A 57,000-nucleotide genomic window follows, 5' to 3' on the forward strand; every position below is an offset into this window, starting at 1 on the left:
TCAATATTTTGACTTTTAACCCCTTTGTTTCCCGTGAACTAGCGAAAAATCTACCCGTAAGTTGTTGATTCTGCTGCGCAGGGGTGGGGGAGGGATACTTAATGGGTACAGGCCGGGCGCATGCCCGACAGATTGACCAGGTAGCTAGTGGTCCAGCGGAAGAGATGCAACATGCCGCCACAACCGTCGCATGGTTCTCTAGCGGCTCACTTCTAGCTCGGTCGGCGTCGTGACGTTGACCGGGTGGCCCGCTCCTGGATTCTGGCGGATTACAACCGTCGTCGCTGGAGGCGTGTCCTTTGGCGCAGGCAGTGCACTGACCGGTTGCGCAGTATGGACGCGGTGCACTTTGAATCCAGCGTCTTCGATTTGCGCGACGGCCTCTGCCAGGGAGCGACCGACGAAGTTCGGCATGATATAGGTTTCCGGCACCGGTTCGGCGGATATCAGCACGCTTACCTTGGGCGACTGTACGCCCTGTGCATTCGGCGGTGGACTTTGCGCGACGATTTGCAGTGGCTGGTGGCCCACGTAACAGACCAGTTACACTGCTTCCGTGCCCCATCTTCACGTCCTGTTTTTGGACGTGAAGGTGGGAGACCACCGCACTCCCATCCCGCAGGGTTGTTCGTCACCGACACTGCACGCGCGCGTTCACTATTCTGTTCCCATGACCCGAGGCCTCGTCCGGTTTCACCAGTCCGGACAATCTCATTTTCTGACCTTCAGTTGTTATCGCCGCCAGCCAAACTTCTCCAGCCCGAAACTGTACGAACTGTTCCTGATCACGCTCGAAGCCATGCGTCAGGAGTTCGACCTGCACGTCTTTGGATACGTCGTCATGCCCGAGCACGTGCACCTTTTGCTCAGCGAGCCGAAGCGGCAGACCCTCGCCGACGCAATCCACTGGCTCAAGCAGTTATTTGCCAGGCGAGCACAAAGTCTGCGCCTTGTCGTCGAATCCGGCCACTTCTGGCAACGACGTTATTACGACCGCAACGTGCGCGCCCCCCGGGAGTTCGAGGCGAAGCTGGTTTACATGCACAACAACCCGGTGAAACGAGGACTGGTGAAGCAAGCGCACCAGTGGACGTGGAGCAGTTGCCGCCATTACCTGTTTCGGGAAATCGGGCCGGTCGAGATCGAATCGGAATGGACAGCACGTGAGCGGGAGAGGAAAATCACGGGAGGTCCGGAGCGGGTTTTTCTGAGTCCTACTGATTAACGTGACATGCAGACAATTAAAACCAACCCTCCGGGAGTGAGCTTTCGTGGTCTCCCACCTTCACGTCCAAAAACGGGCTGTGAAGATGGGGCACGAAAACTCTGGAGTTAGATGAAACATGGGCCACCAGTCCAAGATGGGAGCATTCCCGGTTTCTATGCTCTTTGCGTCGTTCTGCCGGAGTCGGAGATAGGTCTCATGGTCTTCGCAAACGAGAACGATCGTTTTACCTCCGGACGGATTTCCCAGATGGTCAACGAGATAACAAGGGGTCTCGACCCGAGAGCTGTTCCTCTACCGTAATCCTTGCGAGGAGGGAGGGAGAGCGCAGAGTGCAGGTCTTGCAAGACCTGCTGAATACGAGGTGCTATGGTCGTTCCAATCTACCAGGTGGATGCTTTCGCCAGTAAGTTGTTCGAAGGTAACCCTGCTGCCGTAGTTTGTCTTAAGGAGTTTCCGAGTGACGCGGTCATGCAGCAAATCGCTGCGGAAAACAATCTAGCCGAAACAGCCTTTCTTGTTTCCTATCACCACGACTACCGACTCCGCTGGTTTACTCCCAAGGTCGAAGTGCCACTTTGCGGACACGCCACATTGGCGAGTGCAGCGGTAGTGATGGAGCGGCTAGAACCCGGACGAAATCATGTCGTTTTCCATACTCGAAGCGGCGAGCTTAAGGTATCCAGAGCTGACAAAGGATATGTGATGGACTTTCCTGCCCGAGAGTCCGAGTCGGTAATTCCTCCGGAAGGCTTGAGTACCGCTCTGGGTACTGTCCCCGTTGAGGTGTACTCGAACGTCTTTAACTACATGGTTGTCGTAGACAGTCCGCGCACGGTTCGTGGGTTGACTCCGGACCCATCCCTAATAGCGCAACTGGATCGACCTGGAGTAATCGTCACATCACCCGGGGATGGAGAGTACGATTTCATCAGCCGATACTTTGCGCCTGCGAAAGGCATTCCTGAAGATCCCGTCACGGGTGCAGCCCACTGCATGCTGGTTCCGTACTGGGCTAAGAGGTTAAAGAAGTCCGAATTCAATGCTTATCAGGTCTCACCGCGAGGAGGAAGGGTTAGGTGCAGAGGGATTGGTGGTCGCGTTGAACTGCAAGGTGAGTGTGCGTTCTATCTCGAAGGATCAATTCACATTCCCAAGCTCTAGCTTAACGGCTCACCTGAGACTTCATGAATGCGGCTGGGACTGTGCACCCGTGTAAATGGATTATCAGATGTCGTACGGCGGTTGTCTAGCCGGCCTACGCGAACAGGAATTCCTTTGTGCGGAGCTCTTTGATCTGGTCGCGTAGCTTTGCTGCCTTTTCGAACTCGAAGCGCTTGGCGCATTCGCGCATCTCGTTTTCAAGTTTCGCAATAAAGATGTCGAGTTCTTCCTGGGACTTGAAGTCGGGGATGCCATCGGCGCCGGTGGCTACGTCCACGTAGTCGGCTTCGACGATGTGGGCGAGCGACATGTCGACCGGCCGGACGATGGACATCGGCGTGATGCCGTGTTCTTCGTTGTACGCGCGCTGGATGGCGCGGCGGCGGTCGGTCTCGTCGAGGGCTTTCTTCATCGAGTCGGTCATCCGGTCGGCGTAGAGAAGTGCGCGACCTTCGAGATGGCGTGCGCAGCGTCCGATGGTTTGGATGAGCGATCCGGCGGAGCGGAGGAAGCCTTCCTTGTCGGCGTCGAGAATGGCGACGAGCGAGACTTCGGGCAGGTCGAGTCCTTCTCGCAAGAGGTTGATGCCGATGAGGACGTCGAATTCGCCACGGCGGAGATCGCGGAGGATCTTTACGCGTTCCAGTGTCTCGATCTCGGAGTGCATGTAGCGGCAGCGCACGCCGACTTCGCTGTAGTACTCGGCAAGGTCTTCGGCCATGCGCTTGGTGAGCGTGGTGACGAGCACGCGCTCGCCCTTGTCGACGCGCGCGCGGATTTCATGCAGAAGATCGTCAATCTGACCTTTGACGGGACGGATTTCCACTTCGGGATCCACGAGGCCGGTGGGTCGGATGATCTGCTCGACGACAACACCGGCGGACCTGGTGAGTTCGTAGGGCCCGGGAGTCGCGGAAACGTACACGACCTGGTTGACGCGGTGCTCGAATTCCTCGAAGGTGAGTGGACGATTGTCGAGGGCCGAGGGGAGACGGAATCCGTATTCGATCAGAGTGCTCTTGCGCGAACGGTCACCGTGCCACATGCCGTGAAGCTGCGGAATCGTCTGGTGCGATTCGTCGATGAAGAGCAGGTAGTCGCGCGGGACGTAATCGAGGAGCGTCGGCGGCGGCTCGCCGGGAAGGCGCCCGGTGAAGTGGCGCGAATAGTTCTCGATACCGTGGCAGTAGCCCATGGACTTGATCATCTCGAGATCGAACCGCGTGCGCTGGTGGACACGCTGGGATTCGACGAGGCGTCCCTGGTTTTGGAGTTCTCCCTCCCACCATTCGAGTTCCTTGAGGATGGAGTCGACGGCGCTGGACTTCGTTTCGGGCTTCATGACGTAGTGCGATTTCGGGTAGACGGGCAGACGCTGGTAGCGCTGCTTCACGGTGCCGAAGAGTGGATCGATCTGCGCGAGCGATTCGATCTGGTCGCCCCAGAGTTCGATGCGGTACGCCATGTCTTCATAGGACGGGAAGACTTCGATGATGTCGCCGCGGACGCGGAACGTCCCGCGACGGAGTTCGGAGTCGCTGCGCTCGTAGAGGATCTCGACCAGCTTGCGCAGGATGTCTTCGCGCTTGATCTTCTGTCCCTTTTCGAGGAAGAGCAACATGCCGTAATAGGCTTCGGGCGAACCGAGGCCGTAGATGCAGGAAACCGAGGCGACGATGATGCAGTCGCGCCGTTCGAACAACGACTTGGTGGCCGAGAGACGGAGCTTGTCGAGCTCGTCGTTGATGGTGGCTTCTTTCTCGATGTAGACGTCGCCGGCCGGAATGTAAGCCTCGGGCTGGTAGTAGTCGTAATAAGAGACGAAGTACTCGACGGCGTTCTGCGGAAAGAAGCTCTTGAACTCGTGATAAAGCTGCGCGGCGAGCGTCTTGTTGTGGGCGAGGATGAGGGCCGGACGGTTCAGGTTCTCGATGATCTTGGCCATCGTGAACGTCTTGCCGGAACCGGTGACGCCGAGCAGCACCTGATGCTTTTCGCCGTCGATGGCACCACGGGTAAGGCTCTCGATGGCGGTGCGCTGGTCGCCGCGCGGGGAGTATTCGGAGTGGAGCTTGAATTCCATAGGTACCGGTTTCTTAGTCGTTTGTCGTTGGCCAGACCCTACCTCCGCGAAATCGTTCCGTGGCCTCACAGGAGCGAATTTCGGCGGGTGGGCAAACCTTAATTATATCGCGGAGTTCTGGTGAGGATTTTCTACTCGAGCGTCTCCCTCGGTTGGTCGACGAAACAGAATAGTAGGGGGCAGCGCGCGGGTGAAAATATGGGATTAGTTACCGATGATCTTCTTCCACTTGGTAACGCGGCCACCGATGAAGGTGATGCGGCATTCACCCCTTGGCTCTTCGAGCGTCCACAGGTCACCAGCAGGATTTAAAGGCGGTTGGAGATCAGAGGATCGCACAGCGAGCTTGGTTTCGTCCTTCGTCATGCCGACTTTCAAGTTGTCGCAAACCGAGGCTCCGAGGAGCGATTTCGGCTGGAGATTCGCGAGGTCATCGGAATTGATCTTCGTGTCTTCAGGAAGTCCGGTGCGCCAGTTTTCCAGGCCTTCGGCGCTCAGGGCGCGGACCACCTGACCCCGTGGACACTCTTCTACACTGAATACATCATTGTCGGAACCCGCGGCGGGTACGGCGGGAATGATCCTCTTGGTTTTACAGCCCGGCAGGTTATCAAGCACCCATTTCTCCGTTCCTTCTGGGAGTTCGTCTCCCTCGATCACTTTCAAATGAGCAGATGCGCTAGCGCCTGGAATATGGGCGGATATCTCGTAATCGCCCGCACGCATATATGTCACCATGACGTCGGCACCGGAGCCTTCCATTTGTTGAAAAGGCGTATCCCAACGGACGGAGTTGTCGGGAACGCCGCGGGCATCAACAGCGCGGAACATCTTGGTTTGGCCTACCACGACAGTTGCACGGCTGGGTGTGATGGCGAGACGCGGAGTTTCCTGCGCGAAGAGTGTGGAGCCCAGGAGAACGAGCAGAGACATTACGAGTAAGTTGCGCTTCATATTCGCTTGCGAGAGAGGATAGGCGGGCACTCGCGCTTGTGTCTGTGACGCGAACCACAATATTAACGGATGAGTGAGTATCGAAGGTGTTAGTGCTTGGTGTATCCGGTGAGTCCGGCGGCGTGGGCGCGTCTATCGAGGCGGGTGAGGCGCTTTTCCTGTAACGGCGTGATCAAGGGCGTGTGCTTTACATGGCACAGGTGTTCGGCGATGAACCAGACGGGCTGGTCGGTGGTCATCCAGTTGAGGCGGTCGAAGCGTGAAAGATCGACCGGGCGTGAGAAGGCGCGCAGTGTGCGTTCGCCGAGGAGGTTGTAGTAGTTGTCGAAATAGCTCATCGCGAGTTCGCGGAGGGATCGGTAGACGGGTTCGCGGAAACGGAGTCCGGCGAAATTGGATTTCGCGATCGAACCCCAGTGGCCGTCGTACTGGTAGATGGCGAGCACGTGGTCGGTGTCGCGGACGGCCTCCAAATCCCAGAGCAGTGGCTTGAATCCGTTGACGCGAAGTGCGGCGGCGGCAAAGACGGCGCCTTCCAGGCAGTGAGCCGTTTCTTCACGAAGCACCCGCCGAGGCGACCATGCGGTGTTCGCGTGATGGTAGGGAAGGTCTTCGAGAAAGCGCTGAACGAGGTGCGGCGATTTGAGTGCGCGCAGACGGCGCAGTTCCGCCGGAGTCAGCCCGAAAGTGTTCATCGTTGTTTGGCCACCAACATATCAAACCACCAGCGCTGGCTGGAACTACTTCAAGTTGACGCGGAAAAACTGGAGCGCCAGGTCGGCTGTCTGCTGGTGGACACTGTCGCGATTGACACCAGGCGGATCGACGCAGAGACCGGGCTCTGCTTTCCTGCCGGAGTCAGTGCAGGTGCCGAGATAGGTGTAGTGCACGGCTTTCGGTATGAGCTTCAGCTTGGCTCCGGGAATTGCTTTGGCGAAAACTTCAGCGTTGCTCGTAACAGGGACGATCGGATCGGCTGCTCCAGAAACAATCTGCACCGGTATGGAGATCTTGTGGAGGCTCTCCGGTTTGAACGCGACTGCCAGCGCAGGGGCGATGGCGAACACCGCGCGAATTCTATGATCGCGGAAAGATGCGCTGCCGCTCTCAAAAGAACGCTTGAAGACGGGATCGGTTTCGAGGAGCTTTTCAGCCTTTGGTTTTAAGTTGGGGAACTCAGGAGGATCAACACACATCGCGTTGTCGTTGGTGGTTTCGCAGAGCTTGAGAAAACGGTCTGGATCCGTAATGCCGCCAGCGATCTCGATCATCGTGTAGCCGCCGAGAGAGAAACCGGCAGCGCCGATCCGGTTCGCGTCGATGCGGGACGCGAACTGCTGGTCCTTCAGCACCAGGTCGAGGACGGAGCTCAAGTCGCGAGCGCGCTCCCACCAGAGAGTGAATCCCTCGACGGTGTACCCGGTGATGCCATTGTTTCCCGGGTGATTCACGCCAACGACGATATAGCCGTGTTTTGCAAGTCGGGCGCCGAGCCAGGCCATCATGCCGGAAGTGCCTCCGGTGCCGTGGGAGACGAGAATCAACGGAAATTTAGACGGCGCGGATGCAAGTGGGGCATCAGGCGCGGCGTTTGGAGCACTCGCCATGGGATTTGAGGGGTCGCCAATCCAGCGGGCGACCTCGTTCGCCGAGGCAGGTGCCGGATACCAGATGGTCGTAAGAATGACCTTGGCTTTCGCGCCGCGCCAGTTGTAGTCGCCAGGCGGGACGAACTGTCGATCGGTTACGCCCACCTTGAATTGTTGCGCGAAAGAAGAACCGACAATGAAGAGAAGACACGCGAGAGCTGCGAAGAATCGTTTGCGCATATGGTTACTCCGTCCAGCGGCGTTCGCCGATTTGTGTGAAGTATTCGCCGAGTTCGTCGGGTCGGTCCATGAGGACGTCGGGTGGGACCTGAGCGAGCGAATCGGGTGAGAGGCCGTAGGTGAGTCCGACGCTGTACATGCCGGAGTTCTGGGCAGTGAGGACGTCGTTGGCGGAGTCGCCGATCATGACGGCCTGCTCGGGCTTGACGCCGGTTTCATCGAGAAGGGCGAGAGCGCCTTGCGGGTCAGGCTTTTTGGTGGGAAAGCTGTTTCCGCCGTAGACCTGGAAAAAGAACTCGCCGAGGCCGAGTTCCTGCACGATCGCCTTGGAAGGAATGACCGGCTTGTTGCTGAGGACCGCCATCTTGATGTCGCCATTGTGAGCGGCGCGGATGTCCTTCAGTGAGTCCAGAATGCCTGCATAGACATAGGTGTTATCGAGCTTATGTTCACGGTAGTAGGCGAGGAAGTAGGCAAGCGCTTCATCGACGAATTTCTGGTCGTCGGGGTCGCCGAGAGAGCGACGGACGAGCATCGGGGCGCCGTCGCCGATGTAGGTAGCGATAAGGTCGCAGGGGAGTTCCGGACGGTGGAATTGGCGCAGCATGGCGTTGACGGAATTGGTGAGGTCCTGACGCGAGTCAACGAGGGTGCCATCCAAATCAAATATAAGGAGCCGTATCTCGTCGGCGGGTATGGGCCGGTTGATCTTTATCATTCGGGACAATTCTAACTGGCAAGGGCGGGTACCGAAATCCGGTGATGCTGGTCACGTTAGGTTGTGCGGAAACGGGGTTAGGGCATTTACAATGTCTTGTTCGCTTTCAAAGAACCCCAGCCGCATCAAAATATATAGAGGAAACGGATGGCACTAACGAAAACTGAGCCAAAGCCTGCGAAGACAGCGCGCCCGGCGAAGACCTACGAAGGACTGACGTCAGAGCAACTGGTCCAGATGTACCGGACCATGTACCTGTCGCGGAAGATCGACGATCGGGAGATCCTGCTCAAAAGGCAGCAGAAGATCTTTTTCCAGATTTCGGGTGCCGGGCACGAGGCGCTGCTGGTGGCCGCCGGCATGGTCCTGAAGCCCCACTACGACTGGTTTTACCCCTACTATCGCGATCGCGCGCTGTGTCTGAAGCTGGGTATGACCCCGCTGGAGATGTTGCTGGAGGCGGTGGGCGCGGCGGACGACCCGAATTCCGGCGGGCGGCAGATGCCGTCACACTGGGGGCACAAGGGGCTCAACATCGTGACGCAGTCGTCGCCGACGGGGACGCAGTTCCTGCAAGCGGTGGGATGCGCAGAAGCTGGAAGGTATTTCAACCGGCATCCTGAAGCGGCCACGAAGGCCGAAGGTGATTACCGCCAGTTCAAGGATGTGCAGTTCCACGGCGACGAGGTCGTTTACGTTTCGACGGGAGATGGCGCGACGAGCGAAGGCGAGTTCTGGGAGGCGATGAATACCGCCTCGAACCGCAAATTGCCATTGTTGTTCCTGTGCGAAGACAACGAGTACGCGATCTCGGTGCCAGTGGAAGTGCAGACGGCGGGCGGAAATATCTCGAAGCTGGTCAGAAATTTCCCGAACTTCTACTTTGACGAAGTGGATGGATGCGATCCGATTGCGAGCTACACGGCGCTGAGGAAAGCCGTGGATTACGTTCGCAGCGGCAAAGGACCGGCGTTTGTTCATGGACACGTAATTCGTCCGTACTCGCATTCGCTGTCGGATGATGAGAAGTTGTACAGGCCTGAAGCGGAACGCAAAAGCGAAGTGCAGAAGGATCCGATCACACGGTTCCAGCTGTTCCTGGTTCGCGAAGGCATTCTCGACGAGGAAGAGATCAGCCGGCTTGAAAAGGAAGTGGATGAAGAAGTGCAGGCGGCGAGCGATGCGGCATTGAAGGCCGCGTTTCCGGCGCTCGATTCCTACAAGGAGTTCGTGTATTCGCCTGACGTAGATCCAACTTCGCCGGCATTCGATACACATCCGAATTTCGATTCGCCTGAACCGGGCAAGACGGCAGGCGAAAAGACGATGGCCGACCTGATCAACGCGTGCCTACGCGACGAGATGAAGCGCGATGAACGCATCGTGATGTTCGGCGAAGACGTGGCGGATTGCTCGCGCGAGGAGTACCTGGCCGCGAAGACCGTGAAAGGCAAGGGCGGCGTTTTCAAACTGACCGGCGGTCTGCAGTGCGACTTCGGAAGCGACCGCGTATTCAACTCGCCGCTGGCGGAAGCGAACATCGTCGGACGCGCGATCGGCATGGGCACGCGTGGTCTGAAGCCGGTGGTGGAGATCCAGTTCTTCGATTACATCTGGCCCGCTATGCACCAGATGCGCAATGAGATGGCGCTCATCCGGTGGCGCTCGAACAATGCGTTCTCCTGTCCGATGGTGATTCGCGTGGCGATCGGCGGATATCTGACCGGCGGCGCGGTGTATCACTCGCAGTGCGGGGAGAGCATCTTCACACATATTCCGGGAATTCGGGTGATGTTCCCATCGAACGCGCTCGACGCGAACGGACTGTTGCGCACCGCGATTCGCTGCGATGACCCGGTGCTCTTCCTCGAGCACAAGCGGTTGTATCGCGAGACGTTCGGGCGTGCGCCGTATCCGGGGTCGGATTACATGATCCCGTTTGGAAAGGCGAAGGTCGTGCAGCACGGCAACGACCTCACTGTCGTGACTTACGGTGCAACGGTTCCGCGTACCCTCCAGGCGGCGCAAAGACTGGAACGCGAACAGGGGATCAAAGTGGAAGTGATCGATCTTCGGTCACTGAATCCATTTGACTGGGACACGGTTGCGGCGTCGGTATCGAAGACGAACCGCGTGCTCGTGGCGCACGAGGACATGCTGAGTTGGGGATATGGCGCGGAGATCGCCGCGCGCATCGCCGACCAGTTGTTCGACGAGCTGGATGCTCCGGTGAAGCGGGTCGCGGCGAAGGACACGTTTGTGGCGTATCAGCCGGTGCTGGAGGATGTGATCCTGCCGCAACCAGACGACCTGTACAAGGGCATGCTGGAGTTGGCTCGCTACTAACCTCATCCGCCGCAGGCAGGGAATACCTGTCTGCGGCATTCTTCTTTTATGACGGCTGACGAGATCCTCGCAGTGCGATCTCACCGGACATACCCGTTGCCGCAAAAGCCTTGGGTGATGCGGCAAGAGTGGCACGACTTGCTGTTCGCGCATTGGGAAGTGCCCATCGAAACCATTCGTGCGCTGGTTCCACCGCAGCTTGAGCTGGATCTTTGGGACGGCCGGGCCTACCTCGCGGTGGTTCCCTTTGTGGTGCGCAACCTGCGGCCTCGGGGCGTTCCGAGCCTGCCGGTCATCTCGCATTTCGCGGAGAACAACGTTCGGACCTATGTGACTTGTCGCGGCATCCCCGGCGTATGGTTCTTCAGCCTCGATGCGGCGAATCTGTCGGCGGTGCTGGGGGCACGATTCGCATATACGCTCCCATACTTCCGTGCGCGCTTTGCCTTCGCGACGGCCGGCAACACGGTCCGGTACAGTTCGCGCCGGTTGCAGCGTCCGAAGCCGGCGGAGTTCCGGGGAGAGTATCGACCGGTTTCCGAGGTGTTGGAATGGCGGCCACCCGACCAGGCGCTCGAGCGGTTTCTTACGGAACGCTACTGTCTGTATGCAATCGCGGCAGGGCACGTGTACCGTACTCAGATCCATCATGTGCCCTGGCCGCTGCAGAATGCCGAAGCACGGATCGAGCTGAACACGATGACGGCACCGCTGGGGGTTCGACTCGAAAATCAGCCGCTGTTGCACTTTTCCAAGTTCCAGGATGTGCTGGTCTGGCTACCGGAGAGAGTAAGTTGATGTTACGGAATGTCCTTTAGTACTAGACATCCGTGTTACTTGCGGAACCCGGGTTGCCTCCAGGGTAAGAAAAAATCCTGTAAAAATGCGGCTTCGGCGCATTGACACGCCGTGGTTCCTGGTCTACTCTCCATCACCAACTACATGCCTTTCTCGCCGTGGGGTGGCGAGAGTAGTAGATCCATTGGAGGGTTCCACAAGTGAAAAGCATCTGGAGGGCAGCACTCCTCTGTGCTGTCGTGTCTGTTTCCTCGGCTTCGATGTTTGGCCAAGTAGTTCGCCAAGACAATAACAACGACGACCTGGTTCCTACGGGTAAAGGATGGGGTGAACGCCAAGCGCATTCGCAAGCGAATGCGAAGCAGCGGCCGCGCGCAACCAACGGCATCTCGTATCACGGTGGTCCGGTGATGCTGGGAACCGTAAACGTTTATTACATCTGGTACGGGAACTGGTCCGGCAATTCGGCGACGTCGATCCTGACGGATTTCATCCAAAACATCGGCGGATCTCCGTACTACAACATCAACACCACATATAACAATGGAGCGGGAACGAACCTTTCCAACTCGATCGCGTACCAGCGGAGCACGAACGATAGCTACTCGCAAGGCACTTCGCTGACGGATTCGCAGATCAAGACGGTAGTTTCGAACGCGATCACGAGCAATCAGCTCCCCGCCGATCCGAATGGCGTTTACTTCGTGCTTACGTCGAAGGACGTTACTGCGAGCAGCGGTTTCTGCACGCAATATTGCGGATGGCACACACACGGGTCCATTGCCGGACTGGACATTAAGTATTCCTTCGTCGGCAACCCGGAACGGTGTCCGTCGGCTTGTGCGGCGCAGACCACCAGTCCGAACGACAACACGGGCGCGGACGGGATGGCGAGCATCATCGCGCATGAACTCGAAGAAGCGCACACGGACCCGGACTTGAATGCCTGGTACGACAACCGCGGCTACGAAAATGCGGACAAATGCGCCTGGACGTTCGGCACGACTTCGACGGCCTCCAACGGATCGAAGTACAACGTGACGCTCGGCAGCCGGCAGTATCTCATCCAGCAGAACTGGGTGAACGCATCCGGTGGCTACTGCGCCATGAGCTACTGACGACGGCAGAAACCAGAACGCCGGAGGTAAGCCCTCTGGCGTTTTTATTGGAAGTCGTCGGTTACGGCTGGAGGATGACCTTGCCGGTTGTCTTTCGCCCTTCGAGATCGCGATGCGCCTGAGGTGCGTCGGAGAGTTTGTAGCGCTGTCCGACATGGACCTTCAAGTCGCCTGCGATCATCATGTTGAAGACTTCGGTCATGCGCCACTGGAGTTCTTCGCGCGTTGCGATGTAGTTCACAAGGTTCGGACGGGTCAAGAAAAGGGAGCCCATCTGGGACAGGCGGATCGGGTCGAATGGCGGAACGGCGCCGCTCGATGCTCCGAACAAGACCATGTAGCCGCGTGGTTTCAGGACGCTTAGGCTGCCTTCAAAAGTGGTTTTACCCACACCGTCATAAACGACGTCTACGCCCTTGCCGCCGGTTAGGCGCTTCGTCTCGGCGACGAAATCCTGTTGCGTGTAAAGAATGATGTCGTCCACTCCGGCCTCGCGGGCAAGCTTCGCCTTCTCCTCGGTGGAGACGGTTCCGACGACGCGTGCGCCGATTCGCTTGGCGAACTGGGCTAGCAGAAGTCCTACCCCACCTGCCGCCGCATGCAGCAAGAGGGTATCTTCGGATTTGAGCGGATAGGTGCTACGTACCAGGTAGTGGACGGTAGCTCCCTGGAGCATGACCGCGGCAGCCTGTTCCGAGGTGATCTGGTCGGGCACCTTCACCAACTGCGCTTCAGGGACACACTGGTATTCGGCGTAGCTTCCCATGACGCTGGTCTGGGCGACTCGGTCGCCGGGCTGCAGATCGCGGACCTCAGACCCAACCTCAGTGACCGTTCCGGCCATTTCGCGTCCGACGATGAAAGGAGTCTGGGCGGGATAGCGTCCTTCACGGAAGTAGACGTCGATGAAATTGACCCCAATCGATTCGATCTTCACGAGGGCTTCGTTCGGTTTTGGTTTGGGGACGGGCAGGTCGACATACTGAAGGGCTTCAGGACCACCGGTCTTGGAGACTTGAATCGCTTTCATGTCTTCACTGATTACACGGACTGCTTCGAGGTCGCAAGAGGTGAAAAAAGGGAAATTTGTGACAAATCTCACTTTGAAGGGTGACAAATCGGCCGTTTCGGTCGAGTTCCGAATGTGAACAGGGGTTCTGTGCAGCGAATGGCGACATTCCGCACCGAGTGGTTTTTGGGGTTCAGAGACTGCGCTGATTAAATAACTTGGAATCAATACGTCATTCGTCCAAGTCACGATTAGGAGCATCAGTGAGCACGCAAACGTTCGCGCCACAACCGGTGTTTACGCCCAATAGCGAGAAGCGTCTCGACACCGCAGCGGGTCTTCGCCCCGACTTCAAGATCATCCAGCCGACTACCACGTACACCGGAGCTCCGATTGAGCCCATTCAGAAGGGCCTGCCCAAAATAACGGAATCGCTCTGCCCAGAATGCGGGAAGACTATCCGCGCCGACATCTTTGCCGACCAGGGCAAAGTTGTGATGGAGAAGAACTGCGAAGAGCACGGGACATTCAGAGACATCGTTTTCTCCGACGTGAAGCTTTATCTGAAGATGGAGAACTGGGTGTTTGGCGACAACCGCGGACTAAAGAATCCGGCGGTGATGGATGCCAAGAGCTGTCCTGATGACTGCGGTATGTGCGGCATGCACACCTCGCACACGGGGCTGGCGAACGTTGACCTGACCAATCGCTGCAACCTTACCTGCCCGGTCTGCTTTGCGAATGCAAACGTTCAGGGCTACGTGTATGAGCCGTCAATCGATCTGGTTCGCAAGCAACTTGCGGCGTTGCGCGAGCAGCAGCCGGTTGCAGGACGCGTGGTGCAGTTCTCCGGCGGCGAGCCGACGATCCACCCGCAGTGGTTCGAGATTCTGAGCATGGCGCGCGAGATGGGCTTCTCGCATATCCAGGCGGCGACCAATGGCATTGAGTTCGCGAAGCCGGGGTTCGCGGAAGCATCCAAGGCGGCCGGCCTCCAGACGCTTTATCTCCAATTCGACGGCGTCTGCGATGACGTCTACAAGCGCACTCGCGGCATGTCGCTGATGGAATACAAGCTGAAGGCGATTGAGAACGTCCGGAAGGCCGGACTGAAGATCGTTTTCGTGCCGACGATTGTGAAGGGGATCAATGATCACCAGATCGGCGACATCGTTCGAATGGCGATCGAGAACATTGATTGCGTCAGCGGTATCAGCTTCCAGCCGGTGGCGTTCACGGGACGCATCAACCGCCGCGAACTCGAGCAAAAAAGATTTACGCTTGCCGACCTTGCCCACTCGGTAGCAGATCAGACCGGCATCACCGATAAATATTACGACTGGTTCCCACTCTCATCGGTGGTGCCGTTCTCCAAATTGATCTCGGCCATGAAGGGTGACGAGACGGTCACACTGACCTGCCATCCGCACTGCTCCATCGGCACGTACCTTTTCGTCGACGAGCAGACGAAGACCGCAGTTCCGGCGACGCGCTTCCTTGATCTGCCCGGGCTACTTCAAGACATGGACGAAATCGCGCGCAAGACCGGCAAGTCGATCTTCAAGGTGTTTAGCGGCGTGAAAGCGTGGAGTTCGCTGCGGAAGCACTTCAAGAAGGAGTTTGCACCTCCGGGGCTGGACTTCGATCGCTTCCTGCAGACTGTGCAAGGCTGCGTGGACAAGAAGTACGGACGCGACGGCATGGACGGCAAGTTCACCTATCGCACGCTGATGGTGGCTGGCATGCACTTCATGGATTCGTACAACTACGACATCGCGCGCGTAAAGCGCTGCCTGATTCACTATGCCGCGCCGAACGGCAAGCTGTATCCGTTCTGCACCTACAACTCGGGACCGGTCTTCCGCGACAAGATTGAGCGCGAGTTCTCGGTTCCGATCGCCGAATACCAGGGTGAGGTTCGTCCGAAGCCAAAGGGTTGCGGAAGTTCCTGCGGCGGCTGCTAAGAAACCCAAACGAAAACCATGGAGGACGCTCGAGGTGAGTGTCCTCCAATTGTTTGGGGGCGATTGATACAATCCTCCGCATGCTCAAGCGCCTATCCGCCGCAGTTGTTCTGATGGCTGTGCTGTCGTCGTGCACGATGTGGAAGAATCCCCCGAAGGGGTGGGCGGGAGCGACAGGTGGCGAGCAACTGGAGCGACTCCTCTGGGAGGAGATTCGTACGAAGAACTGGGCGGAACTCGGCAAGCATCTTGAACCCAACTTCGTTTATACAAGCGCGAACGAGCGTCGTGACAAGACCGCGAGCATCGAACGCTGGAAGCAGTTCGAACTGCAATCGGTGAACCTGGCCGAGGTGCAGGTGCAGACGGCGGGCGCGGATTTCATCGTAACGGCGACGCTGACGGTGACGGGGACCGTCGACGGTAAGCCAATCTCGCCGGAACCAGTGCGATCAATGACGGTCTGGCAGCAGGTCGGGGCGAACTGGGTTGCGGTGGCACACGCGGATTTCCTGCCTTGATGGATGCCTTTTCAGTGCTTTACCCTGAAGGTCCATGACCTTCGTTATCTCCCACGCTCACAATGGGTTGGTGCATAAAAGGATCAGCCCGAGAGGGTCTCGGGTGGAGTATGTTCGTCCCCCGGCTCAATGTGAAAGTCTCAGGGCCCCAGGTCCCGGGAGATGGAGTCCACGATGAAGTTGGGTAAGCGATCCCGCCAAGGCGGCTTTTCGATGGTCGAGCTGACGATCGTCACTGCCATCATCCTTACGGTTTCAGCAACGGCGCTACCGTCGATAGTGCAATCGATGTACAACGTGAAACTGCGTTCATCCGCCAGTTCGCTGGCTGGGCTGATGCAGTCGGCGCGTATGCAGGCGATCCGCGATAACAGGTACTACTTTGTCTGCTACGCTGCCGTGAACGGCACGATGCGGGCATGGGTCTCCAGAGATAATGCCTGTACCGCCAGCACAGAACTGGCCAGCGGCAAGACCCCGCAGCAGATCCAGTTGGGCGGAAACGTACAGATTGTGACTTCTGGAATGCCGGGCGGATTGAATACAGGTTTCCCATTACCAAGCGGAACACTCGCGACCGCTAAGCCGGCGTTCAACGCGCGCGGATTACCCTGCTATCGGGGAACGACCGGACGTTGCGACACGATTGGTTCTTCATCGAGCGGCATAGGATTTGGTGTCGGCCAGGTTGTGTCCTACACCGTCTATATGACTGATACGCGCCCCATGGGCCAGAACGGTTGGGCAGCGGTTTCGGTGTCGCCGGCCGGCAGGACGCAGGTTTGGGTATACGGCGGCGGTACGAGCTGGGGACGGTAAGACCCGGCGCTCCGCAGAGCAAGAATTTGCGGCAACAGCGATTTAGCAACGCCCTTTGGCCACGCGGCTTAGGGGCGTTTTCCTTTCTACTGCGCGCAAGCGGTGGTGCTCCGAATGGAACCGGTGGTAACATCCGGCCACATCAGGTCCACTTCTGTGAAGGGGAGAGGTCGCCATGGCACGTAGATCGGGTGGTCGTGAACGAGGTGTTTCGCTGATCGAGTTGATGATCGTGGTGGCGGTGACGCTGGTGGTGGCGGCGATGGCCTTCCCGAGCCTTATCAACGCGACGTACAACATGCGGCTTCGTTCGTCGGCGTACGAACTATCCGGCATGGCGCAGGCGACGCGTATGCAGGCGATCCGCGCGAACAAACCATATTCTTTGTGCTACGGCACGGTGGACGGGGCGACCATGGCGTGGGCTTCGGAAACCTGCGGAACGCGGCCTGCAGCGAATGAGCAAACCGTGCAACTGGGTTCTAACGTCAGTGTCGTAACCACGACTGGTGGAACGCCGACAGGCGTCGGCGCAGCCACTCTCGGCTTCATGCCTCCGCCCGCCGGGTCAACTCTCGCGACGACTAACCCAATGTTCAGCCCCCGTGGACTCCCCTGTTATCGAAGCTCTGTGACAGCGCTGTGCAACACAATCCTGTCTACTGGATTGGGGGACCCTGCTGTGAAGTATCTGCTGTACGTAACCGATCGCAGGCCGATCGGAGCGAATGGATGGGCCGCCATCGGCATTTCGCCGGCTGGAAAAGTGCAGGTTTACGTCTACGGCGGGACAACCTGGAACAAAGGCTAGCCGGGCGCGCACCCCAGCGGGGCGGATCGATAAATCACGAAAACGGCAGGCAATTAGGTCGCCTTTCGTATCTTATTTGCCGCACCTGATTACCCTCGGACGAAACACTTAAGTCATTGGTAACAATTGTTCTAACCGCCTTCCGTTATTGGTTTCCCTCTCAATCCAGTGGTAGCATTCGCACGTAAGTTCCTGAAGAACTCCTTTTCGGACGGCTTTCCCAGCGTGGGTGCTCCTGGAAGTGAGGAGAAGTATGTTGCGTAGGCGGAAAAGATCGAGCCGCAGCGAAAGCGGCATGACAATGATCGAGCTGATGATCGCAATGACCGTCCTGGCCATAGGTTTGGGCGGCGTGATGATCCTGATCAGCGGCGCGATCGCCAGCAATAACCGAAACAAGATGGATACCACCGCCACGACTTTGGCGGAGATGGTAATGGAACGAATCGCCGCGGCCGGTCCAGATGCCAACACTACCTTTACGATCACCGATTGCACAGCACCTACACCGGTGGCACTAACTGTAGATCCGAGAGGCAGCACGACGGGGTTGGGGGCAGCGGTCGACAGTCAGGGGAACATCGATTTCAGCGGCACCGCTCCGGCGGGATACAGCATTAACTACATGAGCTGTGGCGCCGGTGGCACGCAGTCGCGTTACAACATCCGGTGGAGAGTGCAAACGATCTCCGGCAGTGGAAACGTGGTTTATTCCAAGCTGGTGACGGTTTCTGCGCGACAGGTTGGGGCCGCCAGCACCGCACGCGAACGGCTGAAGTTTTTCGCCATTCCCGCGACACTTCGTACCGTGGTGACCAAGTAGGGAGATGTACATGCGAACGAGCCTGAAGTCACAACGCGGTTTTTCATTGATCGAAATCATGGTGGTGATGCTGATTCTCACCATCGTGATGGGCGTTCTTTTCGCCGCTATCAACCAGGTGCAGAAGCGGTATCGCACGGAAGAGCAGCGCGTGGATGTGATGCAGAACGCACGTGAATTCGTGGACCAGATCGGGCGCGACCTGCATAACTCGGGGTATCCCAACAACCGAATGTACGCGGTGGACAAGATCACCAGCACGAGCAACAGCTACTGGTACGCCGCCAAAGGCCTGGTGGCCGCGTCGAGCACGGAAATCATCCTGGACGGCGACATGGAAGGGCTGGGTACGAGTGCCCCGGGCGGAACCCCGGTCTCGGTGATTCGATACAAGCTCGAGCCCAACGCCAGCGGGTCCTGTCCGTGTACGCTTCGTCGAAGTGCGGTAGGGAAACCACTCGGTGGAACGACGAACGTCGAGGCCATGCCGTACGCATTTAACGCGGAAGTGGAGAATGTGGTCAATAGCACCGGGGGCGGGGCTTCGGCGTGGACAATTGCCGGCAACGCACCGGGTGGTGCTTCGAACGACACCGTGTACGGGAACTACAAAATCAATCCTGTGTTCCAGTTCCTGGATAAGAACGGCGGTCTGGTTTCCGGTGTCCCGGCGACGCTCGCCGCTGGAAATATGGCGGCGGGCAAAACCGCAGCAGATAGCACGGCAATGATCGTGGTTACCCTGAGCGTGATGGGCCCCACACCAGACATGGATACCAAGCGCCGCCCGGTCGCAACCATGCGCACTACTTTGAACCTGCCAAACCGGTAGTAAAGGAGAGTCCAATGAAACGTGCGACATATAGACGAGACGAACGAGGAGTGGCGCTGTTCATGTCGCTGTTCGCGTTGCTGCTCCTTACTTCTATTGCTTTGGGATTGATGTTCATCGCCAATACCGAGACTTCGGTGAACTACAACTACCGCGGCTCGTTGCAGGCTTTCTACGCGGCCAAAGCGGGTACGCAGGACGCTGTCGAACGGTTGCGCCCGGAGGCACCTATCCCGGCGGTGCGGCCAACTACGATGCCGACAACCTCCGCCGGCACAGGCGTGGTTTATCTCATCAACAAGACCTCCAGCAGTGAAGAAGTAACGCCGTGGAGCCTGACACTTTCCGACGGTACAATCAACCCGGTTTATGACAACGAACTCTGCAACGAGCGATTTGTGGACAGTAGCGGGGTTACGCCTCTGCTGGGTGCAACTTTCGTTCCATCAGGAGCTGGTATTCCGTGCGGTAATGTTCCAACGGGTACCTACTACACCAGCATTGCAAGCGCGCTAACCGGAACAGGAACGAGCGCAGCGATACCGTACAAGTGGGCGCGCATAACGCAAAAACAGAACGGCACCTTTAGTCCGTACTGTCCAAATGGAGATTGCACCAGTCCGGACGCGCCGGTGTGTTGGACGGGGGATCATCAGATTCCCAAGCCCTCTACCTACTCGGCCTGCGATGCCCCGCCGGTAGGGGCGCCAAAGTATGCGCCTGTGTATGTGATTACGGCGTTGGCGAGTACAGTTCCAGTGAAGTTGGGCACGAACAAGCCAAACGGTTCGCGGCGTTATTACCAGGCGGAATATGCGCCGATGCCGCCGATCGCGGTGAGTTCCGCCGTTACTTCCAAAGACTCGGTGAATCTGACAGGCAATCTGCAAGTTAACGGCTACGATCAGTGCTCCTGCCAATGCGCGACCACCGGCAGCGGAGCGGCTACCAAGGACGCGGCTCCCTGCGTCGCGCGAGCCCCGTATGCGACTTGCGACAATACCAAGTCCGCCATCTACTCGGCTGGTGACGTCGACAACCCCAACAGTTCTCAAAACATTCTCGCGGGCACTGGCCCAATCATCCAGGACGTTCCCAGTTGGCCGTCGAATCTGGAGGTCGGGCCGCTCATCGACACGCTAAAACCGGGATCAACAAACGTTGCGACTTGTACCAGCGGGATTTGCACGCTGAATAGTGGAACAGATGTGTTGGGCACCTTGCCCACTCCCTTTCCACCCACAGACCCGGCCAGTGTTACAACTGCAGGGCAAGTCAGTTATGTTGACGGAAACATCACGCTGAATGGTGGTGGCGGCTCCGGTATTCTGATCGTGAACGGCGACCTTACCATTCACGGCGGAGGCTTTCAATGGTACGGTCTGATCCTTGTGCGAGGCGTTGTTACCTTCCAAGGCGGTGGCTCGGCGGATACTAACATCTACGGCGCCGTGATTGCCGGCGAGAATACGAACGCAAATGCTGACACCACCCTGGGCGGCAGCGTGAACATCAAGCTGGACACCTGTGCGCTCGCGAATAGTTTCAAGAACCGCCCGCTTACGTACATCAGCTCTAGAGAATTGTTGTACTAGGAGTAGACATGCCCGTTAGGACCATATCCATCATCGTCCTGGTGATTTGCGGATTAGGCTCTTGGACCTTATCCGCTCAGTCAATCGCGGAAGCGGCGAAAAAGAAACCCGCGAAAAAGGCCTCGCGCGTAATCACGAATGACGAGATTCCGCCCGTGCCGGCAGAGCAGCTCTCGGCGCCGTCATCCGCCGCATCCGGCACCTCAGTGGACAGCAAGGCGGAGCAGTCGGAAGCGTCAACAGAAGAAAAGAAGGCTCCCGCAGCTTCTGAATCGGCTGACGTGAAGGAATTGAACGGCAAACTGGAAACTCTGAAGAAGAACATGTCGGAGCGCCAGGCACGGAGTGTTGAGTACCGTGAGAAAGCTAACCAGGAAACGAACGAATTTCGGCGCAACAACATGATGCAGATGCTCGCTGCGATGGAGTTCGATCTGAAGAACATGGACAAACAGCGGGAACAACTCGAGAAGGAAATTGCCGACAAGCAGAAGAACGAAAAGCCGAAAGAGGAACCGAAAGACGGCCAGTAGTTCCTGCTATGAATTGAAAGCCCGGCTCTCCGGAGTCGGGCTTTTCGTTTATCTTCGAGTTATTGCCGCCACCGCGTAGTGAAGTTCGTCTGAAGCGTTGACTGGCCGAATACACCCGGATACGTGTCCACATCGGACTTAGTGACTGGGTCGTCGAGCGGTTCGGCGGTAACGTTGTAGGTATCCGCCGGAATGCCCCGGATCGTGTAGGTTCCATCAGGCGCAGTCAGCGTACTAATCGGAGATTTCCGGATATTCCCGCCGATCGGCAGGTTCGAGGTGGTCGATTCGGCGAAGACATGCGCGCCGAATACTCCGCCTCCGTTCGTGAACGCGATGCGTCCGGAGATACTCCCCGGCGCAAACTGCTGTGAAGCGCTCGGATAAACGGTTGAAATTCCCGCCACATCATCGTAGCTAAGCGTCGTCGTGCTGCCGGCGAACGGGAACATGATGGCGCGTACAACGCCGGAGTGGTCGAGTCCAAAGAAGTGGCCGATCTCATGCGTGGCAATCACCTGGAGGTTTTCGCCGTCGGTTCCGCCGGTGGTGTACTGCACCTTGGGATTGAAGAGGATATCGGACTTGATGATCTGGCCGCCGAAGCGCGAAGTGCCTCCGTGTCCATCGCTTTCGCCGGCATTGTTCGCCGTCGTGGTGATGGTGATGGCGAGCGTGCTGCTGTCCTGTGTGAAATCGGCGTCAGTACATACAAAGCAAATCAGGTTCTCGTTGCTCGGAGAAGCTTCCTGCGAACCGACGCCGCTGTTTGCACCCTCGTTAACACCAAGGGCCGCGTTTGGGGCGGTCGTCCAGGTTGCGAAGGACGCGACCATCACATCGTGTACCGAGCGGTTTCCGGTGACGTTGGACCCGGTGGCTGGGTTCAAGTTCCACACTACCGGAAACGCGGTGAAGTCCCAGCGGTCAACATTGTTGGGACCGCCGGTGAACTGCGAAAGCCAGGAGTAGCCGGGCGTGACGGCAAGGGCAATCAGGCAGATTGCAGCCAATGCGAACGAGATTCTATTCACGCGGCACCGCCTTGCGCACACGCGCTTCAAGTTCGCTTAGTTTTAATGCTGATCCCCGATAGCGTTTCACCGTATTCCCGGAGAGTTCCTCTCCGTCGGGTGTGCCGTTGGAAACATAATCGGTGCCGGTGGTGTTGTCGCGAGCGATGCGGAAGTGTCCCTGCATGAGTCCCACGATCACCATGGTTCCGTCGCCCGTGGTGCTGGGACGCAGGAACAGCACTGCGCGTTCGCCGGTGCTCATGGCCCGGACTCCGGCGACATGCTGCGTGTATCCGCCGGCGCTGCCGCCAAGTTGCTTTACGACGATCGTGTCCGAGGGCGACCCCTTAAGCGCACGCGCAACCTTGACGCGCGTGTACGTATAGATACGACTGTGGGTGGCATTCCATCCGGTCCAGGTCTCGACGGACTGGCCCTCGACTACGGCCGACGAACCGGACGTAAGCTGCTCGACCGTCATCGGCTTGACCATGGTGGCCGACGCGGCAGCGACAAAGAATAAGCTGAAAAGGAGGACGACTCGTTGCGTCACTGGACGATCTCCAATCCGCCGGTGAAGGCCGTTACGTCTCCCGAAGCGTTCTGGAGATAAACCGTGCGCGCACCCAGTGCCGCGCCGGGGGTTGCCGTGACGGTGAAGGCGATGCCCGGGGTGTTATCGGTCGCTTGCACGCCGGCTTGGTTCGAGACAGTGATGTCACCGGGCCCGGAGATGCGCACCTGCATGGAGCCCGTCAGTCCGGGGCCAAACAGAAGGATCCGCTTACTGGATCCGCGGCTCATCACGCCGCCGGTGTTTGAAGCTGATGCGCGACCAGTGAGATCGTTGACGCCGAGGTTTTGCGCATTCGGCGCAGGTGAAGAGGACGGCGCTGGTACCGTAATGTCGATTCCCGCGACGGTCTGGCCCTGGCCGACGGAAATCGCCGCAGGAGCGCCCAATTGGACGGTTCCAGAGCTGCCGTTTCCGGAGGGTGGAGGCGGATTGTTGGGCTGGTTTGACCCAGGCGTTGGTGTTAGGGAACCACCACCGCCACCACCGCAGCCTGCCAGCACAAGAGATAAGAAAAGAAGTGGAAACAATAGACGCACAGAGAAACCCGTACTGTTTAGAACGGCTTTCGCCGACCGGAGTTGCTACGCAGCAGGGCAATTGCGGAGTTGAAGCTCGGGTGCTTAGAATCGCAAGTTCACTCATTTGGTGAGACTTGCTGGGGAGAAGGTCCATACAAGGATTTCGTAAAGAGCTGCTCAGGTGGTACGACGAGAATCGTCGGGACCTGCCATGGAGGCGCACGCAAGATCCGTACCGGATCTGGATCTCGGAAATCATGCTCCAGCAGACGCGGGTGGGAGCTGTGCTCGACCACTATCGCCGGTTCCTGGAGCGATTTCCGACCATCGAAGCACTGGCCAGAGCTCGGCTTCAAACAGTGCTGGGAGCGTGGAGCGGCTTGGGATACTACCGCCGCGCGCGCTTCCTGCATGAATGCTCTAAGCAGGTGGTGCGGCAGCACGGCGGGCGGTTTCCGGAAACAGCAGAAGGATTAAGACAATTACCCGGAATCGGCCGATACACGGCGGCGGCCATTGCCAGCATTGCGTTCGGGAAACCGGAGGTGGTGGTCGACGGGAACGTGGAGCGCGTCATCGCCAGGTGGACGGGCAAAGAGCTTGGTCCCGCCGCGACATGGGACATGGCAGCGCGGCTGCTGAGCCCTCAGCGTCCGGGTGACTTCAACCAGGCCATGATGGAACTGGGCGCTACCGTCTGTATTCCTGCGACGCCGAAATGCGAAGAATGCCCTCTGGTCGCGGATTGCGCAACGCGGGGACGACATCAGCAGAAATCTCGCGCGTCCCGAAATGTGACATCCTTGGCTTTGGCTTTCACGCAAGAAGAAGACAAATTGCGGCTGATGCAGAGGCCGCTTTCGGCGACGGTGATGCCGGGCATGTGGGAACTCCCTGAATGCTCGCCAAATGGACATCCTCCGGCGGCTAAGTTCAAGCATTCGATCATGAACACTGACTACCAAGTGACGGTGTTCGAAATGCCGTTTGCCAGAAAAGGCCAGTGGGTCAGCAAATCGCGGCTGTCGACGATGGCCCTGACCGGCCTGACGAGAAAAATTCTGCAACGTTTTCAGTTGCTGTAACTCATAAGAGTGGAGGCATGATGGAAGCTCTGAAAGCTGGCAAGAAAGCGCCAAGCGTCGAGTTGTCGACTACCGCAGGTCATCATTTTTCATTGGCCGAGGCGCTGCGTAAAGGTCCCGTGGTACTCGCATTTTTCAAGATATCGTGTCCGGTATGTCAATTTACGTTCCCGTACCTGGAACGCATTTTCCAGCGTACGAAGGGCACCAACATCAGCGTGGTGGGCGTATCGCAAAACAACCTAAAGGACACGCAGTTCTTCGCGCGCCAGTATGGGGTAACGTTTCCGGTCGTACTCGACGATCCCGACCGATACGAGGTTTCCAACGCATACGGCCTTACAACCGTGCCCACAATATTCCTGATCTCACAGGATGGAACCATTGAGGTCTCCTGTGTTGGCTTTGTGAAGGACGACCTGCTCGATATCGCTAAACGGTTAGGCGATGCAACGAAAGCTCCCGCTGTTCCGGTCTTCGCGAAAAATGAAGACGTGCCGGCGTTCCGTGCCGGTTGAGGGTCGCTAAACTGACCCGCAGGTTGCGGGTCACACAGAACCTCGTAAAAGCTACACCGGACTTGCCGACCATGCGGCAAAAAGAATACGCTTCTGCTCACATGCGCCGTTTACGTCTAACTTGTGCAACAGTCTTGTTCTTGTCGCTTGCCGCAATGGCATTCGGGCAAGCGCGATGGGTCACGTCAAAGCCCGTCGTCAACATGTATTCCAAGCCGAGCCTCGATGCTGATGTCGTCTCGCAGGCGATCTACGGCGTCACCGTGCAGCAGGTCGCTTCGACTGACAAGAGCTCGGTGATCCCGGAAGGCTGGATTCAAATCAAGACGCCCGACGATTACACCGGATGGGTGCTGCGCGAGTCGTTCCTTCCGCTCGACGAGAAAGAGAATTACGCGGGGAAAGATAAGCGCGTGGTGACCGTCGCAAATCGCGGCGCGAACGTCTATCGCGAGCCTGACGTAACCGAGCATGCGCCCGTGCTGGTGCTGCCTTTTGAGGCAGCGCTCGAGGTGATCGGTGTTTCGGAAAAGCAGTCGGATCGTTGGCTGAAGGTTCGGCTGACGAATGGCTCGGAGGCGTGGGTTCAACGCGGTGACGTGCAGGATCGCACAGGGAAATTGCTCTCGATTCCTGAGTCGATTGAACTGGCGAAGAAGTTTCTCGGTGTCACCTATACGTGGGGCGGAACCTCAAGCTTCGGGTTCGACTGCTCGGGCTTCACACAGATGCTTATGCGGCAACGCGGTGTCGTGATGCCGCGCGATGCCGATGTCCAGGCTCGATGGGATGGTTTCGTCACTGTAAAGAAAGAAGACCTGAAAGCCGGGGACCTGTTGTTCTTCGGCACTGAGAAATCGATCACTCATACCGGGATGTATATCGGCAACGGCGAGTTCATCCACGACACGACGCATGACCATCCGATGGTGCAGATCAGCCGGCTCGGTGATCCGTACTGGACGAAACTGCTCGTCATCGCCAAGAGGACAAAATGAATCGACGGGATTGGTTGAAGTCAGCGGGTGCTTTGGGGGTTGCCGCTTCGCTGCCGGTAGAGTCGTTCGCAATGCCTGCGACCAGCGGTCCAGCGAAGATTGAAACGGAAATCAAGCGGCTGAACCTGCGTCATACGTGGACGACTACGATGTCGTCGAGCGAATACCGCGATACGCTGCATGTCCGCTATACGCGCGACGGCATCACCGGATACGGCGAAGGCGCGCCCATTGTGCGCTATAAGGAAGACGCCAAGTCGGCTCAGGCTGCCGTGCAGTCAGTGCATGACCTGCTCGCGAACACCCATCCCTGGCACGTCGAGGAGTTGGAAACCGAAATCTGGAAGCGCGTTCCGGGCGAGTGGGCAGGGAAGTCGGCGATGGATATCGCGCTCATGGACTGGCTCGGCAAGAAGCTGGGGATCCCGCTCTACCAGTACTTCGGACTGGATCCTGCCAAAGCCCCGGTGACGACGTTCTCGATCGGCATGGATAAGCCGGAAGTGGTTCGCCAGAAAGTCGCGGAAGCGGAACAGTTCCCGGTGCTGAAGGTGAAGGTTGGCCTTTCGACCGATGAAGAAATGATTGCGTCGGTGCGTAGCGCGACGAAGAAGCCCCTGCGTGTGGACGCCAACGAAGGCTGGACGAACAAGGAAGAGGCGGTCAAGAAGATCAACTGGCTGGCGACGCAGGGAGTGGAGTTCATCGAGCAGCCGATTCCGGCATCCATGATCGGCGACATCCGGTGGATTCGCGAACGCGTGAATATCCCAATCTTCGCCGACGAAGCGTGCGAGCGCCCCGCCGACGTGGTGAAGTGCGCGAATGCAGGGTTCGACGGCGTCAACATCAAACTCGACAAAGCTGGCGGGGTTCGTGCGGCTTATACGGCAATCAAGATGGCGAAGGCCCTCGGACTGAAGACGATGCTGGGCTGCATGATTTCGAGTTCATGCACGTGTACGGCTGCGGCGCATCTGTCGCCGCTGGTCGATTACGCCGACATCGATGGCCCGTTGCTAATCGCGAATGATCCGTATAGAGGCGTAACGGTGAAGGACGGGAAGCTCGTGTTGCCGGACGGACCGGGGCTGGGGCTGAAAGTTCTGTAGCTTACATTTAAGTTGGATAAGGCGGGCGCCGAGCCCGCCTTTTTTTGTTAGAACTTGTAACCAGGCTTGCCCACACCAGCAGCGAACTGTGCAGACCGGAAAAGGTTTTCGGTGAGCGCTGCGACCGTAACGGGTCCCACTCCGCGCGGCACAGGGGTAATTGCCGAAGCCACCTGTTGGACGTCCTTTTCCGCGTCGCCGTGCATCTTGCCATGCTCGTCAACACGCGTGGCGACGTCGAAGATCACCACACCAGGTTTCACCATTTCCTTCGTGATGCGGTAGCTTGCGGTGCCGACGGCGGTCACGATGATATCGGCCTGCGCGAGCAACCGCTTTTGTTCTTCCGGTTTCACATGCCGGTGCACCCAGATCGCGGCGGCGTTGCACATGCGCCCGCCCAGCATCAGCATCATCGGTTTGGCGGTAATGTCGTTGCGGCCAACGATGATCGCCAGCTTGCCTTCCGTCTTGATCTTGTAGAAAGCCATCATGCGACGGACCGCCAACGCGGTGCCGGGCAGCATGATCATGCGCTCGGGTTGCGCCCGGTAGAGAGAAGCGATCGCGTCGTGACCAACGCCGTCCACGTCCTTCTCAGCGGCAATGGCGTCGAAGATGTCGAACTTGTTCGTGCCCGCCGAGTAGTGCTCTTCGATCTCGCGCGGAAGAGGCAATTGGACCAGGACGCCGTGAAATTCGAGGGAATCGCTCAGCTTCCTGACTTCATCCTTAAGGGCGTCGGCCGAAATGTCATCGTGGAACAGTTTCAACTCGGCCTTCATGTGCAGTTTGGCGCAAGCTTCGATCTTCTTTTTTATGTAGCGCTCGGACGCGGCATTGTGTCCGACCTGCACGATGGCCAGCTTCGGCGTGATCTTGTGTTTGTCGATGAACTTCGGCACCGCGGCTGACAGGCGAGCGTTGATCTCGTCGGCAACGGGCTGGCCGAGCATTAATACTGCGTGATGGTGTTCGGACGTACTCATGAAGTCTTTCAGGATGTGGCGCTCGCTGCGAGTTTCGCGAGCCGTTCCTGCACGATGTTTTCGATCTTGTGAATGACAGCGTCGATGCCGAGATAGGACGAGTCGATTAGTATCGCGTCTTCCGCCGCGACAAGGGGCGACTCTTTGCGCGTGGAATCGCGCTGGTCGCGCTGGATCATCTGCTGCATCACCTGCTGTGCCTTTTCAGGATCGTTGATGGCATCGGTCTGCTTGGCACGTCGCTCGGCACGAACATCGAGACGTGCATCCAGGAAGATCTTTACATCGGCATCAGGGAAGACTTTTGTTCCTATATCGCGTCCTTCCATGATCACGCCGCCCAGTTTTCCCATTTCGCGCTGATGCATCACCATCCACTCGCGTACCTTCGGATGGACCGATGCGCGTGAGGCGGCGTCGCTGACATCCGTTTCGCGGATGAGGGCGGATACATCGCGGCCATCGAGCAGAACACGGTTCCCGTTCGGAGTGGGATCCAGCATGATGTTCGAGCACTCGGCGAGTTCGAATAGCTTTTGCTCGTTGTCGAGCGAGACTCCGCTCTCGAGCGCTTTCAAGCCTAGCGCTCGGTACATAGCGCCGGTTTCAAGGTTCACGTAACCCAACTTGCGGGCCAGATATTGAGCGATGGTGCTCTTTCCGGCACCGGCGGGACCATCGATGGCGATGATGAGCTTTGTCCGCTGCGTCACCGGCGGACCCCCGGACGCGGACGACGCGCGATAGGTTGGCGACGCGCTGGATCGGGTGGAGGAACAACCGGCTGCCGCGAAGGTATTTGCAGCATGGAGCGATTGCCGACATGAGTCAACGCAAGCTCGCGTGCCGCAAGCAATGCATTTACGGCGTCGCGAACCTTTGCTCGCGAAACCATGTTGGAAAAGAACTCCTCCACTTCACTGGCTTCGACGGCAATCATTGCCTCGACATATTTACCAACCAGCGCGGAGAGCGCTTCGGGTATCGAAATCTCAACGCCTTCCTTTACCGCTTCCGGTGACCAGCGATAGAGCACATCCCAGAAGGTTCCTTCGTCCGGTCGGTAATCGACCCGCGTAATGCGGAGCCTGGTCCAGAGGTCATTTAAGGCGCGGTCCAGCGCGGAGTCGGAAAGTGCGCCACCAAGGCGATCGTGCAACTGGGCTTTCGACATCGCGCCGTGCTTGTTAATGGCGTTGAAAACATCGCGCGCTAACGGCGAATATTCCGACCGCGTTCCGGGCTTGGGCATGTGGCGTGGATTGCGGTCGCCAACCAGGCCATAGAAATAAGGGAACACCGCTGCCGAAACGAGGAAGTTCGTCTCACCGAACAGGTTTGCCTCGTAGGCGGCCCGGTCGCGCAGCAAGCGCACCATCAACTCGGTGGCGTCCTTTGCGCGCGGATCAGCAAAGGCCATTTGCGAAGTTGGCAGGTTCTCATCGGCACCTACGTAGGCGCCGATAAACGTAGGCACCAGCACGGGCGGATGCAGTGGATACATCAGGCAGAATCCGACGTTCTCCATAAACGCACGGCCATCTTCGAGCGTGCGTATAGGCTCGCTTTTCAGGCGCCACTTTTCGCGCCGCTGTTCCTGTAATTCTTCATGGGTCATCAGATTCGCTTGAACGCCCGCTGAATATCCTTCATGGAATACCGTAGCACGACGGGTCGTCCGTGCGGGCACGTCATCGGGCAGTCGGTTTTAGCCAGTTCTTTGAGAAGCCATTCCATTTTATTCTGCTCGAGCGGCATATTCACCTTGATTGCTGCGTGGCAGGCGATAGAGGCCGCAATCCGAGTACGGATGACCTCCATGTTGAGCGCCTGGTCCTCGCGCTGGAACTGGTCGAGTAGTTCGTGCAGCATGCGTTCGACCTCTGCGGCTTCGACGCCTGCGGGAGCGGTTTTGACGGCGATGGTGCGCGAGCCGAATGGTTCCACTTCGAATCCGTTGCGATGAAGTTCGTCGCTGATATCGGCAAAGATGGCCTGCTGTCCGGGCGTGAGCTCCACGATCAGCGGCATCAACATGCGCTGGCTCTCCACGCGCTCCGCTGCGCGCTGTCGCAGAACCTTCTCAAACAAAACGCGCTCGTGCGCGACGTGCTGGTCGATGATCCAGAGTCCTTCGTGGTTCACGGCAAGGATGAACGATTCGCGAATCTGACCGAGCGGCTTGAGCGTCGCGAGAAGCGGCTGGTCGCCGCTTTGCTCAACGGGTTCGTCTTCCACCGGAGGCGTGCAGGTGTCCGGCGCGTTGACGACATGGCTGCCGAAGGTTTGCGGGCCGAATCGTGCGACGGGAATGGCGGCGTTGGCTTCAACCGTTATCGCTTGTTCTACGTCGAAGCCGAGCTTCGGCGCGAACGCGGGCTGAGTTGGCGCTTGCAGCGCGAAGCCAGCATCGGCTTCGGTGATGCCTAAGTCGTTCGGAGGAGCGACGGCTGCGGCTTGAGCCAGTGTTGGGCTTGCCTTCGGGCTGGCGTGAATTTCCTGCACGAAGGCGGGAATCGGGCGGGCCTTCATGAGCGCGGCGCGGATCGAGTCACGGACGAAATCGTGTACAACCGCCTGCTGACGGAAGCGTACTTCCACTTTCGACGGATGGACATTCACGTCCACTTCGGCAGTCGGCATTTCCAGGAACAGCAGTACGACCGGAAAGACTGTGGGCGGAAGGATGTTCCGGTAAGCCTCGGTCATTGCGTGCTGGATGAGGCGATCGCGGATGAGGCGTCCGTTGACGAAGATGAAGATGGAGTTGCGATTCAGCTTCTGGATCTCGGGCTTGGAGACGAAACCGTGGACGCGAAGTTCTCCGGGTTCGGGCTTCTCGTAGTCTTCGTCGCGGCGCCAAGGTGGCGGTTCCGGCAAACCGACGCGTTGCAGGTTGAGCTGCGCGGCGACGGGAATGAGTTGGTCGAGCGTGTCTTTGCCGAAGACCTGGTAAATGCGCTGCGAGTGGTCGGCAACCGGTGGCGCAATCAGCATGGCGTTCGTAGCCGAGTGCAGCTCAAAGTGCATCTCGGGATGTGCGAGCGCGTAATGCGTGACCAGCGACGCGATGTGTGACAGTTCAGTGCTTTCTGACTTCAGGAACTTGCGACGCGCAGGGATGTTGTAGAACAGGTCGCGGACGGTAATCGAGGTTCCGAGCGGAAGACCAGCTTCTTCGACGGTGGCGATCTTTCCGCCGTTCACTTCCACGACGGTTCCGGCAGCATCTTCAGGTGCGTGCGTTTCAAGACGAAAGCGCGAGACGGAGGCGATGGAGGGAACGGCCTCTCCGCGAAAGCCTAGCGTGCCGATGGTGAGCAGGTCCTCGGCGTTCCGGATCTTCGAGGTGGCGTGACGTTCAAAGGCGAGCAGGGCGTCGTCGCGAACCATGCCGCAGCCGTCGTCGATGATCTGGATAAGCTTCTTACCGCCGGCTTCTACATTGATACGGATGCGTTTTGCACCCGCGTCGAGGGAGTTCTCCAGCAGTTCCTTCACCACCGAGGATGGACGCTCCACGACTTCGCCGGCAGCGATTTTGTTCGCGACATTTTCGGAAAGAACGTGGATGCGGCCCATTCAGTTGATTGTAAATGCAGGTATGTGGTTGATCCTGCGAGATAATAGCTGGTTGTGCCTGCAATTTCCTCGATTTCCGCGCTAATCAAGGATTCCGCCCGCGAGCTTGGGTTTGATCTGGCTGGCATTGCGCCCGTCCAGCAGTTCCGCGAACTGGAGTACTTTCCGCAGTGGATCGCCGAGCAGCGCCACGGCGAGATGCGCTACCTCGAATCGCGCACGGAAGCAGGCGACCTGAAGCGTGCGTCGATTCAGAAGGCCGCGCCGTGGGCGAAGTCGGTGATCGTCTGCGCGCTGAACTACAACACCGACCAGCCGTACTCCACGGAATTTCCAGACAAAAGCCGCGGCTGGATTTCCCGCTACGCCTGGGGCCAGCGCGATTACCACGACATCATTCTGCCCAAGTTGCGCGCTCTCGAAGAGCGCATCCGCGAAGCCACCGGTGAGCCGCAGGCCCGCATGTGGTCTTACGTCGATACCGGTCCCGTGGTCGAACGCGTTCTCGCGCAACATGCCGGCATCGGATGGGTCGGCAAGAACACCTGCATCATCAACCAGCAGCTCGGTTCGTGGCTCTTTCTCGGCGTGATCCTCACCTCGATCGAACTTGAGGCCGACATCCTCGCGCCTGACCGTTGCGGCACCTGCACCCGCTGCCTCGATGCCTGTCCCACCAACGCCTTTGTCGACGCCTACAAGCTCGACGCGTCGAAGTGCATTTCGTATCTCACGATCGAAAAGCGGGGCAGCATCCCCAAAGAGCTTCGCGAGGGGATGCAGAACCACGTTTTTGGCTGCGACATCTGCCAGGACGTCTGTCCGTGGAACAACCGCACCAACCGCGAAGCGGCGCTCACGAACACCGCCGAATTCCAACCGCGTCCCGATCTCGTCAATCCGCCGCTGGAAAAGCTCGCCACGATCTCGGAAGACGAATTCCGAACCATGTTCAAAAACTCTCCAGTGAAGCGCACGAAGCGAAGCGGCATCCGCCGCAACGCCGTGATCGCAATCGGCAACAGCGGCGACAGACGATTTCTTCCGCTCCTCACAGAACTCGAAGCAGACGCTGACGAATCAGTGGCTGAGCATGCGCGTTGGGCTGTGAAAAAGATTCGGAGTTGAGCCTTCCTACAGAGTCCCGGCAGAAATTACATGAAGGCCGACTGTTGAAAAAATACCTAAATCTCAGAAAATCAGCAGTTTAGGTTTTGGCAACGTTGGTGCATGTACCAACGATGTTCATAACCGGGCAGGGAAAAAATTATCCGATTCCATTCCCGGCTCGGACCGCATTTTTAGTAAACGGATTGTCGGCAACCTGGGATGAAGCCCTCCCCCGAGATTTTTGACCGGGTTGCTTTTGGGTCAGGAGACGGTTCGATCGGGTACCGTCTCCTGTACCGAAAACAGGTTTAGTTGTAAGTCCCCAACCCCGTTGTACGCTGGGCCTCCTAACTGCCCCAAGTTAGGGAGGCCCGATTTTTTTGCTTTCGCACCGGGGTGGTCCATTTCTCGTCGTACGATCCGACCGTTTGCAAATGAGTAATCTGTGCGCAACCGGCAGCATTGGGCCGACAGAATACCTACCCCCCTCCCCCTATCTCTTCTGATGTAATGGAATCAATGGCTTACGTGTAGACTTTTGGTCCGATCGAGGATTCTAAAGGACTTACATCCAAGCTGTTCATTTCAGAGCAGTTAGGTCCACCGGCATTTACTTTCTAGTTATTGTTCGTGGTTGTTGGTCGTCGGTTGTCGGTTATCAGTCGTCGGCAAAAGCACTCCCCTTCACTTCGCTTCAGCGTCAGGGTCAGAATGACAAAACCCAAGTACAGAGGTTCTTCGGCTACGCCTCAGAATGACACCCCCCAACAAACTGGCTTTGCCTCAGAACTCAGAATGACAGAGAACGAAAACCATCTACAAATTCAGGATAGCAATTTGGGCGGGGGCACCATGCCAACCTCCCGAAATATATATTTGCCGTTAAATCAGGAACTTACGTGCAGCTCGGGGGTGATGACCCCCTTGACACCGGAAATGGGGGCGGCCGAGTTCGAGGTCCGTTTTTCCCATATCAGGAAAGAGCATGGGACATGGCGCGATGGACTTTCGATCGTGCTACGATTTTGCGTCCGAGGATCCTGCTATGGGCCGCCGAGTTCTTCTTTTTTCCCTTCTCCTTCTCCTCATCTGTTCACAGGCCTTCGCCGCAGCACCGTGGTACGAGGTAAAAACCGCGCACTTCAACGTGCTGACCAACAGCAGCGAAAAGCAGGGGCGAGAAATTGCGCTCAGATTCGAGCAGATGCGAGCTGTCTTCGGCAGCATGTGGCGACGGGCGAAGGTGAACATGCCTGTCCCGTTGCAGATCATCGCATTCCGCAGCAGAAGCGAGGTAAAGCAGTACGGCCCGCTGTGGAAGGGGAAAGCGGTCGAGGTAGCCGGATTCTTCCAGGGCGGCGACGACCGTAACTTCATCGTGATCGACATGTCGGCGCCGGATCCGTACGAGACAGCCTTTCATGAATACGCGCACCTGCTGCTGGCGGGGAACTTCCCGGACGTTCCGTTGTGGTTCAGCGAAGGCTATGCCGAGTATTTCCGGAGCCTGAAGGTAAGTGGGAAGAAACTGGAGTTCGGAAATGTTCCCGCAGGCATTCCCGACACGCTGGTGAACCAGAGCTGGATGAAGCTACAGGACCTATTGAGTGTCGAGCATAATTCCAAGGCTTATAACGAAGGCGACAAGCGGAGCATTTTCTACGCGCAGTCCTGGGTGACGGTGCACTACCTGATGGCGAACCAGAAGCTGGAGCAACTGGCCAAGTACCTGCAGCTAACGCAAATCGAGAAGGCGCCGGTGCCTGAAGCGGTGCAACAGGCATTCGGGGTGGATATCGCAACGCTGGACAAGACGATCCGCAAGTACGGTTTTGGAACGCTGAAGTACTACGTGACCGATATGCCCCCGGTGAATCCAGACCCGGTTGAATCGCGCAAACTGACTGACCTGACGGCGCAGGCCAATCTGGCGGACCTGCACGCACATTCGCGCGAATACCAAGACAAGGCGAAGCTGGAGTTTGAGGCCATCCTGCAACAGGAGAGCGATAACCCGATTGCGAACCGCGGGCTTGGATACATTTACCTGCGCCAGAACGATCTAGATAGGGCCATGCAGTATTTCCGAAAAGCAGGCGGAGCGGAATCGAAGGATGCGCGACTGGTGTACCTGACGGCGTTGCTGATGAACCGCGAGGCGATGGCGGGAAGCGCTTCGCCGGCGGAAGTGATCGCAATGCGGCAAGTGGTGGAGCGAGCGATCGAACTGGATCCGACTATGGCGGACGCCTACAACCTGCTGTCGTTTGCACTGAGTGCGGAGGGGAGGTTCGATCCGGCGATCACGGCACAGATGAAGGCGATCGAACTGAACCCGAGTAACGAGATGTACCAGGCGAACATGGTAGGGCTGTACATCCGGGCGCAAAAGTATGACCAGGCGGAAGCGCTGCTGGTGCGGTTGAAAGACAGTATGGATCCGATGGTGCGCCAGATGTGCGAACAGAACACCGCGTACCTTCAGAGCGCGAAAGAAGTGGCGGCACAACAGGCGCGCAGACGCGAGACATGGCAGGACGACATCACAGCCCCGCAGTGGCGAAAAAAGGAAGGATCCGAGGCGGTGGAGGAGCACGGCGCGGTGGACGTGAAACCGGACACAAGGAAGATACAGTACCTGTACGGTAATCTGCAGTCGGTGGATTGCACGGCGGAGCCGGCCGCTGTCGTGAGTGTTAAGAGCGGCGCGAAGTTACTGAGATTGCGCACGGAAAACTACAAGAAGCTCATGGTGATGGGGGCGGACGAGTTCTCGTGCGACTGGAAGAACCGCAAGGTACTGGTGAATTACAAGCCGGGCGGGAAGGCGGACGGCGACCTGGTAACGCTGGAATTACAGGCCGGGAAGTAAAGTTTTTACCAATGGGCACGGGATGTTGACTAACAATCCCGAGATTTTCCCAGAGTGGTCCAAGTTGACGGATAAAGAGCGAATTATTCTTGCAAACAAGCTAAGTCTCTGAATATTATCCGTTTCTTGCTGCCCCATTTTTGGGTCAGCAAACTGGCCGTTGCGGCCAGCGGACTTGGGTTGATGTTTCGGTGTTACGTAGTCGCATTTTGCGCAAAGTTCAGGCTCCCCTGGGATGCTTCGTGGAAGACAAGCGAAGCATCGGGGAGCCTTTTCGTTTGTCCCAGACCGGCTTCGACGACCGACAGAAACCTGGAAATCCCCAGGTAGCAGTCAGGAAAAGCTACCGGGGCCCATTTATTGAGGCGAAAGGAGTACGTTGTGAGAGAAAGAGGTACAGTGAAGTGGTTCAATGGAGCCAAGGGGTATGGTTTCATTCAGCGTTCAACGGGGGAAGACGTCTTCGTTCACTATTCCGCGATTCAGGAAAATGGCTATCGTACCCTGAACGAGGGCGAGACAGTTGAATTCGATCTTCTCAAAGGGCCCAAAGGATTCCAGGCTGCCAACGTCGCAAGAGTCTAGGCGTAACTGAGTTTCCCAAGAACCCCTTCCCGCGGGAAGGGGTTTTCTGTTGGGGGTACAGAAAGAAAAACGCCCGGCCGAGAGGCCGGGCAGTTGGCAGGTTGAAGCGCTAATCCTTACCGGCCTCGGGCTGTGGCGCCTGTCCGGCCTTCTTGATCTCAATATTGCCGTGCTCGTTGGTGACCTGAAGCTTGGGTCCGCCGTTACCGATGGCTCCGGTGGCGCTGGCGTCGTTCCGGATGGTGCTCACCTTGAGGGCATCGAAGTCGGAAGTGATTTCGCCGTTACGCGCGCGGAGGTCAGCCTGGAAGGTGGACTTGTCGGGTACGAAGATCTGGACGTCACCGCGACGATTGTCGATTTCCATGGTGCCCAATTTCGTGCTGTGGACTTCGATGGTGGAGTTGGCGTTCTCAACGCGCAGGTCCCCGGCAAAGTCATCGAGATGGACATCCTTGGAACGGGTAAGAACACGCATGGGGCCGGCTAACTTGTTGGCGCGAAGGTCACCGGCGTCCATGCTGAAATCGCCATCGAGACGGGCAAATTCCATGTCGGTACGCGAGCTGTGAAAGGTCACAGGCTTGGTGATCTTTGAGAGATTGATGCCGCCAAGATACTCACCGTTGAGTTTCACGGAACCGTTGACTTCCGCGATGGTGGTGTCATCAGCGCGCGCCTGAATATTAACGTCGCCAGTCACCTTGCTGATCTGGATGTCCCCACGCTTTTGGTCAATGTCGATATTCCCGGTAATATCGGAAACGTTAATATCGCCGCGAGAGGTGCTGAGCTTAATTCCGGCCTGACGACTGGCAATGATGACATCGCCATTGCGGGTGGCGACATCGAGCGCTAATGCGCGGGGTACCCAGATTTCCATGTCGGTACGCACGCCACGTGAGCCAGCACCGGAGGTGTTAGCGTTTACGGTGATGACGTTGGCGTCGATGTTAATGGTGGGCTGGGTCTGCTGATCGACCTGGTTGGCGTCATTCTGATCATTGGCGCGGATCTTCTTGGTGACATCGACCTTGACGCGGTTATCGTCCCACGACTTGATGGTGACGTTGCCCCGATCGCTGAGGACACGGAGGGAGGCGTCTTTCAGGCCAGCGGGCAGATCCTGCTGCTGAGTCGCGTTGAAGTTGAAGGTCTGGCCGAACATGCCTCCGAAGAAGTTGTCGTCGACGTCGATCTCACCCTGAATGGCTTGCCAGTTCAGGCGGTCGGCGGTGGAAGCAGAAAGACCGCAAATGATCAGAAGGATGAGGAACAGTACGCCGCCGGCGCCGATGCCGCGGGCGGGGTATCCATGCTGCTTGTCGGTGTAATACTCGGCGAGGCGAATGCCGCCCCACAAGATGAGCAGCAAGGGCCAGTAGCGGGCGAAGTAGTGTCCGAATTGCGGCCAACTGATCACGTGCGAGGTGATCAGGAGGAAGAATACGCCGATGATGATGAGAACCAGCGGGCCGGCCAGAGACCGGCGCCGCCGATAGTACGGAGGAGGTGTAACTGGAGTCGGACTAGCCATTGTGCACCTGTCCTTGACCCTGTTCGGCCGGAGGTACCGCAGGCGGCTGAGGCGCTTGCGGCATCGCCTGGTACTGCATGTGGCCTTCGCTGGAAGTGGTGGACTGCCAGACTTTGACCAGTCCGATCACGATCAGCAACACGGGCCACTGGAACCGCATGTGGTAGAACTCGGTGAGCAGGAACAGCACGCCGAGAGTAATGAGTACGGCAGGTCCCATAATTCCGCGGCTGCGGCACCGAGCACAATTACAGCGATAGCGGTATCCATTCATACGTGTCCTCCTACTCCTGGTTCGGACTGGTTTGTCCGGAGCCAAATCGACGAATGATCATCCAGACGCCAAGGGCGATAAGGATGAGCGGCCACATCCGGCCGAGCCAGTGGAACTGCCACCAGCCAAACTGATGAAGCAGAAACAGCACGCCCATACCGATGAGGATGATGGCACCGACAGGACTCGCCTCACGGGGCTCTGGAGGTGGCGGCGCGACATAGTTAGGCGGAAGCGGTGCCACCGGGATATAACCCGGTGCAGGCGGACCGCCTGGTGGCACTGGAACGAATCCACTCGCCGGTGGAGGAGGCGGAGTAGAGGATGCGCTGGTGTTGCCGCCGAACATCTTCTCGAAGCCAAAGGGATCGGGAAGCGGCAGTCCGTACTGGCGGGCCTTGGCGGTCTTGTAGGCGTCGATGACCATGTAGATAGCCCAGAAGCCGATGGACAGGCCGACGATGGCGTCGAGTCCATTGGGCAGTCCGGTGCTCTCGAGACCGATGAGCCCGGCGAAGATCGCGACGTGGATCAGTCCCTTATAGAACTGGCCGTTATACATGGCGCCGACACCCGGGATGAATCCGAGCAAGAGGGCTATGCCGGGGCTGGGGGCGTCCGGAACCGGGGCGATGGGGATAACCGTCGTACCGGGCTGGTTCACACGGTGCGCGAGGCAATCCTCGCAGTAGATGACACCATGCACCGTGTGTTTGCATGCGTCACACATCGCCTTGCCGCACGTACGGCAGTATGCGGTTGCTGCACTTTCGGGATGGACCGTGCAGTTCATGACAATCTCCTGTGGGCCGGTAACCAGGGATTCACCAACTCACATCCGTGACAGCTCGCCACGACTTCTTGCGATTCGTCCTGGCTGTAGTTCTGGTAGTTTCGCTGATCTGGTTCGTTTCCCTTTTTGTCGTTCGACTGATCCTTTTTTTGATCAGGTTTGTCTTCCGGAGTGGTGGCAGCACGTTTGAGATCGCGCACCTTGGTTTCGAGTTCATACACGAAACGGATGTTCTCGTAGTACTTCACCAGGCGGCCGGAAGTTTCGTAATAGCCCCGGACAATGGCGCTCGGCCGAAGATCAACCTGCTTCAGCGTGGAGAGCCGGATGCCCGCTACATTCAGCACTAAGGTGATGGAGAAGAACGCCATGGCAAAAGACATGGCGAAGCGAGGCTGCATCACCGTACCCCAGACCGGGCGGAGGGACGCGGGAATGCGATCACGCCAGCGTTCCGTCCAGGATTTCGGTGCCTCAGTTCTAGCTGGTGAAGGCGCGCCGGAAGTTGCGATCAGGACGCGCTGAACAAAGCCAGCCGGAGGTTCTACTTCAGGTAGCTCCTTGAGCCAGCCCATGCCAGCCTCGACTTCGGCGAACATCGCCGAACAGGCGGGACAGGAGGCACGATGAGCGTCGAAGCGGATTCGCTTCGTGCCGCCCAGCGAGCCATCCAGGGCATCAGCCAGGAGGGCGTCGAACTCAGCGCACTGCATACCGTTTTTGAGTTCTTCTGCCATTACGTCACCTGCCTATAAGTACGTGAAAGGACCCTTGCAAGTTCCATACGACCCCGATTAATTCTTGATTTCACAGTGCCTTCCGGGACCTTGAGGGCAATGGCGATTTCCTTGTAATCCATGTCCTGGAGGTCGCGGAGGATGACAGCCTCGCGGAGCTCGGGACTGAGCTTCTGGATGGCCTTTTGGACCATTTCCTGGGTCTGGCGGCGCTGGATTCGCTCGTCGGCGGAGGGGCCGGAATCCTGAATTTTGTCACCGAGAGAAATGGAATCGTCATCCTCAGTCAAACCAGCATCCAGGGAGTCGGTTACGCGGTCCTGGCGGGTCTTGCGGAAGTGGTCGACGAGGAGGTTTCGGGTCATGGTCATGACCCAAGTGGCAAAAGCGCCCTTTTCGGGAGCGTAGCTGTCCAGAGTGCGGTAGAGCTTGATGAAAACTTCCTGGGCGAGGTCTTCGGCGTTGTCGGGGGAACCCGTAAATCTATAACAAACGTTGTAGATACGGCGGTTGAACTGGCGGACTATTTCCTCCCAGGCGTCAGCATCGCCTGCGACACAACGGCGCACCAATGCAGTGACAACTTGGGTGTCGTCCACCCGCTGCCCCCTTGGGAGTACCCCCAGATCCTGCCCTAAAACCGCAGTAGCCACATAAGCGATACGCAGGTGCTGGGACGAAAGTTCAGATTTGGCAAACGAAGGGGGATTGTATCAGCCGGGAAACCCAGTTTCATTAACCAGTTAGGAGATTTCACTGTCCGGTTCGGATATGGGAAATAGACAGGGTCGAAGGGGCGGCGACAGGCATCTCATGGGCAAGGAGTGGAACGATGGCAAATTTCCGAAAGCGCAATGACGACCCGGATTCGGCAGGTCAGTCCGGGGATATTCAGCAGATTTCCGAGGTCGCGGATGCGGATTCCCAGAGCGTGGAAGAACTGGTGGAGGAAGGGAACTCGTTCGAGGCAAGCGTGATTGACGGAGTCGAGAACGTGGAAGACGCCGACGTGGCGGAGGTCACAACGCGGGAAGTGCCGGAAGACGATGTCCCGGAGGAATACCGGGATCAGGACCGCGACATAGCCTAGTGATTTGTCAGCTCACGAAATAGGGCCACCAGCACATGTTCTGTATCTTTTCCTGCGCCTGAGTGTCTTATAGGCAGAGGGTGAGGTGTGCTCATGTCGTACCGGTTATTCGGGCTGGTTCTGGTTTTGATGGTTGTCGGGTTTCTTTTTGCTCATCATGCTCGCGCGGCTTCGACTAAGGTGCCGGCTGCAACAACGGATGTTCCGTTGGCTGCGAAGCCGGGCCAACAGAAGGCGGTCTTCGCGGGCGGATGTTTCTGGGGCACCCAGGCCGTGTTTCAACGACTCAAGGGAGTAGTGAAAACGACGGCCGGATTCGCCGGAGGAAAGGCTTCGACGGCGACATACGATCAAGTGACCACCGAGAGTACGGGGCACGCCGAGTCGGTGGAGGTGATCTACGATCCATCGCGGATAACGTACGGGCAGTTATTGCGCGTGTTCTTTGCGGTTGCACATGACCCGACACAGCTCAATCGCCAGGGACCGGATGTCGGCCCGTCGTATCGGTCGGCAATCTTCTACGTGAACGACGAGCAGAAGCGGCTGGCGAATGCGTATATCGCGCAGCTTGAGGCGGCGAAGGTGTTTCCGGCGAAGATTGTTACCGAGGTGAGTCCGCTGAAAGGCTTTTACGCGGCCGAAGATTACCACCAGGATTACGCGTTGAAGAATCCGAACGCGCCTTATGTGCAGATCTGCGATCGTCCAAAGATCGCCGAGTTGAAGAAACAATTTCCGGAATTGTTCGTCGAGTACAAGGGGCACTAGGCGCTTTCGGTAGGGCCCCCGCTATACTCGCTGGATGCACTTGAAGCTTGTCCAGGTTGGCGATCCGGTTCTGCGTGAGAGAGCGCGAGAACTTTCTGCGTCAGAGATACGGTCCGAGGAAATTCAGCGACTCATTGCCCTGATGCAGGAGACATTGCGTGATGCTCCGGGGGTGGGGTTGGCGGCGCCGCAAGTGGGCGAGTCTATTCAGTTGGCAATCATTGAAGACCTGCCGGACTACAGCCGCAACCTGACGGCGGAACAAATTGCCGAACGCGAACGAAAGCCAGTTCCGTTTCACGTAATCATCAATCCGAAGCTGACGCCAGCCGGCAAAGCGGACGTGGAGTTCTTTGAAGGGTGCCTGAGCCTGACGGGTTATACGGCGCTAGTGCCTCGATATCGGAGGGTGAGGGTGGAGTGCCTGGATGAGAAAGCGCAGCCCAAGGTGATCGAGGCTTCAGGGTGGTATGCGCGGATTCTTCAGCATGAAATCGATCACCTGAACGGGATGCTATACATCGATCGCATGCACTCGCGGAGCTTCATGTCGCTGGAGAATTTCACGCGGCAATGGAAGGACACTTCGACTGCCGCAATTAAGCAAAAGCTGGGGCTCTAGTACCCCCAGATATGGCCGCTTACTCATAGCGCAGGGCTTCGACGGGATCGAGTCGCGAGGCCTGAACGGCGGGCCAGACTCCGAAGAAAACTCCGACAGCGACCGAAACGCCAAGGCCGGTCATGACGGCCCAGAGCGGCACCTCCGATGGGAGCGCCGGCAGCACGATATTCAACAGAACGACGATGAACACGGAGAAGATGATGCCGATCAGGCCTCCGGCGCCGGTGAGCGCGACGGCTTCGCTCAGGAACTGGAGAATGATGTCGGAGCGTCGCGCACCTATGGCTTTTCGTACGCCAATCTCGCGCGTGCGCTCGGTGACGCTGACGAGCATGATGTTCATCACGCCGATACCGCCGACCAGGAGACCGATGGCGGAGATGGCAATGGAAATGACAATGATCATGCCGGTGATGCGGTCGAAGTTCTCGATGATTGAGTCAGCAGTGGAGATCGAGAAATCGTCCTCGCCACCCTGCGGAATGCGACGGAATTTACGCATGGCGTTGCGGATTTCCTCGATCGCATCGGCACGCTGGCCATTTTTTGCCTTGGCGGTAAAGAAGTAGCCGTCGGCCTGCGGATAGCGCAGGTGAATGGTTTCAAAGGGAGCGACGATCTGGCGATCAAGTCCGTTCTCGCCGAAGAAGCCGCCCTTGGCGGGCGCAAAAACGCCGAGCACGGTGTATTCGGTTCCATCGACCGTGATCTGCTTTCCGACTCCATCACCGGCGGGAAACAGAGCATCGGCGAGGCTGGATCCGATGGCCACGACTCGCTGGGCCCGCTCGCCTTCGCCCTGAGTGAAGGTCCTTCCCTGGCGAAGGTCGCGGGGAATGATCTCGGATCCGTTGGCGGTGACTCCAATCAGACTGACATTGTCCGACTCGAAACCGGGGACTTTCGCGGTGATGAAGGTGCCGGGCGCAGCGTTTATGAACAGCGTGATGCTGACATCGTCGATGGTACGAACGACGCTCTTGAGGTACGCGGCGGTCTCTGGCTTCAACGGCCGACGGCGGCGTTCCTTCAGCGGAGCGTTTGCTCCGGAGGGATCGCCACTCACGCGCGCGATGAAGATACTGTTCGGTCCGAACTCCTCGAAGAATTGAACGATGCTCTTGCGCAATCCGGTCATGAGCGACGCAACCGTGACAACCGTGGTGATTCCGATAACCACGCCAAGCACGGTTAGACCCGAGCGAAACTTGTGATTCCAGACGGCCTGAAAGGCTAGAGAGAGCGTTTCCCTGGGGCTGATCTTCATCTACTCAGCCCTCAACGCGATGATGGGATCGAGGCGCGCAGCACGGCGCGCGGGATACCAACCGGAGATGATGCCAACGGTACTCGAAACGAGGATCGAGAGGACGACGTAGGTGGCCGTGATTTTTACGCCGATACCGAAGATGACGCTCATTCCTTCGGCCAGAACCGCGCCGGCGGTAATTCCGATGAGTCCACCGACAAGCGAGAGAATCACCGACTCGACCAGAAACTGAAGCAGGATTTCGTTTTGCTTCGCACCGAGGCTTTTGCGGATGCCGATCTCACGCGTCCGTTCAGTCACGCTCACGAGCATGATGTTCATGATGACAATGCCGCCGACGATGAGCGAAATGCTGGTGACAGGTACGACGATGGCAGAAATGACGCCGAGGATCTGGTCGATGAATGAGCGAACGGAATCGGGCGTGAGCGTGTCGAAGTTATCAGGCTTGCCGGGTTGGGCATGGAAGCGGCTGCGAAGCGCGACGCGGGTGGTGTCCAGCGCCTCGTCCATGGAGAGCCCGCTGTTCTTCCGCGCCTTTCCGAAGAAGGCAATGCCGTTCTGAGTTCCGTAAATTTCGGCAAAGAGAGTGGCCGGGATGTAGATGGGGTTATCGAGGCTGCGTCCGAACGATGAACCCTGGCGTTCGAGCAATCCGATGACGGTGAACTCACGGCCGGCGGCGCGGACCTTCTGGCCTATCGGCTGCACGGAAGGGAAGAGCGCATCACGGATGTCCTGCCCGATGATGGCAACCGGAGCCCGCATGCGTTCTTCGGATTCGGTGAAAAAGCGACCATCTTCGATGGGTACGTCGCGGATGTCGGGCAGAGTGTAGGACACGCCGATCACGCTTGCTGCCTCGTAGACCTGGTTACCGCCCTTGATATCTTCGAGTCGCTGGGAGTAGGGGCTGTAGATGATGGAGTCGCCGGTTTCCGTTCGCAGGAAATTGACGTCTTCGGGGCGGATCCGCTTGTTATAACGCTGTTTCTCGGCGAGCTCGCGTCCGGTCAAGCGTCCCACGGACGCGATTTGGGCGATGAGATAACTCTCGCTGCCAAATGATTTGGCAGTGACACTTTCCGCATAGACGCCAAGACCATCGATGGCGGCGCCGACAACCACCACACTCGCAACTCCTACGACCACGCCCAGAACGGTAAGAAAACTGCGCAATTTATGGACGCGGATGGAGTCGAGTGCAAGGCGAATCGCGGTTGTAAGTCGATATAGCAATGTAAAGAAGCCTGAATTGATACTACTACTGAAGTGGGGGTACAAAGAAGAAGCGCGGGTACAGGGCCCGCGCTTGGAGTGATTGCAGGACTATTCCGAGGTGAAGTAATCGACGGCGACAGGACTCTCGAACAGCGAGTAGTCGCGAGTCACGACGGTGATACCGGTGTCGGTAACGAAATAGCGCTGCCGGTCGGCCTCGTGATCGTAGCCGATCACGGTTCCTTCCGGAATGTGGACGTCGCGGTCGATGATTGCGCGGCGTATCCGGCAGTGGCGACCGATGTTGACGTGGCTGAAGACGATGGAAGAATCGACTTCCGCGAACGAGTTGACGCGGACATCCGGCGAGAACACTGAATTGCGTACGGCGCCACCGGAGATGATGCAACCGGCAGAGATGACGGAGTCGAGCGCAGTGCCGGTACGTCCGGCTTCGTTGAAAACGAACTTCGCCGGAGGATACTGGCGCTGGTGCGTGCGCATGGGCCAGTCGCGGTCGTATAAGTTGAAGACCGGCGACACCGAAACGAGGTCCATGTTGGCCTCGTAGTAGGCATCGAGGGTCCCCACGTCGCGCCAGTACAACGCTTCCTTCTTGTTCTCGTCGATGAAGTTGAACGAGTAAATCTTGTAGTCGTCCACCATTCGGGGAAGGATGTTGTGGCCGAAGTCGTGGCGCGATTCCGGGTCCTCAGCGTCCTTCAGCAGGACGGGAATGAGCACATCGGTGTTGAAGATGTACACGCCCATGGAGCCGGAAACCATCGCCGGGTTATAGGGAGACCGGATGGTGGTTACGCGCGGCTTCTCCTGAAAACCCGTAATGCGGCCGTCGCGGTCGATTTCCACGACGCCGAAGTGACGGGTTTCGCTGGGATCGATCAAGATGGTCGCAAGCGTTACATCAGCACCGGAGTCCTTGTGCTGCTGCAACATGCGTCCGTAGTTCATCTTGTAGATGTGATCGCCCGAGAGAATCAGGACGTGCTTGGGCTGCTCCGCACCGATGGAGTAAATGTTCTGATAAACGGCGTCGGCGGTGCCCAGATACCAGTTCTCGCTGACCCGCTTCATGGGAGGCAGGATCTCGACGAATTCGCCGAGGTTGCTGGCGACAATGCTCCAGCCTTCGCGGATGTGACGGTTCAGAGAAAGGGCTTTGTATTGCGTGAGGATATAAACGCGACGCAGGTCGGAGTTGATGCAGTTGGACAGCGTGATATCGATGATTCGATAGATGCCGCCGAATGTTACTGCCGGCTTGGCACGGTCGCGTGTCAGCGGGTACAGCCGCTCTCCTGCGCCACCTGCTAGCAGAACTCCAAGCGTGTCTTTCATGCTTCAGTCCGAAGGATACGAGGTGCAGTTACGTTACGAGGGCCGATAAAGAAAAACTCATTAAGAACTGAAATGGTAGCACATAGTGGCATGGGCACTTCCGTGCGAAAGATTGGTACTACCGTTCAAAAAATCTTGGAAGCGAGCCTGCCGTGAATGGTTCGCTTGCGGCAGAAAATCCGTTTAGAAAGTTAGTTCGTCAGGCGGCATCGTCGAGCGAGATGCGAAGCGATTTCAGAAATTTCATATCCTGGGTATTGACCTTGAATTCGGGCTCAGAGGACTTGCGTCCGACGCTAACCGGGCCCTTGGCGGTGGGTTCTTCCGCTTTGTTGAAACCGATGGTGGCTTCCAGGACGAGGAAAACGTCGTAACCGCCAGCCTTGATTTTGGCGATAACCTCGGAGATCTGCTCGGAATCTGAAAGGGAGTCGTTGATGGCCTCTCCCAGTTCTTTCATCAGCTGCTTCAACTTTGGATTCAAGGGTCCCTCGCAGTCTCCGTATTAGCCTCTAGTGTGTTTTGATGCAGCCGGACGAGTTCGGGTTTTTGACCACAGAAGGTTGTGATGTTTGTCCTGTGGCCTGATTCGGCTGCGGGTTATACGATGAACGGGTGCCGGAACCAACAGGAACAGACAAATTCAGGGCAGTCAGCCGTGTTATAGGGAGGCAAGCCGGACAGAGCCGCTGGAGCAGGGCGGGTTACCACGCCGGACGCGGGTTCCTGAACACGGCGCGAAACGCGCTACATGCGTTGTTCCACCAGGTGATGGGATTGTTCTTCCTGGTGTTTGGGTTAGTGGTGGCGTACGGGGCGTTTCGTGAATATCGGGCCTATACGGCGGGAAAGATGGGGCCGGGGCGCGCCATTATGGCGGCGGTGCTCGCGGCGATGTTCCTCTATTTTGCGATCAGCGCGTTTATACGGGCTGGCCGGAAGAAGTGAGCAATCAAGCTATGGCTGAGTCGAAGCAGTCTCTTAAGCAGGAACCGCAGTTTGCGACAACATCGAAGATCCCTGTCGAGCCGTTGTATACGCCCAGCGACCTGGAGGGGTGGTCATACGACAGTGAGGTCGGCTATCCGGGAGAGTATCCGTACACGCGTGGTGTCCACCCGACGATGTACCGGGGACGGCTGTGGACGATGCGTCAGTACGCCGGCATGGGCGACGCTGAGGAGTCGAATAAGCGATACAAGTACCTGCTGTCGCAAGGCACGACCGGCCTGAGCGTCGCGTTCGATCTGCCCACGCAGATCGGTATGGACTCCGATAGTCCGATGGCGATGGGGGAAGTCGGCAAAGTAGGCGTGGCGATCGATTCCATTGAGGACATGGAACGCCTATTCAGCGGGATCAAGCTGGACACGATCTCCACTTCCATGACGATCAACGCGACCGCGACCATTTTGCTAGCCCTGTACATCGCAGTGGCGAAGCGACAGGGAAGTGAGGTCCGGAAACTTGCCGGGACGGTGCAGAACGACATCCTGAAGGAGTACATCGCGCGCGGAACGTATATCTACCCGCCGGAGCAGGCGATGCGGCTGGTGACGGACTTGTTCGCGTATGCCAACAAAGAAGTCCCGGAGTGGAACACGATTTCGATCTCCGGTTACCACATGCGCGAGGCGGGCTGCACGGCGGTGCAGGAGGTGGCGTTCACGTTGTCGGATGGCATGACATACGTGCAAGCAGCGCTCGACGCAGGGCTGGATATCGATAAGTTCGCGCCGCGTTTGTCGTTCTTCTTTGCGTCGTTTTCGAATTTCCTGGAAGAGGTGGCGAAGTTCCGGGCGGCACGGCGGATGTGGGCGAAGATCATGCGCGAGCAGTTCGGAGCGAAGAGCCCGAAATCGTGGATGCTGCGTTTCCACACGCAAACAGCGGGATCGTCACTGACGGCACAGCAACCGGAGAACAACATCGTTCGCACCGCCTTGCAGGCACTTTCGGCAGTGCTGGGAGGGACACAATCCCTGCACACGAATTCGTTCGACGAAGCGCTGGCGCTTCCGACGGAGCAGTCGGCGCGCATCGCTTTGAGAACTCAGCAGATCATCGCGTATGAATCAGGGGTAGCGCAGACGGTCGATCCGCTGGCGGGATCGTATTTCGTGGAATCGCTGACCAATGAGATCGAGAAGCGCGCGTGGGAGTACCTGGACAAGATTAACGGCATGGGCGGCATGCTGAAGGCGATCGAGCGAGGATATGTGCAGCAGGAGATCCAGAACGCGTCGTATGACTTCCAGCAATCAGTCGAGTCGCAACAGCAGGTGATCGTAGGCGTGAACCGTTTCCGGCTGCAGGAAGAAACACCGGTGCCGATCCTGCGGATTGATGAATCGCTCGAGCGCAAACAGGTGGAGCGTACTCAGGCGCTCCGCGCGAAACGCGCTGCTGGTCCGTGGAAGGATTCACTTACGAAGATTGAGGACGCGGCGAGATCGGGCGAGAACCTGATGCCTCTTATCATCGCAGCAGTGGAGAATCACGCGACAGTAGGCGAGATCAGCAATACGCTGCGGAAGGTGTTCGGGGAATACAAAGAAGCTGTTGTGATTTAGACGGCACGGTCGATTCGAGAATGCCGTGGCCTGCCGTACGATTTTGCCGGGGGACTACAATAGGCCTTCGCAGTTGAGGGACGGAATCGATTGACGACCATCGTGTTCACTTTGCTGCTGTGGGCGATTGCCGCGGTTGCAGGGTTTCTCGGATCATTAACTGGCCTGGGCGGCGGCGTGGTCCTGGTGCCGGTACTCACACTTTTATTCGGCGTTGACCTACGGTATGCGATTGGCGCGTCCCTCGTATCCGTGATCGCCACCTCTTCCGGCGCCGCTGCCGCGTACGTTCGCGAAGGCTATTCTAATATCCGCATCGGAATGCTCCTGGAGATTGCAACCACACTTGGTGCACTGGTGGGGGCGTACCTTGTCACTCGCATCAGCACGCACGCGATTGCAGTCATCTTTGGATTGGTGCTGATTCAGTCTGCTTACCATTCGTTGATGTCGAGAACCCACGGCGCCGATGTGCCCGCGCGTCACGATGCGCTCGCGACAAAGCTGAAGCTCAACGGCAGCTATCCCTCGCAGGGCGAAATGGTGAAGTACGAAGTACAGAGCGTTCCGGTGGGATTCGGACTGATGATGGGCGCCGGAGCACTTTCCGGATTGCTGGGCATCGGCTCGGGCGCAGTGAAAGTAATTGCGATGGACCGGGCGATGAGGATTCCGTTCAAGGTTTCCACCACCACCAGCAATTTCATGATCGGCGTAACAGCGGCCGCGAGCGCGGGCGTTTACCTTGGGCGAGGCTATATCGATCCGAGAATTGCGATGCCGGTGATGCTGGGAGTGCTGGGCGGAGCCTTCGTCGGAACCAAAGTGCTGGCGCGCGCAAAGGTTGGAACGTTGAGGCTGGTATTCGGCGCCGTGGTTCTGTTCCTGGCGATACAGATGATCTACAACGGATTGATGGGGAAGGTGTAACGTGCTGATGACCGACCAGAAACTCGAGACGTTCATCGGCAACCTGTTGCGGATCGGGGTGCTCTCGGCGGCAGCGGTGGTCGCCTTTGGCGCCGTCTTTTATCTCTTCAAGAACGCGATGACGCCAGTTGCGTTTCACGTTTTTGTCCCCAGTGGTGACCATCTTCGAACCGTGGGGGGCATTTTCCGTTCAGCATTTCACGGCGACAGCCAGGGCATCATGCAGTTGGGACTGCTGCTGCTGATTGCTACGCCGGTTGCGCGGGTGGTGCTGGCGGCGGTGGGCTTCTTCGTGGAACGCGATCGGCTTTATGTTGCCGTCAGCCTGATCGTGCTCGCGATCCTGATCTTCAGCATGGCGCACGCGACGTAAGCCAATCTGCGCATTACTCTTTCACTGAAATCTGAAGTGCCTTCATCTTGCGATAAAGGTGACTTCGTTCGAGCCCGAGGACTTCGGCGGTCCGGCTGATGTTGCCGTGGTTTTCGTCGAGCTTCTTCAGGATGTAATCGCGCTCATAAGCCTGACGCGCCTGTTGCAAGCTGCTGAAATCGGATCCGCTGCGGCGCGTTCCTTCGCGATAGACAAGCGGCGGCAGGTGCTTGCGCTCGAAGCGCGAGACCGTGGGATTCATGATGACGATGCGCTCGATGACGTTACGCAACTCGCGGACGTTGCCGGGCCAGGCGTAGCGGGTGAGTACGTCGAGTGCTTCGTCGTTCATCTGCTTCGTCTGCCGGCTGTACTGGGCGGAAAATTCCTTCAGGAAGTGCCGTGCGAGCAGGGGAATGTCTTCCTTGCGTTCGCGAAGCGGCGGAACGTAGAAGGGCACCACGTTGAGGCGGTAGAAGAGGTCTTCACGGAAGTTGCCGCGCGAGATTTCTTCTTCGAGATCGTGATTCGTGGCGGCGATCACGCGAGCGTCTACGGTGAGAGGTTCGTCGCCGCCGACGGGAGTGAAGCGCTGTTCATCGAGCGTACGCAATACTTTGGATTGCGTCTTCAGGCTCATGTCGCCGACTTCATCAAGGAAGAGAGTTCCGCCGTCGGCTTTCTGAAACTTGCCGGTTTTCTCGGCGGCGGCGCCGGCGAATGCGCCCTTGGTGTGACCGAAGAGTTCGCTTTCGATCAGGTCTTCAGGGATGGCGGCGCAGTTCAGTTCGACAAAGGTTTGGTCTTTGCGCAGGCTTTCCGCGTGAATGGCGCGGGCAGCCAGTTCCTTGCCGGTCCCGGACTCGCCGTAAATCAGGACGCGGCCATTGGTTGGCGCCATTAGTGCGATCTGTTGACGCAGGGCTTTCATGGGAACGCTGTCACCAACGATGACGGTCGGCGGAAGGTGATGCTTCAGGTCGCGGTTTTCGTTGCGGAGACGACGTCGCTCGATGGCGTTCTTAACGACGATCAGCGTCTTCTCAAGCGAGAGTGGTTTTTCGAGGAAGTCGAAGGCACCGAGCTTGGTCGCACGGACGGCAGTTTCAATCGTTCCGTGGCCGGAAATCATGACGACTTCGGGGCTGTCTTCGGATTCCTTGATCTTGCCGAGAGTGTCGAGGCCGTCGATGCCCGGAAGCCAGATGTCCAGCAGGACGACGTCGAACTGGCGCTTGCGAAGAGTTTCCAGGCACTCTTCGCCGCTCTGTGCCGTCGAAGGCTTATAGCCCTCGTCTTCAAGGATGCCCTTCAGAGATTCAAGAATGGCGACTTCGTCGTCAACGATCAGGATGTTATGCATGAGCCGCAGTTTCCACGGAAGACTCCGTTGCTACTGGTAACTCCACAATGAACTTAGTTCCCACCGGCCTATTCTCCTCGATTCGAATGGACCCATGATGATCTTCCACGATCCGGCTCACAATGGCGAGCCCCAGTCCGGTGCCTCGTCCCTTGGTTGAGAAGTAGGGAAGGAAGAGTTTCTCCTTCGCCTCGGCGGTAATGCCGTGACCACTATCGGCGATCACCACTTCCACCATATCGCGAGTGCTCAGAACGGAGGTCGTAATCTGGATTTCGCGGACCAGCGAATCACGCATGGCCTCGGCGGCGTTGTCCACCAGGTTGGCCAAGGCGCGCTTCATCGCTTCGGGATCGGCCATTACTTTTGGCAACTCAGGTGACAAGAACGTACGCACCGTGACGCCTTCCAGGCGTCCGTCGAACATGGAGAGCGCGGTGTGAACGATGTTGTTGATGTCAGACGGCCGTACCTGGGCAGCCGGGAAGCGAGCCATGGTGGAGAACTCGTCCACCAGTGTGCGCACGGTCTCAACGGCCCCGGCGATGGTTTCAGCGCAACCGTGAATGACCGCAAGAGAAGCGTCGTCGGGGGCACTGCCACGCTCAAGATGGCGCTTGATGCGCTGCGCAGAAAGTGCAATGGGCGTGAGCGGGTTCTTGATTTCGTGAGCGACGCGGCGTGCAACTTCGCGCCATGCAGCCTGCTTCTGCGCCTTCAGCAGGTCAGTGAGGTCTTCGAAAACGACGACATAGCCGAGTCGCTGTGCCTCATGCTTCAGGGAGGCAACGGTGACGGCCAGACTTAACGTTCGTCCGTTGATGACGGCTTCCAACTGGCTGGTGGCGGTGCTCATGCGGTCGGCCTTACGAAGCATGTGGGCGAGATCGTCGATGAGATCCTGCGGAAAGATGTCGCGAATATGAGAGCCGCGGAGGATGGCGGAACTGCTGCCGTTCGAATCGGGGCGGAACAAGCGAGTGAGCGCGGCGTTCGCGTGCGTCACGCGCATGATGGCGTCGAGCGAAAGCACGCCGGTGGGAATGTTCTCGAGAACGATCTCGATATGCCGGCGGCGCTGGTCAAGTTCCGTATTGGCTTCGGCGAGTTCCAGTCGCGAGGTTTCAAGGCGCAGACGATTGCTCTTCAACTCCTCCGCCATACGGTTGAAAGAGCCAACGAGTTCGCCGAGCTCATCGGTGGCAGGGACTTGCACGCGGTAGTCGAGATTGCCCTTCGACAACTCCTGAGTGCCAGTGGCTAGCGCGGCCACCGGTGTGGTGACGAACTTGGAGAGGAACACCGCCAACCATGTCGCTGCGAAAAGCACCACGGAGGTGATCAGCAGCAACAGCATCATGTAGGTAAGGCGAATGCGTTTTCGTTCGTTGGCGAGCGAAAGATAGCCCTGCTGGCTTTGCTCCATCTGCGCCACGGCCCTGGTGAAGTTCGGCGGCATGGACATGCCGACGATGATCATGCCGTTGCGACCAACCTCCTGCCATCCGATGAGGAACTGGCGGCGGTCAATCTGGATCGAAGTAGGCAGGCTCAGACTGCCAGATGAGATACGCAACTTCTGGGCGAGTTGGGGCCAGGTGGTCGGAATTTGGTAGCTGGCTTCAAGTTCCGAATCCAACAACGCCAACGCGAAGCCGCCCTGTAAAGGAGCGTCGCGGCGACGAAATTCATCGAGCAAAGGACCGAACTTGCCGGTCTGGAAAGCTTTCTCCGTTTCAGGAGCAACGGCGAGGGAGACGGCTTCCGCCCGCGCATTTTCAAGAGTGTATTCAGCCAGCGTGGTGGCGATGGTCGTGGTATCGCGCCGGACCTCTTCGATGGGACTGGAGAACCATTTGTCGATAGAGCGGTTCATCAATCCGTAGGCAAACAGAAACAGGAAGAGCACCGGTCCGAACGAAAGTGCCAGCGCGCCCGAAACGAGCTTGGTCCGGAACTTCGAACCCATCACCCCGCCGCGCCTTTCGGCGGCTAACTTCAGCAGGATGCGGGCGAGCATCAAGCAGAGGAGCAGGAACAGCAGGAAGACGAAGGCCGACAAGGCGGCGAAAACAAGGGCCTGGCTGCTGCTGTCCGGACGAAGGAAGGTCAGGTTAAACGCCTGTTGCGAGAACAGGAATGTCAGCAAGACGAACGCGGGCACCGCAAGCAAGATCGCGGCGGTCCTGCGGCGAATACGTCGCTGGTTATCTCGCATTGGCGATTCGGGAGACAAATCCGACTATCAATTATAGACAAGCGAACTCAGCGAAAGTTGCCGTTCTACTTTGACCTTTGCTTCATTTTGAGCCGAATTGGACTGTGGAGAAACCTGCCGAGGGGGCAATCTTCGCAACTTACCCGGCGGGACTGGCAGTAGTTCTTGCCCACTCCGACGATGAGTCCGTGAAATTCGTTGAAGATTTGTGCCCGAGGGGACCGCGGCGCTTCGCTCATGGCGGATGGCGGATGGTGAGCGCCGGGAGGTTTGTGATGATGCTCAAGAGCGGGTTCGTCAAAGCCTGTTCCGGGGGGGAACGCGGCTTCAAACGCAGCCCGGATATCTTCATACTTTGCGATTGCGGACAAGATGCCGTGGCGTTCGAGGATGCGCCGGGTGTAGGCGTCGACGACGAACACCTCGTGCTGCCCGGCATAAAGGAGAATGGAGTCTGCGGTTTCAGGACCGATGCCGTTCAGAGAAAGCAACTCGGCGCGGAGCTCGTTGGTCGGACGGGAGAACAGACGATCGACTGAGCCGGCGTAATGCTGGTCGAGATGATGGATGAAGGTCTTCAGCCTTGAGGCTTTCTGGCGAAAGTAGCCGGCAGGGCGAATCAGTTGTTCGAGAGAGGCCAGCGGAAGAGCCCTCATCGCCTCGATGCTCAGGGCATCCGCGGCACGAAGATTGTTGATGGCGCGCTCGACGTTCGTCCAGGCGGTGTTCTGGGTCAGAAACGAGCCAACGATCACTTCCCAGGCGGATTCGGCGGGCCACCAGTGCTGGCGTCCCCAGGTTTTGTAAAGGGCGGAATAGAATTCGCGGATACGGGATTGCGCTTCAGGCAGCCTTACGAGCACGGACGGCTTTGCGGTAGACCTTCTTGCTGGCTTTGATGAGCTTTTCGTTCTCGTCGCGGATGGGTTGTGCTTGCTCATCTCTTATACGGGCGACTTCACGGAGCAGAACGGATTTCTGTTGCTCGTTGCGAGCCTTGTCGGTGAGATTCCGAGTGCGTGTAGCGGCGCTGGAGCCGGGCTTTTTCGGGGGAACTGCGGCCATGGTTTGTCGAGTATAGTCCCAAATCCGCCCGCTGAAATCGCGCGTCCGGGGTATTTCTTGCCCTAGGCATCCGTGTTAACGGCTGGGCTTGCCGGGCTTCTTCGCCGGAGCCGTGGGCGTGCTGGAGCGCCTGGAGTTGAGTTCACCATTGATGGGTCCAAACATGATCAGGACGCCATCCAGATGATCGGTATCGCGGCTGAGGGGCGTGAAATGTAGATCGAATGACCCTTCGAAACTTGCCGTTTTGAACTTCTCGTTCTTCAGAACAGCTGGCTTCGCTTTGGCGGCTACGAAGCGACACCGGCGCAAAATAGATTTTCGCAGTTCGCTGTCCATGGGGAGTTGGTCCACGTTCACACCAACAACGGAGGTGGCGCCGACGCCGAACAATTTTTGAGCGGCGCTGTTCCAAAGTTGAATCTTCTCTTCACGATCGACCAGCAGGACGGGCCAGGGCATCAGACGAAGTGTTTCGGCGTAGCGTGAAGTCAGTTCGTTCAGTTCGCGGCTGCGACGCTCGAGTTCCTCGTTCATGTTCTCGAGCTCTTCGTTCAGTGACTGGAGTTCTTCGTTGGTCGTCTCCAATTCTTCATTAGTGGACTGGAGTTCCTCGTTGGTGGTTTCGAGTTCCTCGTTGGTGGACTGAAGTTCTTCGTTGGTGGTTTCGAGTTCTTCGTTGGCCGACTGAAGCTCTTCGCCGGTGGCTTCGAGCTGTTCGATGGTGGATTGCAGACGGTCCTGGGTGGTGATGTCTTCCGAATAAATGATGGTGCCTTCGCGCTCGTTGCTCTCGCCCATCACGGGCCGAAGCATGATCGAGACAAGTTTTTCATCGCCGTCGACCTTTACGCGGCACTGGAACGAAACGACATCGTTTCCAGCTGATCGCGTTGCCTCGACGCGTCCTGGCAGTTCGGGGCAGCGGAAGACCATTTCCGTGTTGTGAAGCTTCTTGCCGGCGAGGCGAAGGCCTGCCAAACCAAAGGTGGCGACGGCCGCGTCGTTGTGAGAAACGATCACATCGCGGAGGTCAAGAATCATGACGCCGGATTTGACGGTCTCAAGAAGGTGCCGGTGCTGTAATTTCAGTGAGCGAAGTTCGTGCTGGGTTCTGCTCTCGTCAGGCATAACCATCTCAGAGACACCCGGTTCGGTTATCGGGACGTCTCTAGCCTCCGTAATCCGCTGGAAGATTCTCCAGCGTGGATGTATGGCGCGGAAGTACTTTGACTCCGTCAGCTTGGATTCGGCCTTCCCCAGAAACAGGATGCCATTTGGCTCCAGGGCGTAATGCAGCCGCTTGAAGATCTGCTTCTGGGCGTCACTATCAAAATAAATCAGGACATTGCGACAAAGCACCAGGTTGCAATGAGAAATTGGTGCGTCCGATATCAAATTGGAACGGCCGAAAATGGTCATGCGGCGGATCTCGCGGGTCACGCGGAAGGCGGTGGTGCCCTGGAAATACTTTTCTTTCCAGTCGGGCCGCATGCGCCGAAGTTTCTCGCCGTTGTATTCGCCTCGTCGTGCCGTACTCAGCGCGTCATCGTCAATGTCGGTGGCGTAGATCTTGATGTCGAAATCGCCCAACTTCGGTCCCAGGATTTCTGCGACGAGAATGGCAAGGGAGTACGGTTCTTCACCGCTTGCACAACCGGCGCTCCAGGCACGAAAGGCGTCGCCGGGGCGCAGGCTGCGCAACAGGCGCGGGAGGACCTGCGTTCCCAGGAAATCCCAGGCAGGGGCATCGCGGAAGAATTCCGTGACGTTGATCAGAACGGTGTTTAGGAGTTCGGCGACTTCCTGCTGATCTTCACGGATGCGCGACAGGTATTCGGAAGCAGAGGATATGTTGAGCTGAAACATGCGCCGGCGTATACGCCGGTCCAGAGTGCTCGACTTGTAGGCACGTAAGTCTAGACCGCGTTCTTCCGCGATCAGGTGAATCAGTTGCTTCAGGGAAATCTCTTCCGCCATTTAGTAGAGCGCTATGAACTGCAAATTTGGATTAACTTCTCGCCAATTTTATCCAACGGCAGAACGAAGTCTACACATCCAGTACGGCTGGCTGCCAGAGGCATGTCATTGAATTCTGCTTCGGTGGGATCTTCGGTGATAGTGACACCACCGGCGGTTTTAATGGCGCGAATGCCCTGGGAGCCGTCGTGACCGGTGCCGCTCAGGATAACTCCAACTGCATGCGGTCCGAAAGCGACGGCTACTGACTCGAAGAGAAGGTCGATGTTCGGACGCAGGAAGTGGACGGGTGGCGTCTTCAGGAGGTGCATCCGGGTTTCGTCGATGGTGAGGTGGAATCCGGGGCGAGCGACAAACACCATACCTTCGCGCAGCGGGTCGGAATCTGCGGGTTGCACCGCAAGCGCGGTACGGCGACCTAACAATTCCGGCAGAATACTGTTATGAGTCTCGCTCAGGTGAGTGGCGATCATCACGCAGGCCGGGAGGTTCGAGGGGAGACCTTGAAGAACCGCGAAAAGTGAGTGAAGCCCGCCGGCAGACGCACCGACAGCGATCAGGTGGCGCACCCGGCTACTTACTGCTGGCGAAGCGCGCGGGATGGCGATTTCCTGCGGCACAGGCCCCCTGATTAGCGCAAGCGTAACACACTTTTTGAGAACTGTTCGGGATTCCGGCTAATCGGCCGAAGCTTGTTCTTCGGCTTCGTCCAGGGGC

Annotated in this window: 56 protein-coding genes; 27 read left to right on the forward strand and 29 right to left on the reverse strand. The window is 57.8% G+C overall.

The features are described from left to right. Positions 1–198 precede the first annotated feature (198 nt). Positions 199–531, reverse strand: coding sequence for a PASTA domain-containing protein (locus tag VN577_00245; GenBank protein ID HWR13226.1), 333 nt, complete (start codon positions 529–531; stop codon positions 199–201). 139 nt (positions 532–670) lie between these two features. Between VN577_00245 and VN577_00250 the strand changes: the two genes are divergently transcribed. After that, complete coding sequence (locus VN577_00250; protein HWR13227.1) at positions 671–1,225, forward strand: transposase; 555 nt, start codon at positions 671–673, stop codon at positions 1,223–1,225. A 369-nt stretch (positions 1,226–1,594) separates the two neighbouring features. Continuing rightward, complete coding sequence (locus VN577_00255; GenBank protein ID HWR13228.1) at positions 1,595–2,389, forward strand: PhzF family phenazine biosynthesis protein; 795 nt, start codon at positions 1,595–1,597, stop codon at positions 2,387–2,389. A 94-nt stretch (positions 2,390–2,483) separates the two neighbouring features. On the opposite strand, the gene uvrB is transcribed toward VN577_00255, so the two are convergent. From uvrB to VN577_00280, 5 genes are all read right to left on the reverse strand, one after another. Then, a complete protein-coding gene (gene uvrB / locus VN577_00260) occupies positions 2,484–4,472 on the reverse strand; it encodes an excinuclease ABC subunit UvrB (protein ID HWR13229.1) in 1,989 nt (662 codons plus the stop codon). A 204-nt stretch (positions 4,473–4,676) separates the two neighbouring features. Next, entirely contained in the window at positions 4,677–5,426 is a 750-nt protein-coding gene (locus tag VN577_00265; protein HWR13230.1) for a hypothetical protein, read from the reverse strand. Between the two features lie 89 nt (positions 5,427–5,515). Further along, complete coding sequence (locus tag VN577_00270; GenBank protein HWR13231.1) at positions 5,516–6,121, reverse strand: hypothetical protein; 606 nt, start codon at positions 6,119–6,121, stop codon at positions 5,516–5,518. Positions 6,122–6,166: 45 nt separating this feature from the next. Beyond that, the gene (locus VN577_00275; GenBank protein ID HWR13232.1) at positions 6,167–7,255 is read right to left on the reverse strand and encodes a hypothetical protein; all 1,089 of its coding nucleotides are present in this window, start codon (positions 7,253–7,255) and stop codon (positions 6,167–6,169) included. A 4-nt stretch (positions 7,256–7,259) separates the two neighbouring features. Next, positions 7,260–7,973 carry an HAD-IA family hydrolase gene (locus VN577_00280; protein ID HWR13233.1) on the reverse strand — a complete coding sequence of 238 codons (714 nt, stop codon included), beginning with the start codon at positions 7,971–7,973 and terminating at the stop codon, positions 7,260–7,262. 147 nt (positions 7,974–8,120) lie between these two features. On the opposite strand from VN577_00280, the gene VN577_00285 reads away from it, so the two are divergent. The 3 genes from VN577_00285 to VN577_00295 all read left to right on the forward strand — a co-directional run bounded on the left by VN577_00285 (position 8,121) and on the right by VN577_00295 (position 12,235). Beyond that, positions 8,121–10,319 (forward strand): dehydrogenase E1 component subunit alpha/beta, encoded by a 2,199-nt coding sequence (locus VN577_00285; GenBank protein HWR13234.1) that lies wholly within the window; start codon positions 8,121–8,123, stop codon positions 10,317–10,319. A gap of 48 nt (positions 10,320–10,367) precedes the next feature. Beyond that, on the forward strand, positions 10,368–11,117 hold the full coding sequence (locus tag VN577_00290) for a DUF2071 domain-containing protein (GenBank protein ID HWR13235.1): 750 nt from the start codon (positions 10,368–10,370) through the stop codon (positions 11,115–11,117). A 200-nt stretch (positions 11,118–11,317) separates the two neighbouring features. Beyond that, positions 11,318–12,235, forward strand: coding sequence for a hypothetical protein (locus VN577_00295; GenBank protein HWR13236.1), 918 nt, complete (start codon positions 11,318–11,320; stop codon positions 12,233–12,235). A gap of 61 nt (positions 12,236–12,296) precedes the next feature. On the opposite strand, the gene VN577_00300 is transcribed toward VN577_00295, so the two are convergent. Next, complete coding sequence (locus tag VN577_00300) at positions 12,297–13,265, reverse strand: quinone oxidoreductase (protein HWR13237.1); 969 nt, start codon at positions 13,263–13,265, stop codon at positions 12,297–12,299. Positions 13,266–13,507: 242 nt separating this feature from the next. Between VN577_00300 and VN577_00305 the strand changes: the two genes are divergently transcribed. The 8 genes from VN577_00305 to VN577_00340 all read left to right on the forward strand — a co-directional run bounded on the left by VN577_00305 (position 13,508) and on the right by VN577_00340 (position 21,142). Continuing rightward, positions 13,508–15,208 carry a radical SAM protein gene (locus VN577_00305; GenBank protein HWR13238.1) on the forward strand — a complete coding sequence of 567 codons (1,701 nt, stop codon included), beginning with the start codon at positions 13,508–13,510 and terminating at the stop codon, positions 15,206–15,208. An 80-nt stretch (positions 15,209–15,288) separates the two neighbouring features. Then, positions 15,289–15,729, forward strand: a complete 441-nt coding sequence (locus VN577_00310) for a nuclear transport factor 2 family protein (protein ID HWR13239.1) — start codon at positions 15,289–15,291, stop codon at positions 15,727–15,729. Between the two features lie 174 nt (positions 15,730–15,903). Continuing rightward, positions 15,904–16,548 carry a hypothetical protein gene (locus VN577_00315; GenBank protein ID HWR13240.1) on the forward strand — a complete coding sequence of 215 codons (645 nt, stop codon included), beginning with the start codon at positions 15,904–15,906 and terminating at the stop codon, positions 16,546–16,548. 175 nt (positions 16,549–16,723) lie between these two features. Further along, the gene (locus VN577_00320) at positions 16,724–17,359 is read left to right on the forward strand and encodes a prepilin-type N-terminal cleavage/methylation domain-containing protein (protein ID HWR13241.1); all 636 of its coding nucleotides are present in this window, start codon (positions 16,724–16,726) and stop codon (positions 17,357–17,359) included. A 253-nt stretch (positions 17,360–17,612) separates the two neighbouring features. After that, positions 17,613–18,182 carry a prepilin-type N-terminal cleavage/methylation domain-containing protein gene (locus VN577_00325; protein ID HWR13242.1) on the forward strand — a complete coding sequence of 190 codons (570 nt, stop codon included), beginning with the start codon at positions 17,613–17,615 and terminating at the stop codon, positions 18,180–18,182. Positions 18,183–18,192: 10 nt separating this feature from the next. Then, positions 18,193–19,014 (forward strand): type II secretion system protein, encoded by an 822-nt coding sequence (locus tag VN577_00330; GenBank protein HWR13243.1) that lies wholly within the window; start codon positions 18,193–18,195, stop codon positions 19,012–19,014. Between the two features lie 14 nt (positions 19,015–19,028). Then, positions 19,029–20,609, forward strand: a complete 1,581-nt coding sequence (locus VN577_00335) for a hypothetical protein (GenBank protein ID HWR13244.1) — start codon at positions 19,029–19,031, stop codon at positions 20,607–20,609. 8 nt (positions 20,610–20,617) lie between these two features. Beyond that, positions 20,618–21,142, forward strand: a complete 525-nt coding sequence (locus VN577_00340) for a hypothetical protein (GenBank protein HWR13245.1) — start codon at positions 20,618–20,620, stop codon at positions 21,140–21,142. A 59-nt stretch (positions 21,143–21,201) separates the two neighbouring features. Here the strand turns inward: VN577_00340 and VN577_00345 are convergent, their stop codons facing one another. From VN577_00345 to VN577_00355, 3 genes are read right to left on the reverse strand one after another with little or no spacing between them, the layout of a single operon-like run. Continuing rightward, complete coding sequence (locus tag VN577_00345) at positions 21,202–22,176, reverse strand: matrixin family metalloprotease (protein ID HWR13246.1); 975 nt, start codon at positions 22,174–22,176, stop codon at positions 21,202–21,204. Continuing rightward, positions 22,169–22,711, reverse strand: a complete 543-nt coding sequence (locus VN577_00350; GenBank protein ID HWR13247.1) for a hypothetical protein — start codon at positions 22,709–22,711, stop codon at positions 22,169–22,171. Before VN577_00350 ends, VN577_00345 begins: the two co-directional genes overlap by 8 nt. Continuing rightward, positions 22,708–23,271, reverse strand: a complete 564-nt coding sequence (locus VN577_00355) for a hypothetical protein (GenBank protein ID HWR13248.1) — start codon at positions 23,269–23,271, stop codon at positions 22,708–22,710. The genes VN577_00350 and VN577_00355 overlap by 4 nt, the downstream gene beginning before the upstream one ends. Before the next feature lie 239 nt (positions 23,272–23,510). Here VN577_00355 and VN577_00360 point away from each other — a divergent pair, with 239 nt between their 5' ends. The 4 genes from VN577_00360 to VN577_00375 all read left to right on the forward strand — a co-directional run bounded on the left by VN577_00360 (position 23,511) and on the right by VN577_00375 (position 26,966). Beyond that, positions 23,511–24,338 (forward strand): hypothetical protein, encoded by an 828-nt coding sequence (locus tag VN577_00360; protein ID HWR13249.1) that lies wholly within the window; start codon positions 23,511–23,513, stop codon positions 24,336–24,338. Positions 24,339–24,355: 17 nt separating this feature from the next. Then, entirely contained in the window at positions 24,356–24,856 is a 501-nt protein-coding gene (locus VN577_00365) for a TlpA disulfide reductase family protein (GenBank protein HWR13250.1), read from the forward strand. Between the two features lie 140 nt (positions 24,857–24,996). Next, positions 24,997–25,854: an SH3 domain-containing C40 family peptidase gene (locus VN577_00370; GenBank protein HWR13251.1), complete on the forward strand. Its 858-nt coding sequence runs from the start codon at positions 24,997–24,999 to the stop codon at positions 25,852–25,854. Further along, positions 25,851–26,966: a dipeptide epimerase gene (locus tag VN577_00375; protein ID HWR13252.1), complete on the forward strand. Its 1,116-nt coding sequence runs from the start codon at positions 25,851–25,853 to the stop codon at positions 26,964–26,966. Before VN577_00370 ends, VN577_00375 begins: the two co-directional genes overlap by 4 nt. Positions 26,967–27,013: 47 nt before the next feature. On the opposite strand, the gene VN577_00380 is transcribed toward VN577_00375, so the two are convergent. The 4 genes from VN577_00380 to mutL are packed head-to-tail and all read right to left on the reverse strand — an operon-like array spanning position 27,014 to position 31,537. After that, the gene (locus tag VN577_00380) at positions 27,014–27,955 is read right to left on the reverse strand and encodes a bifunctional 5,10-methylenetetrahydrofolate dehydrogenase/5,10-methenyltetrahydrofolate cyclohydrolase (protein HWR13253.1); all 942 of its coding nucleotides are present in this window, start codon (positions 27,953–27,955) and stop codon (positions 27,014–27,016) included. Positions 27,956–27,963: 8 nt separating this feature from the next. Beyond that, complete coding sequence (gene cmk, locus VN577_00385; GenBank protein ID HWR13254.1) at positions 27,964–28,668, reverse strand: (d)CMP kinase; 705 nt, start codon at positions 28,666–28,668, stop codon at positions 27,964–27,966. Beyond that, positions 28,665–29,573: a crosslink repair DNA glycosylase YcaQ family protein gene (locus VN577_00390; GenBank protein ID HWR13255.1), complete on the reverse strand. Its 909-nt coding sequence runs from the start codon at positions 29,571–29,573 to the stop codon at positions 28,665–28,667. The genes cmk and VN577_00390 overlap by 4 nt, the downstream gene beginning before the upstream one ends. Beyond that, a complete protein-coding gene (gene mutL, locus VN577_00395) occupies positions 29,573–31,537 on the reverse strand; it encodes a DNA mismatch repair endonuclease MutL (protein ID HWR13256.1) in 1,965 nt (654 codons plus the stop codon). Before mutL ends, VN577_00390 begins: the two co-directional genes overlap by 1 nt. A gap of 54 nt (positions 31,538–31,591) precedes the next feature. Here mutL and queG point away from each other — a divergent pair, with 54 nt between their 5' ends. The 3 genes from queG to VN577_00410 all read left to right on the forward strand — a co-directional run bounded on the left by queG (position 31,592) and on the right by VN577_00410 (position 36,104). After that, positions 31,592–32,665 (forward strand): tRNA epoxyqueuosine(34) reductase QueG, encoded by a 1,074-nt coding sequence (gene queG, locus VN577_00400; protein ID HWR13257.1) that lies wholly within the window; start codon positions 31,592–31,594, stop codon positions 32,663–32,665. A gap of 1,027 nt (positions 32,666–33,692) precedes the next feature. Further along, on the forward strand, positions 33,693–35,519 hold the full coding sequence (locus tag VN577_00405) for a tetratricopeptide repeat protein (GenBank protein HWR13258.1): 1,827 nt from the start codon (positions 33,693–33,695) through the stop codon (positions 35,517–35,519). Positions 35,520–35,900: 381 nt separating this feature from the next. Then, a complete protein-coding gene (locus tag VN577_00410; protein HWR13259.1) occupies positions 35,901–36,104 on the forward strand; it encodes a cold-shock protein in 204 nt (67 codons plus the stop codon). 109 nt (positions 36,105–36,213) lie between these two features. On the opposite strand, the gene VN577_00415 is transcribed toward VN577_00410, so the two are convergent. The 5 genes from VN577_00415 to VN577_00435 all read right to left on the reverse strand — a co-directional run bounded on the left by VN577_00415 (position 36,214) and on the right by VN577_00435 (position 40,044). After that, entirely contained in the window at positions 36,214–37,641 is a 1,428-nt protein-coding gene (locus VN577_00415) for a DUF4097 family beta strand repeat-containing protein (protein HWR13260.1), read from the reverse strand. Then, the gene (locus tag VN577_00420) at positions 37,634–37,861 is read right to left on the reverse strand and encodes a DUF5668 domain-containing protein (protein ID HWR13261.1); all 228 of its coding nucleotides are present in this window, start codon (positions 37,859–37,861) and stop codon (positions 37,634–37,636) included. The genes VN577_00415 and VN577_00420 overlap by 8 nt, the downstream gene beginning before the upstream one ends. 64 nt (positions 37,862–37,925) lie before the next feature. Further along, positions 37,926–38,708, reverse strand: a complete 783-nt coding sequence (locus VN577_00425) for a DUF5668 domain-containing protein (protein ID HWR13262.1) — start codon at positions 38,706–38,708, stop codon at positions 37,926–37,928. Continuing rightward, positions 38,705–39,445, reverse strand: coding sequence for a zf-HC2 domain-containing protein (locus VN577_00430; protein HWR13263.1), 741 nt, complete (start codon positions 39,443–39,445; stop codon positions 38,705–38,707). Before VN577_00430 ends, VN577_00425 begins: the two co-directional genes overlap by 4 nt. Beyond that, entirely contained in the window at positions 39,445–40,044 is a 600-nt protein-coding gene (locus tag VN577_00435) for a sigma-70 family RNA polymerase sigma factor (GenBank protein HWR13264.1), read from the reverse strand. Before VN577_00435 ends, VN577_00430 begins: the two co-directional genes overlap by 1 nt. A 233-nt stretch (positions 40,045–40,277) precedes the next feature. On the opposite strand from VN577_00435, the gene VN577_00440 reads away from it, so the two are divergent. The 3 genes from VN577_00440 (at position 40,278) to def (ending at position 41,928) form a co-directional block, all read left to right on the forward strand. Continuing rightward, positions 40,278–40,535, forward strand: a complete 258-nt coding sequence (locus tag VN577_00440) for a hypothetical protein (protein HWR13265.1) — start codon at positions 40,278–40,280, stop codon at positions 40,533–40,535. 93 nt (positions 40,536–40,628) lie between these two features. Continuing rightward, a complete protein-coding gene (msrA, locus tag VN577_00445; GenBank protein HWR13266.1) occupies positions 40,629–41,306 on the forward strand; it encodes a peptide-methionine (S)-S-oxide reductase MsrA in 678 nt (225 codons plus the stop codon). Between the two features lie 40 nt (positions 41,307–41,346). Beyond that, complete coding sequence (def, locus tag VN577_00450; protein HWR13267.1) at positions 41,347–41,928, forward strand: peptide deformylase; 582 nt, start codon at positions 41,347–41,349, stop codon at positions 41,926–41,928. A 19-nt stretch (positions 41,929–41,947) separates the two neighbouring features. Here the strand turns inward: def and VN577_00455 are convergent, their stop codons facing one another. From VN577_00455 to VN577_00470, 4 genes are all read right to left on the reverse strand, one after another. Then, the gene (locus VN577_00455; GenBank protein ID HWR13268.1) at positions 41,948–43,198 is read right to left on the reverse strand and encodes an ABC transporter permease; all 1,251 of its coding nucleotides are present in this window, start codon (positions 43,196–43,198) and stop codon (positions 41,948–41,950) included. Then, a complete protein-coding gene (locus tag VN577_00460) occupies positions 43,199–44,440 on the reverse strand; it encodes an ABC transporter permease (GenBank protein ID HWR13269.1) in 1,242 nt (413 codons plus the stop codon). A gap of 90 nt (positions 44,441–44,530) precedes the next feature. Further along, positions 44,531–45,781, reverse strand: coding sequence for a glucose-1-phosphate adenylyltransferase (gene glgC / locus VN577_00465; GenBank protein ID HWR13270.1), 1,251 nt, complete (start codon positions 45,779–45,781; stop codon positions 44,531–44,533). A gap of 199 nt (positions 45,782–45,980) precedes the next feature. Beyond that, the gene (locus tag VN577_00470; GenBank protein ID HWR13271.1) at positions 45,981–46,241 is read right to left on the reverse strand and encodes a hypothetical protein; all 261 of its coding nucleotides are present in this window, start codon (positions 46,239–46,241) and stop codon (positions 45,981–45,983) included. A gap of 155 nt (positions 46,242–46,396) precedes the next feature. Between VN577_00470 and VN577_00475 the strand changes: the two genes are divergently transcribed. The 4 genes from VN577_00475 to VN577_00490 all read left to right on the forward strand — a co-directional run bounded on the left by VN577_00475 (position 46,397) and on the right by VN577_00490 (position 49,657). Beyond that, a complete protein-coding gene (locus tag VN577_00475) occupies positions 46,397–46,729 on the forward strand; it encodes a hypothetical protein (GenBank protein ID HWR13272.1) in 333 nt (110 codons plus the stop codon). A gap of 11 nt (positions 46,730–46,740) precedes the next feature. Further along, complete coding sequence (locus tag VN577_00480) at positions 46,741–48,354, forward strand: methylmalonyl-CoA mutase family protein (protein ID HWR13273.1); 1,614 nt, start codon at positions 46,741–46,743, stop codon at positions 48,352–48,354. A gap of 90 nt (positions 48,355–48,444) precedes the next feature. After that, the gene (locus VN577_00485; GenBank protein HWR13274.1) at positions 48,445–49,284 is read left to right on the forward strand and encodes a sulfite exporter TauE/SafE family protein; all 840 of its coding nucleotides are present in this window, start codon (positions 48,445–48,447) and stop codon (positions 49,282–49,284) included. Between the two features lie 7 nt (positions 49,285–49,291). Further along, positions 49,292–49,657: a DUF1634 domain-containing protein gene (locus VN577_00490; GenBank protein HWR13275.1), complete on the forward strand. Its 366-nt coding sequence runs from the start codon at positions 49,292–49,294 to the stop codon at positions 49,655–49,657. A gap of 13 nt (positions 49,658–49,670) precedes the next feature. Here the strand turns inward: VN577_00490 and VN577_00495 are convergent, their stop codons facing one another. The 6 genes from VN577_00495 to VN577_00520 form a co-directional block, all read right to left on the reverse strand. Beyond that, complete coding sequence (locus tag VN577_00495; GenBank protein ID HWR13276.1) at positions 49,671–51,020, reverse strand: sigma-54 dependent transcriptional regulator; 1,350 nt, start codon at positions 51,018–51,020, stop codon at positions 49,671–49,673. Further along, complete coding sequence (locus VN577_00500; GenBank protein HWR13277.1) at positions 51,013–53,238, reverse strand: ATP-binding protein; 2,226 nt, start codon at positions 53,236–53,238, stop codon at positions 51,013–51,015. Before VN577_00500 ends, VN577_00495 begins: the two co-directional genes overlap by 8 nt. A gap of 65 nt (positions 53,239–53,303) precedes the next feature. After that, positions 53,304–54,101, reverse strand: a complete 798-nt coding sequence (locus tag VN577_00505) for a hypothetical protein (GenBank protein ID HWR13278.1) — start codon at positions 54,099–54,101, stop codon at positions 53,304–53,306. Beyond that, complete coding sequence (locus VN577_00510; protein ID HWR13279.1) at positions 54,082–54,303, reverse strand: hypothetical protein; 222 nt, start codon at positions 54,301–54,303, stop codon at positions 54,082–54,084. Before VN577_00510 ends, VN577_00505 begins: the two co-directional genes overlap by 20 nt. A 75-nt stretch (positions 54,304–54,378) precedes the next feature. Then, a complete protein-coding gene (locus tag VN577_00515) occupies positions 54,379–56,283 on the reverse strand; it encodes a CheR family methyltransferase (GenBank protein HWR13280.1) in 1,905 nt (634 codons plus the stop codon). Between the two features lie 11 nt (positions 56,284–56,294). Continuing rightward, positions 56,295–56,903 (reverse strand): chemotaxis protein CheB, encoded by a 609-nt coding sequence (locus VN577_00520; GenBank protein ID HWR13281.1) that lies wholly within the window; start codon positions 56,901–56,903, stop codon positions 56,295–56,297. Positions 56,904–57,000: the final 97 nt, after the last annotated feature.

This window comes from Terriglobales bacterium (assembly GCA_035561515.1).
Classification (GTDB): Bacteria; Acidobacteriota; Terriglobia; order Terriglobales; family Acidobacteriaceae; genus DATMXP01.

Coding starts and splice junctions, on each gene's coding strand:
- VN577_00470 (HWR13271.1), bottom strand. CDS start 46,241: ATGAAAGAACTGGGAGAGGCCATCAACGACTCCCTTTCAGATTCCGAG.
- VN577_00275 (HWR13232.1), bottom strand. CDS start 7,255: ATGCGCAAACGATTCTTCGCAGCTCTCGCGTGTCTTCTCTTCATTGTC.
- VN577_00330 (HWR13243.1), top strand. CDS start 18,193: ATGCGAACGAGCCTGAAGTCACAACGCGGTTTTTCATTGATCGAAATC.
- VN577_00325 (HWR13242.1), top strand. CDS start 17,613: ATGTTGCGTAGGCGGAAAAGATCGAGCCGCAGCGAAAGCGGCATGACA.
- VN577_00285 (HWR13234.1), top strand. CDS start 8,121: ATGGCACTAACGAAAACTGAGCCAAAGCCTGCGAAGACAGCGCGCCCG.
- VN577_00335 (HWR13244.1), top strand. CDS start 19,029: ATGAAACGTGCGACATATAGACGAGACGAACGAGGAGTGGCGCTGTTC.
- VN577_00315 (HWR13240.1), top strand. CDS start 15,904: ATGAAGTTGGGTAAGCGATCCCGCCAAGGCGGCTTTTCGATGGTCGAG.
- VN577_00375 (HWR13252.1), top strand. CDS start 25,851: ATGAATCGACGGGATTGGTTGAAGTCAGCGGGTGCTTTGGGGGTTGCC.
- glgC (HWR13270.1), bottom strand. CDS start 45,781: ATGAAAGACACGCTTGGAGTTCTGCTAGCAGGTGGCGCAGGAGAGCGG.
- VN577_00265 (HWR13230.1), bottom strand. CDS start 5,426: ATGAAGCGCAACTTACTCGTAATGTCTCTGCTCGTTCTCCTGGGCTCC.
- VN577_00490 (HWR13275.1), top strand. CDS start 49,292: ATGACCGACCAGAAACTCGAGACGTTCATCGGCAACCTGTTGCGGATC.
- VN577_00495 (HWR13276.1), bottom strand. CDS start 51,020: ATGCATAACATCCTGATCGTTGACGACGAAGTCGCCATTCTTGAATCT.
- VN577_00510 (HWR13279.1), bottom strand. CDS start 54,303: ATGGCCGCAGTTCCCCCGAAAAAGCCCGGCTCCAGCGCCGCTACACGC.
- VN577_00380 (HWR13253.1), bottom strand. CDS start 27,955: ATGAGTACGTCCGAACACCATCACGCAGTATTAATGCTCGGCCAGCCC.
- VN577_00390 (HWR13255.1), bottom strand. CDS start 29,573: ATGACCCATGAAGAATTACAGGAACAGCGGCGCGAAAAGTGGCGCCTG.
- VN577_00360 (HWR13249.1), top strand. CDS start 23,511: ATGCTCCAGCAGACGCGGGTGGGAGCTGTGCTCGACCACTATCGCCGG.
- msrA (HWR13266.1), top strand. CDS start 40,629: ATGTCGTACCGGTTATTCGGGCTGGTTCTGGTTTTGATGGTTGTCGGG.
- VN577_00500 (HWR13277.1), bottom strand. CDS start 53,238: ATGCGAGATAACCAGCGACGTATTCGCCGCAGGACCGCCGCGATCTTG.
- uvrB (HWR13229.1), bottom strand. CDS start 4,472: ATGGAATTCAAGCTCCACTCCGAATACTCCCCGCGCGGCGACCAGCGC.
- VN577_00455 (HWR13268.1), bottom strand. CDS start 43,198: ATGAAGATCAGCCCCAGGGAAACGCTCTCTCTAGCCTTTCAGGCCGTC.
- VN577_00405 (HWR13258.1), top strand. CDS start 33,693: ATGGGCCGCCGAGTTCTTCTTTTTTCCCTTCTCCTTCTCCTCATCTGT.
- VN577_00415 (HWR13260.1), bottom strand. CDS start 37,641: ATGGCTAGTCCGACTCCAGTTACACCTCCTCCGTACTATCGGCGGCGC.
- VN577_00440 (HWR13265.1), top strand. CDS start 40,278: ATGGCAAATTTCCGAAAGCGCAATGACGACCCGGATTCGGCAGGTCAG.
- VN577_00420 (HWR13261.1), bottom strand. CDS start 37,861: ATGGGACCTGCCGTACTCATTACTCTCGGCGTGCTGTTCCTGCTCACC.
- VN577_00340 (HWR13245.1), top strand. CDS start 20,618: ATGCCCGTTAGGACCATATCCATCATCGTCCTGGTGATTTGCGGATTA.
- VN577_00280 (HWR13233.1), bottom strand. CDS start 7,973: ATGATAAAGATCAACCGGCCCATACCCGCCGACGAGATACGGCTCCTT.
- VN577_00515 (HWR13280.1), bottom strand. CDS start 56,283: ATGGCGGAAGAGATTTCCCTGAAGCAACTGATTCACCTGATCGCGGAA.
- VN577_00310 (HWR13239.1), top strand. CDS start 15,289: ATGCTCAAGCGCCTATCCGCCGCAGTTGTTCTGATGGCTGTGCTGTCG.
- VN577_00300 (HWR13237.1), bottom strand. CDS start 13,265: ATGAAAGCGATTCAAGTCTCCAAGACCGGTGGTCCTGAAGCCCTTCAG.
- VN577_00480 (HWR13273.1), top strand. CDS start 46,741: ATGGCTGAGTCGAAGCAGTCTCTTAAGCAGGAACCGCAGTTTGCGACA.
- VN577_00425 (HWR13262.1), bottom strand. CDS start 38,708: ATGAACTGCACGGTCCATCCCGAAAGTGCAGCAACCGCATACTGCCGT.
- VN577_00250 (HWR13227.1), top strand. CDS start 671: ATGACCCGAGGCCTCGTCCGGTTTCACCAGTCCGGACAATCTCATTTT.
- VN577_00290 (HWR13235.1), top strand. CDS start 10,368: ATGACGGCTGACGAGATCCTCGCAGTGCGATCTCACCGGACATACCCG.
- VN577_00430 (HWR13263.1), bottom strand. CDS start 39,445: ATGGCAGAAGAACTCAAAAACGGTATGCAGTGCGCTGAGTTCGACGCC.
- VN577_00270 (HWR13231.1), bottom strand. CDS start 6,121: ATGAACACTTTCGGGCTGACTCCGGCGGAACTGCGCCGTCTGCGCGCA.
- VN577_00255 (HWR13228.1), top strand. CDS start 1,595: ATGGTCGTTCCAATCTACCAGGTGGATGCTTTCGCCAGTAAGTTGTTC.
- VN577_00365 (HWR13250.1), top strand. CDS start 24,356: ATGATGGAAGCTCTGAAAGCTGGCAAGAAAGCGCCAAGCGTCGAGTTG.
- VN577_00320 (HWR13241.1), top strand. CDS start 16,724: ATGGCACGTAGATCGGGTGGTCGTGAACGAGGTGTTTCGCTGATCGAG.
- mutL (HWR13256.1), bottom strand. CDS start 31,537: ATGGGCCGCATCCACGTTCTTTCCGAAAATGTCGCGAACAAAATCGCT.